Raw genomic sequence first — 57244 nt, forward strand, 5'->3', positions numbered from 1 at the left:
CCCGGTCGGGACCGCCATTTATGTTGGCTCGGTAGCTCAGTCGGTAGAGCAGAGGACTGAAAATCCTCGTGTCGGCGGTTCGATTCCGTCCCGAGCCACCATTTTTTTATGCCGACTTAGCTCAATTGGTAGAGCAACTGACTTGTAATCAGTAGGTTGGGGGTTCAAGTCCTCTAGTCGGCATCATTTAGGGGCATAGTTTAAAGGTAGAACTGAGGTCTCCAAAACCTCCAGTGTGGGTTCGATTCCTACTGCCCCTGTAAGTATATGGGCCTATAGCTCAGCTGGTTAGAGCGCACGCCTGATAAGCGTGAGGTCGATGGTTCGAGTCCATTTAGGCCCACCATATATATTCCGCAGTAGCTCAGTGGTAGAGCTATCGGCTGTTAACCGATCGGTCGTAGGTTCGAGTCCTACCTGCGGAGCCATGGCCCGTTGGTCAAGTGGTTAAGACACCGCCCTTTCACGGCGGTAACACGGGTTCGAATCCCGTACGGGTCATAAAAAAAGAGTCAGCAATGTGCTGACTCTTTTTTATTATGTGTAATCCTCTTTTTTCACCTTATTTTCCTGAAATAAATAGAGGGATTTAGGAAAAGCTATGGTATGTATTAAAAGGAGGAGATAAAAAATGACGCGAGTTAGGGATTTAATGAGTACTCATCTTATACATTGTACACCATTAGATAATGTATATGAGGCAGCTGTAAAAATGAAAGAAGAATCAGTTGGATTGATTCCTGTTGTTGAAAATGAACAGGTTGTTGGGCTTGTTACTGATCGAGATTTAGTTGTTCGAGGGATTGCTGAAAAACATCCTGGATCTAATAAAATTACAAATGTAATGACAACAAAGATTGTTTCAGTTTCTCCAGATGATTCTATTGAAAAAGCTACAGAATTAATGGCACAGCATCAAATTAGACGATTGCCAGTAGTTGAGGACGGTCAGCTTGTTGGAATGCTAGCACTAGGTGATTTAGCTATAAGAGAATCGGCAGATGATCAAGCTGGATTCGCTTTAAGTGAAATCTCGGAGCATACGGAATAAAGCGAAACTTTAATTAGCGAGAGTTTTCCTGCCCGCAAATAATGGGATGAATTATGTATACAAATCAGATACATTATTCTAGTATATGTGGATTAAACTAATATATTAGCTTGATGTATCTGAGACTTTATATAATAAGTACATAGTTAATATTTCCGACAGTTTTTTAAAATTTGTCATTCCTAATTTTTAATAAGAGAAAAAATGATATACTGATAGATATAAGTATTATGAGAGATTTTGAATATAGCAATATTTATTGTTGGTGTTGTAATAATGAATTAATATTTCCTATGTAGATAAAGTGAAACTTTAATTATTGAGGGTTTTGTCCATTCCCTAGTGATTATTAGTTGAACCAATCGGGCTTTTACGGGCAGTTATCTCCCACCTAATTTCCTCGCATTCGCTGAATTTTGAGGTGGGAGTCTTGCTGTCTGCAAATAGCGGGATAAAAAGGGAAGGGGAATTATATGAGGGCTGTACAGGGCGATCCAAATTGGAATTTGGTTACAGATACATATATAGAACCAAATAATTTCGCTGAATTATTATCTTTACTTGTACCTTGTCACCCAAAAGGTGAAGGGAAAGAGCGTACTATATTAGTGTGGAAAGAAAAAGAATTTTACAAAGAAGAAAATTTAGCAGCATTTATCGTTTATGGAATGAATAGAGTAAAGAATTTACCGCAGTTTCATAAAGATGAAATTCCAACCTTAGTACGTATTCTTCGTTTATGTCAAGAAATCGGTTGGTATGAAGAGGCAAATACTTTTATGGCAACCCAAGGGCTAGATGAATTTGTCCAAACTTCATTGGAATATGAAACATGGGATCTTTTGACGCAAGCGGTTGCTTTAAACTACTTAGTTATTAAATATCGTGTCGGTGAATTAACAGATAGGGATGTAGAAATTTGGGATAGAGTTAAATTTAATGAGAAGTGTATAACAAATTGTAAACAGCTATTATCTCAAAAAGAAGTATTAGAATTTACATTTTTCTATATCTGTAAGAGAGCTAAAGCACTATCAAAAGAGCAATTGAATAGTGATATGATGAGTCTAGCGATATATTGTAATACTTTTGTGTATGATTTATATACACATGACTTACTGCGAAAATATCGTAAGTGTACAGATTTCCTATCATATTATGGACCTAGTCAAGTAGTTTTGGCTTGTCAAAGAGCTGTACTTTCTCAAATTTCAGATCGATTAGATCCATTAAAGACAACCCATGTAGATGATTATTTATATGTGATGAAAGAAATGATGGAACATATGACAATAGGAGTAATGGATCGATATGATTATTTTATCGGAAAGTTATTATCATACATACCATTTTTTGAAATGATTCAAGTTCCACAGCATGCTTATTATTGTGAAGAATTACTGTATATTTGTAAGGGTATTGAATACAAAGAAGAAATACTACGCAATTATATATTTATACAATTACATGATTGTTTACCATCATTCTTTAAATTATTTCTTAAAAATAAGCGTTATGCAACGATTCATGATATTCTTTTCTATTGGTGCGATGATGAACAAAGAATGAGCTTAGAGAAAAAATATAATCTTAGTTTTATTTATGAAAAATATGCTTGTGGATAAACAGTATTTTCTATATAAAAAATTAATATAAATGAAAAAGGATCTCACATAAACTTGAGATCCTTTTTTGCTAGTAAAACAAGGAGAAAGTAATTAAAATCAGAAATAACATTCCATAAAGGAGAAATTGTGCAGCATAACTTCCTTGTATACCAAAAAAAGTATTTAGTTTTTCATATAAATCCAATATATATTTCATCGGGTCATCTTTGAAAGATTGGTACACAGTGTCTCCTCTTTCTAGGCTTCTTGTTCATGTTTTTTATTATTAGGGACATTAATGTATCTAGCTATGAATAATAAAACAGCCATAAAGAATACAGGAACTACGGTAGATAAATAAAAGCCATTACTAATAACATTTGTTATAAGGGCACTTAATAGAAAAATAGCATTATAAATATGAGCAACTTTTTGTTTTAGTTGCACTTGGAATGATTCCATCATAATTTCTAAAGCAACAAAGGCAATGATAATAGATAAAAATACAGTGTTTGTATTGTAAATTATTAAACAACAGATTAAACCTAAAAAGGCAAAGTATTCAATTAAGAGAGGTATATTGCGTGGCATACAATTTACCTAACTAAATACGGCAGTGGATTTACTGCGTTTGTTTTTTCAAAGTTCCATTCTCCATTATGTAATTCAAAATGAAGATGTTGCCCGTATGAATGCCCTGTATTTCCCATATGACCTAGTAATTGTCCAGTTTGTACTTGATCACCAGCTTGTACAGTGCGATCTTTCATATGAGCATAAACTGTTGTATATAATTTCCCATTTATTTGATGGGCGATGAACACTACATTGCCATAACTAGCTGAATAATAGGATTTCAAAACTTTACCTGCAGCGGCAGCCTGAATGGAGACGTTACCTTGTGCCGCGATATCTATACCATAATGCATTTGTTCCCAGCGCATATCAAAGGTTGAACTGATTTGTCCTTGAGCAGGGAATTTGAAAACTGCTGGAATCGCTGAAGATTGAGCTGTTTGAGCTTGTGTTTGCTGTTGATGTTGTACGACATAGTGTTTTGCCACATATCCGTACCCTGTGCCAAAACGAATTTTATACCAAGTTCCTACTGTTTCTACTACTTGTACTTGTGTACCGTTTTGTAAGGAACCAAGTAGAGCGCTATTTGTGCTAGCGTTGCTACGTACGTTCAATTTTGGCGTTGCAACTGTATATTTCGTATTATTTTGAACTGTGGTTCCTTTTACTAAGGGCTGAGAGCCATTAGATACGAACGCTTTTTGTACATAACCTGTTTGGCCGTTATGTAAAATTTTATACCAGTCGCCTTGCTCTCCTTGAACGGTAACGAACTTACCATTTGGTAGTATATCTAAAACGGAAGATTCTAAATTAGGTCCAGAGCGAACGTTTAATGCATTAGCATTGACGATGTATTGATTATTAGATTGAAGTTTGTTTTTTAGTAGAATAGCATCTTTTTGTACATAACCTTCTTTATTATTAACAGATACTTTATACCAATCATTAGTTGCTTCAAGTATGTCCACTTTCGTATTAAAGCGGAGTGTATCAAGTGATGTACTATTTGTGTTATCTTCTTTATGTAAGGTTACTTGATCGACTTTGACATATCCAGTTTTAATATTAGATAATTGTTCAGCATTTGCTTTTTGTACATTTGTTTCTCCCATAGAAGGAAGTAACGAGGCAATTGCGACAGTAGTTGCTGCTAAAGCAGTAGCTTTCATATTCATATAATAGAGACCTCCTCTAGTTGTATAGTTAGTTGTAATTTTATTATAGTATAAAGATATAATATAGTGGGTGTATTCACATAAATGTAATATGAAATCAATATAAAAATAAATTTTTCGAGGATAATGATTCCTATTTATACAATTAGTTAGAATTTTATTTTCTGAAGTAGAATATAAGTATGGTATAACTTTGTTGATAATTAAGAAAATTAAAATAGTTGATGATGTCTTATTAGGGTGTTATACTGACAGTGATAATTTTATAGTTTGCTAGGAGAGCTGGTGTTGCCAGCTGAGAGTGGGCCGTAAGCCTTTGATCCTTTTTATTACCTGATCTAGATTATGCTAGCGTAGGGAAGCACTTCGGACACTAATAATGAGTCCCCGTTTCTTTGCGTATAGAAACGGGGCTTTTTTATTTGAAAATTTCATATTGAAACCACTAGGGGTGCTTGATGTGCTGAGAGAGGAATAATCCTTAACCCTTACAGACCTGATCTAGGTAATACTAGCGAAGGGAAGTGGAACAACGAATAAATTATCCTTTTATTTGCTGTAGCCACTTCTTATATAGAGAAGTGGCTTTTTATTTAGATACATATATTGAAGGGGGAAATAGAAATGAAATTTTGCGATAGATTATTAGAAACTGTGCAACCAGTTTGGGAGATGAGTCATAATCATCCGTTTGTAGTAGGTATGGGGGATGGTACGTTAGAAAAAGATAAATTTCAGTATTATATTATTCAAGATTATTTATATTTGTTAGATTATGCAAAGCTATATGCGATTGGTGTTGTAAAAGCAACGAATCCACAAATAATGGGAAAGTTTGCTGAACAAATTGATGGAATATTAAATGGAGAAATGACGATTCATAAACAATATGCAAAAAGACTTGGCATTTCTGCACAAGAGATGGAATCAGCGAAACCATCTGCTAAAAATTTAGCCTATACAAATTACATGATGTCTGTATCTCAAAATGGCACACTTGCAGAATTAGTAGCGGCACTTCTTCCATGTATGTGGAGTTATTGGGAGATTGGAAAGCGTTTAAATGACATTCCTGGAGCGAGAGATCATGAGTTCTTTGGAGAGTGGATTCAAGGATATAGTTCTGAAGAATACGGTAACCTCTGTATTTGGTTAATAGATTTATTAAATGAGATGGCAGTTGGAAAGTCAGAGAAAGAGCTAGACCGATTAGAGGAGATTTTCTTATATTCCAGTCGATTTGAATATTTATTCTGGGATATGTCCTATCGTAAGGAGATGTGGGGATTTGAGGAGCAAGAACATACTACAATTTCATAATGTTTCTTTTCATTATGACGAGAAGCCAATCATCAAAGAATTAAATGCTTCTATACAAGATAAAGAGTTTGTAAGTATTATCGGACCGAGTGGATGTGGGAAAAGTACTTTATTTCGCCTTATTACAGGCTTAGAAGAGGCAAGTACTGGGCAGATAGAGCTGACAGAAACAAAGAGTCATCCTGTAGGGTATATGCCCCAAAAAGATATGCTTTTGCCGTGGAGGACGATTATTGAGAATGCGGCCCTGCCACTAGAATGCCAAGGTGTGCAGAAGAAAGAAGCGCAAATGAAGGCGAAGGAACTGTTACATAAATTTGGTTTACAAGGATACGAGGGAAAATACCCGAAAGATTTATCTGGTGGTATGAGACAACGCGTATCTTTTATCCGAACTTTATTAACAGGTGGGGAGATATTATTGCTAGATGAACCGTTTAGCGCATTGGACGCTTTAACGAAGGCATCTTTGCAAGAATGGTTGTTTGAACAATGGAAAGAGTGGGAAAAAACAATTTTATTTATCACTCATGATGTTGAAGAAGCATTGTTCCTTTCGAATCGAATTTTAGTAGTGGAGAAGCAGCCGATAACGACATTGACTGAGCGGATTGTGCCGCTTGATCATAATCGAACACGAAAAGATTTATATAAACCGGATGTGTTAGCGCTGAAAGATGAGATTCTTAGTATGTTACAAAGGCAGGTACTTGTATGATGAACCGATTGAAAGAATTAGTTCCTGCCATTACCCTTTCTAGTATTTTACTCGTTATGTGGGAAATCGGAGCAAGAATTGTAGATGAGATGTACATTTTACCGTCACCGTCTGCAATTGTAATGAAGATATGGAAACTAAAAGACATATTATTTACGGTTCATTTACCGGCAACGTTATCCGTCGTTTTAATAGGTGTTGTTATTTCTATCGTATTAGGTGTGGGGCTAGCAATGTTAATGAATGCGAGTACATGGATGGAAAGAGCATTTTATCCATTATTAGTTGCCTCACAAACGATTCCAATTACCGCGCTTGCTCCACTCTTTGTTTTATGGTTTGGATACACAATCTGGAGTAAGGTTGTTGTTACAGTTTTAATTACGTTTTTCCCGATTGCAGTTAATACGTATGATGGGCTGCGCAGTACAAAAAAAGAATGGGAGGAGCTCCTAGTTACATATGGGGCAACGAAAAAAGATGTTTTTCTTAAGCTAAAGTTGCCCTCTGCTCTTCCATACTTTTTCTCAGCATTAAAAATTGCAGTTCCGCTTAGTGTGATTGGGGCAGCGATTGGAGAATGGCTTGGTGCACAAGCTGGGCTTGGATATTTCAGTAAAAGGATGATGACCCAATTAGATGGTGCGGGTGTATTTGCACCAATTGTATTGCTATCATTATTAGCTATTTTTTTCGTCATACTTATTTCTATGTTAGAGAAGAAATTCATTAGTTGGAGGAAGCATTCATGAAATTTTTAAAACGCATCTTTGTGTTTACATTATTAGTTGCAATGATTGCAGGGTGCTCGAGTAATTCAGCATCAGATAAGAGTAAGAAAGAGAAAGAAATAACGGTCATGCTTGATTGGTATCCGAATGCGGTGCATAGCTTTATTTATGCCGCAATTGAAAAAGGCTACTTTAAAGAAGAAGGAGTAAAGGTAAATATTAAATTCCCTTCTAATCCGACTGATCCATTAACGTTAGCTGCAGCAGGGAAAGTGACAGTTGGTCTATATTATCAGCCAGATGTTGTTATGGCCAGAGCAAATGAACAAATTCCAGTAAAATCAATTGGGGCTGTCGTACGTTCACCATTAAATCATGTCGTATCGCTGAAATCAGCAGGCATTCAATCACCGAAAGATTTAGAAGGAAAAACAGTAGGATATTCTGGAACCCCTTTAAGTGAAGCGTATTTAAAAACGATGATAAAAGAAGATGGTGGTAATCCTGATACGGTGAAAGTAGTTGATGTTGGGTTCGATTTGGTACCAGCATTAATTACGAAAAAAGTGGATGCTGTAACAGGGGCATACATTAACCATGAAGTACCTGTTATGCGCCATGAAGGCCATGAACCAGCGTACTTTAATCCAGCTGATTATGGAGTACCGAACTATCATGAACTTGTGTTTGTAACAGGTGATAAAACGTTGGAAAAAGATAAAGAAGCGCTGCAAGCCTTTTTACGTGGGGCGAAAAAAGGGTATGACTTTATGAAGAAAAACCCTGATGAAGCATTAAATATTTTATTAGATCATCAAGAAAAAGAAAACTTCCCACTTGTACCAGAAGTTGAGAAGGAAAGTATGAAAATTTTATTAGAGAAGATGGAAACGAAAGATGAGCCATTCTTGTCGGATTCAAAAGAGTCTTGGGAGAAACAAAATAAATGGTTGAAAGACAAAGGAATGACGAAAGAAATCGTTCCAGCTGATGAATTATTCGAAAACATTTTAAAGTAGGCGAATGAATATGAAAAATGAGCTCCATGTAATCTCAAATGGCCATATGCCATTCGAAGAATTAGTGAATGTAGCGATGCAAATTGAGAGTGAGATTGATTATTTGCATATTCGTGAGCGTGAGAAAAGTACGAAGGAATTATATGAAGGTGTGGAAAGCCTTTTAAAAAAAGGCTTTCCAGCATCTAAGCTCGTTATAAACGACCGAATTGATATTGCTGTTTTATTAAATATCCCGCGTGTTCAGCTAGGGTATCGAAGTACAGATGTAAGATCAGTGAAAGAAAAGTTTTCGTATTTGCATGTTGGTTATTCCGTCCATTCTTTAGAAGAAGCGATAGAGGCTTTTAAGAATGGGGCTGATTCGCTCGTTTATGGTCACGTATTCCCAACAGAGTGCAAAAAAGGTGTGCCAGCGAGAGGGTTAGAGGAAATTTCGGACATTGCAAAGAGCTTATCGATACCGATTATAGCTATTGGAGGAATTACTCCTGAAAATACAAGGGATGTTCTTGCAAGTGAAGTAAGTGGAATTGCTGTTATGTCTGGAATTGTAAGTAGTAGTAACCCGTATAGCAGAGCGAAATCTTATAAGGAATCAATAAGAAAGTGGGCGGGAAAACATGTGTGAGAAGTATGATGTAGCGATTATTGGCGGTGGTGTAATTGGTAGTTCAGTTGCACATTTTCTAGCAGAAAGAGGACATAAAGTAGCAATTATAGAGAAGCAACAGATTGCATCCGAAGCTTCGAAAGCTGCCGCTGGTTTACTCGGTGTCCAGGCAGAATGGGATGCGTATGATCCGCTATTTGAACTTGCTAGAGAAAGCCGTGCTATATTTCCACAACTTGCAACAGTTTTACGTGAAAAGACGGGTATTGATATTGGCTATGAGGAAAAAGGGATATATCGCATCGCTCAAAATGAGGATGAGAAAGAGAGAATTCTTCACATTATGGATTGGCAGCAAAAAACAGGTGAAGATTCCTATTTTCTAACGGGAGACCATTTGCGAGAAAAAGAGCCGTTTCTATCTGAGTCAATTATCGGAGCGGTATATTATCCGAAAGATGGTCACGTTATTGCACCAGAGCTTACGAAAGCATTCGCACATTCTGCAGCAATTTCTGGAGCGGACATATATGAGCAGACAGAAGTGTTTGATATTCGTATTGAAAATAATAAAGTGACTGGAATTGTGACAAGCGAAGGTGTAATCACATGCGAAAAAGTCGTTATCGCTGGAGGATCATGGAGTACGAAATTGTTACATTATTTTCAGAGTGATTGGGGTACATATCCTGTTAAGGGGGAGGTTGTTGCAGTAAGAAGCAGGAAACCACTTTTGAAAGCTCCTATTTTCCAAGAACGGTTTTATATTACCCCAAAACGTGGTGGCCGTTACGTAATTGGGGCAACGATGAAGCCTCATACGTTCAATAAAACTGTACAGCCAGAAAGTATTACTTCTATATTAGAGCGTGCTTATACAATATTGCCAGCTTTAAAAGAAGCAGAGTGGGAAAGCACATGGGCAGGATTAAGACCACAATCCAATCATGAAGCTCCTTATATGGGAGAGCATGAAGGAATAAAAGGTTTATATGCTTGCACGGGCCATTATCGAAACGGTATTTTATTAAGTCCTGTTTCTGGCCAGTATATGGCTGATTTAATAGAAGGAAAGCAGGGAAATCACTTGCTAGATTCATTGCTTTCTAAAACGGTTTAGAAAGGGGATGGAAGTTTGAACTTAAAAATTAATGGTAACCAAGTTGAAGTGCCAGCGAGTGTGAAAACAGTAGCTGAGCTACTTACACATTTAGAGTTAGATAACAGAATTGTTGTAGTAGAGCGAAATAAAGATATTTTACAAAAAGATGATCATAGAGATACATCTGTTTTTGATGGAGACCAAATTGAGATTGTAACTTTCGTAGGAGGCGGTTGATTATGTTAAACATTGGACCATTTTCATTTCATTCTAGACTTTTATTAGGAACAGGAAAGTTCTCTGATTTTGATGTACAGCAAAAGGCAATTGACGGTTCTGAAGCTGAAATTTTAACATTCGCAGTACGTCGTATGGATATATTTGATGCGAAACAGCCTAACTTATTAGAAAAACTTGATGTGAAAAAATATACGTTATTACCGAATACAGCAGGGGCAAAAAACGCTGAAGAAGCTGTTCGTATTGCAAAATTAGCAAAAGCTTCGGGGCTTTGTGACATGATAAAAGTAGAAGTAATTGGCGATGATAGAACGTTATTACCGGATCCAGTGGAAACTTTAAAAGCATCTGAAATGTTACTGGAAGAAGGATTTATCGTTCTTCCGTATACATCTGATGATGTTGTATTAGCACGTAAACTACAAGAACTTGGCGTGCATGCGATTATGCCAGGAGCATCACCGATTGGTTCAGGACTTGGTATTGTGAATCCATTAAATTTAAGTTTTATTATTGAACAAGCGACAGTACCAGTTATCGTTGATGCCGGTATTGGTAGTCCAGCTGATGCAGCATTTGCAATGGAATTAGGAGCGGATGGCGTGTTGTTAAATACAGCAGTGTCTGGTGCGAAAGATCCTATTAAAATGGCACAGGCAATGAAATTAAGTATTGAGGCAGGACGTTTAGGCTTTGAAGCTGGTCGTATTGCACGTAAACGCTGCGCGACAGCAAGTAGTCCTTTAGAAGGAATGAGTGTAGTTGAATAATCGATATTCTCGCCAAGAATTATTTACTCCAATTGGGGAAGAAGGACAACGAAAGATACGAGAAAAGCATGTGCTTATTATCGGTGCGGGTGCACTAGGTAGCGCAAATGCAGAAATGTTTGTAAGAGCTGGTGTTGGCAAGGTAACAATTGTTGATCGTGATTATGTAGATTGGAGTAATTTACAAAGACAGCAATTGTATGCAGAGAGCGACGTGAAGAATAACCTTCCGAAGGCTATAGCAGCTAAAAAGCGTCTAGAAGAGATTAATAGTGATGTAACAATAGAAGCCCTCGTTCAAGATGTAACGGCTGAAGAGCTAGAGGAACTTGTTACAAATGCTGATGTAATGATTGATGCGACTGATAATTTCGAAACGCGTTTTATTGTAAATGATATAGCGCAAAAACATTCTATTCCATGGATTTACGGAGCATGTGTAGGAAGTTACGGTTTATCTTACACAATTCTTCCTAGTAAAACACCATGTTTATCTTGTTTATTACAATCGATTCCGCTTGGCGGGGCGACATGTGATACAGCGGGGATTATATCACCTGCTGTATCTCTTGTTGTTTCTCATCAAGTTACGGAAGCTCTGAAACTGTTAGTAGAAGAATATGAATCGCTGCGAGATGGACTTGTGTCATTTGATGTATGGAAAAATGAATATTCATGTATGAATGTACAAAAGCTTCGTAAACATAATTGTCCTTCGTGTGGTGAAAATGCGTTATATCCGTATTTAAATAAGGAAAACACTTCAAAGACCGCGGTGTTATGCGGGAGAAATACAGTTCAAATTAGACCACCTCATAAAGAGGAAATGAACTTTGAACAATATAAACAGCTGCTGGAAGGTCGCGTGACGGATTTAAATATAAATCCATATTTACTATCATTTTCTGTTGAAGAAAAGAGATTAGTTGCGTTCAAAGATGGTCGTGTACTTGTGCATGGAACGAAAGATATAAGTGAAGCGAAAACAATTTATCATCGCTATTTTGGATAGAAAAGGATGAGTGGGATGAAAGTGAATAAAGCTTTAACGATTGCAGGATCTGATAGCGGGGGCGGTGCTGGAATTCAAGCAGATTTAAAAACATTCCAAGAGCTTGGTGTATATGGAATGACGGCAATTACAGCAATTACAGCGCAAAATACGCTTGGCGTGCAAGGGGTATATCCTGTTTCGTTAGAAGGTATTACGGAACAGCTGAATTCAATTGGTACGGATTTAACACCGGATGCAGTGAAACTAGGAATGTTATTTAGCATTGAAATTATTCAAATTGTGGCAGAGCAGATTAAGAAATTTGGCTGGAATAATATTGTGCTAGACCCTGTTATGATTGCAAAGGGCGGGGCATCATTATTACAACAAGAAGCGGTAGAGGCATTAAAAGAATACTTATTACCAGTAGCAACGGTTGTAACACCGAATGTTCCAGAGGCAGAAGTGTTAACTGGGATGGAGATTCATAACGTTGAAGATAGTAAGAAGGCTGCGAAAGTATTGCATGAATTAGGTGCTAAATATGTGCTTATGAAGGGCGGACATGCAGAATATCAAGGTAATGAAGTAATTGATTTACTCTTTGATGGAGAAGAGTTTATTGAATTTAGAAGTGAACGAATTCCTTCGAAACAAACGCACGGAAGCGGGTGTACATTTGCTTCAGCAGTTACAGCTGGACTTGCGAAAGGGTATTCGATTGAAGAGGCGGTTCAAAAAGCAAAACGATTTATTAGTATAGCAATTGAAGAGCCGTTGAATATTGGCAGTGGTCATGGACCGACGAATCATTTTGCATACAAATTGAATAAAGCATAAGCATGAAGAATGAAAAAGCCAGTTTTACAACTGGCTTTTTTTGTTTACTTTTTCCAAATACAAGAGTAATATATCAGCCAGAATACATTTTTTGTCATACGCTGAGTCCAATTGTATGGAGCGGAGGAACCAATTTTGTGCATCATCACTTGGGGTGAATCTTTCAGTTTTGAAAGTAGGGCTACTCTCAAAGCCCGAATCCGACAGCTAACTTCGTAAGCGTCTTGAGAGAGGACGGTGCCATGATGGATACATCACTTCATCGGTCTGATTAGTATAGGGGAATATCAATCTACGTTTGAGTTCTTTTATGCTAAGGAGGATGAGGTATATGGAACTAACACTTATTTGTGTTGGAGAAGAGAACAAGATAAAGAGTTTAAGAGAGCTAGTAGCATTTCAGCATGAGGTAATTATTTTTACAGCAAATGAACAGATAGCAGCTGAGGTTAGGGATTATGGATTCGAATCAGCTTATAGCTGTAATAAGGAGCAGGACTTTACTAGTATTTGCGAGCGGATTAAGAAGGTGATTTTGTTAGGGGATGAGTTTCCAATAGTTAGCTTCTTCGCAGAACGTATTCGCTTTTCTTTCCAAGCACCTATTACTGTTGTTACAAGAAATAAACGATATCCAGCGAGGCTCTATGAAACGATTGGAGCTAAATTTGTCGTGTTTACGAATTGTGATAACATTTCTTTTTTATTTTTTGAATAGGGCGGAGGAGAGTGAATATGAAGGTGTTGTTACTAGGAGATATAGCGAATCGTTGGGCGATATCGATAGAGAGAGTAGAAAAATTGATCCAGATTGATCCTCTTTTTCCAGGGCCATATATTATATTACCATCAAAAGATGTTTTGTATTTAGAGGCGGATATTACCGAATATGAGCAGTTACATGCCGAATTGACACAAGTGTATATTCGAGGGAGAAATTTACGTGCTTTTTTACGAGGAGAATAAATCTTGAAAGAAAAAGAGAGCGAATGTTAAGCGCACCTAAGGTGGGCGCTTATATACATTCGCTCTTTTTTTTATATTTAAAACATCATTTCTATGAAAAAGAAAGAAAAGATGAGAAAACAGATGAAAGAGTATTAAAAACATGTTTTGTAAACGCTTAAACGATAGAATATTTTCTTTTTTTAGGTAATTTACCTCTTTACAAGTGAAATATAGAGGAGTATATTTACTCTCATAAATCATTCATGAAATTTCCAAAAAAAACCTAAAATCGCTGAGTTCCAGAAATGGAGCGGGGGAACCAATTTTGTGCATCGTCACTTGGGGTGAATCTTTCAATTTTGAAAGTAGGGCTACTCTTTAGGCCCGAATCCGACAGCTAACCTCGTAAGCGTTTAGAGAGGAGGTTTACTTTGTGTTGTTCGTTTCGAACACTAAGTAGAGCTTAGTGTTCTTTTTTTGATAACTATATGGTAAATTTTAACAAAAGGTGAGGGGTAGTTATGTTAGATGTTGTAATGATCGGGATTTTTGTTGGGTTAGTTGCATCGATGGCAAGTCTTGCAAGTTGGTCAGATAAAGTTGTGAAAGAAGGGAAGCAATCATGATGATTGCCTTATCGGTTATTGTTGCAGTGATTACGGTGTATTTAGTATATGCATTATTAAATCCAGAGAAGTTTTAATTAGGGGGAATCATTCATTATGATTTGGGTCGCAGTCGTTATTACAATGCTCTTGTTTATTCTAGTAGCAAAGCCGACGGGGATTTATTTAGAGAAAGCCTTTCAAGGTAGTAAAACGCTAGATAAAGTATTCGGGCCTTTTGAAAAGCTTATTTTTAAAATTACGGGTGTAAAAGCATACAATCAAACGTGGAAACAGTACGCATTATCATTAGTTTTATTAAATGGATTTATGATTGTTGTTGTATATTTCATTTTTAGATTACAAGGTGTATTGCCATTAAATCCAGCACACATTGAAGGAATGGAGCCTACGCTCGCTTTTAATACAGCAATTAGTTTTATGGCTGATACAAACTTACAGCATTATAGCGGTGAAAATGGTTTATCTTATTTATCACAATTAATCGGGATTACATTTTTAATGTTTGCAGCACCAGCAACGACGTTAGCTCTTGTGATGGCTTTTATAAGAGGACTTGCTGGAAAAGAACTTGGTAACTTTTTCGTTGATTTTACGAGAGCTTTAACGAGAGTATTTCTTCCTATTGCGTTTGTTGCAGCGCTAGTCTTTGTCGCACTTGGTGTACCACAAACGTTAGACGGGGCAGTTACAGCACAAACAATTGATGGGGCGAAGCAAAGTATTTTACGTGGTCCAGTTGCCTCATTCGTTTCCATTAAGGAACTTGGAAATAACGGCGGTGGATTTTTCGGGGCAAATTCTACACATCCTTTTGAAAATCCAGGACAAATGAGTAATATTTTGCAAATGATGCTTATGATGTTATTGCCAACAGCACTTCCATTTACGTACGGACGAATGGTAGGGAATAAAAAGCAAGGACGTATCCTTTTTGTTTCATTATTCATGGTGTTTTTATTAGGATTTATAACGATTACGACATCTGAATTAAACGGGAATCCAGCTTTAAATGGAATGGGTATCGAACATGTACAAGGAAGTACAGAAGGAAAAGAAGTAAGGTTTGGAACAGTATTTTCTTCTCTTTATGCGACAGTAACGACAGCTGCTGAAACAGGGGCCGTTAATACGATGCATGATACGTTAACACCGATTGGCGGTTTAGTTCCACTTGTAAATATGATGTTGAATACAGTATACGGCGGCGTGGGAGCTGGCTTTATTAACATTATTATGTATGCAATTATTGCAGTCTTTATATCTGGATTAATGGTTGGAAGGACACCAGAGTTTTTAGGTAAAAAGATTGAAGGTAAGGAAATGAAATTAATTGCGGTAACGATTCTATTTCATCCATTGCTTATTTTAGGATTTTCAGCATTAGCTCTTTCAACAAGTTTAGGAACGGATGCGATTTCTCATTCAGGTTTCCACGGTTTAACGCAAGTTGTATATGAATACACATCGTCAGCTGCGAATAACGGATCTGGATTTGAAGGTTTAGCAGATAATACACCATTTTGGAATATTACGACTGGTTTAGTTATGTTTTTAGGGCGCTATTTCAGTTTAATCACGATGTTAGCTGTGGCAGCTTCACTAAAAGAGAAGACGGTAGTACCAGAAACAGTCGGAACGTTCCGTACAGATAATGGTTTATTTGGTGGCATCTTCATCGGAACGATTGTAATTGTCGGTGCGTTAACATTCTTTCCGATGTTAGTACTCGGCCCAATTGCAGAATTTCTTACATTGAAGTAATGGAGGGTAAATGATGAGACCGGTAGTAGTAAAAGAAAAAAGTGTGAACGAACCACAAGTACATGTTGTAGAAGATGAGGTTAGACAAGCGAAAACGATGGATCGTGATATCGTGACGCATGCGATGAAACAATCTTTTGCGAAATTGAATCCGAAAGTCATGATAAAGAATCCGATTATGTTCGTTGTGGAAATTGGATTTATCATTACGTTAATTTTATCCTTTCTTCCAAGTAGTTCTAGTAGTGTACCAGGATGGTTTAATATAACAGTTTCTCTTATTCTATTATTTACAGTTTTATTTGCTAACTTTGCAGAAGCGTTAGCTGAAGGTCGTGGTAAAGCGCAAGCCGATTCTTTAAAACAATCAAAGAAAGATGTGTTTGCAAATGTTGTAAAAGAAAATGGAGACATTGTTCAAGTTTCAGCAACTGATCTAAGAAAAGGTGACGTTGTTATTGTAAAGCAAGGTGAAATGATTCCAAATGATGGGGAAGTTATGAAAGGATTAGCGTCTGTGGATGAATCTGCAATTACAGGGGAATCAGCTCCTGTTATAAAAGAAGCGGGCGGTGATTTTTGTTCCGTAACAGGCGGTACGATGGTCGTAAGTGATGAAATTACGATTGTCATTACAAGTAATCCTGGTGAATCATTTATTGATAAAATGATTTCGTTAGTAGAAGGAGCTGCTCGTCAAAAAACGCCGAATGAAATTGCTTTAAATACAGTATTAACGAGTTTAACGCTTATTTTCTTAATCGTTGTTGTAACGTTGCCGATTTTTACAAATTATTTAGGATTTCAAATTGATACAGCTGTACTTGTCGCATTGTTAGTTTGTTTAATTCCAACGACAATTGGTGGATTATTATCCGCAATTGGTATTGCCGGGATGGACCGGGTGACAAAGTTTAATGTGTTAGCAATGTCAGGGAAAGCAGTAGAAGCTGCGGGTGATATTAATACAATCATTTTAGATAAAACGGGTACGATTACTTTCGGGAACCGAATGGCTCATACGCTATTACCTGTAGGAAATGAAACGATTGAGCAAGTAGGAAAATGGGCTGCAATTAGTTCTGTTTTAGATGAAACACCAGAAGGCCGATCTGTTATAGAATATGTGCAAACGAAATCTATATTATATAATCGAGAACTTGCAGAACAAGGTGAGTTTGTTCCATTTAAAGCAGAAACGAGAATGAGTGGTGTCGATTTACAGGACGGAACGAAAGTGAGAAAAGGTGCTGTAGGTAGCGTGATTGAGTGGGTTCAAGCACAAGGCGGAACGATCCCGAAAGATGTGAATCAAAAAGCAGATTTAATCTCAAAAGAGGGCGGAACACCACTTGTAGTTGCAGTGAATGATCGTATTTACGGTTTAATTTATTTAAAGGATACAGTAAAACCTGGTATGCGTGAACGCTTTGAACAATTGCGCCAAATGGGGATTAAAACGGTTATGTGTACTGGTGATAATCCGTTAACAGCAGCAACAATTGCAAAAGAAGCAGGGGTAGATGAATTCGTTGCCGAGTGTAAACCAGAAGATAAAATTGCGGTTATTAAAGCAGAGCAAGATAAAGGGAAGCTTGTAGCGATGACAGGTGATGGTACAAATGATGCTCCGGCATTAGCGCAAGCTGACGTTGGATTAGCGATGAATAGCGGGACAACAGCTGCGAAAGAAGCAGCAAATATGATTGATTTAGACTCGAACCCAACAAAAATTATTGAAGTCGTAGGAATCGGTAAGCAATTGTTAATGACGCGCGGTGCGTTAACGACGTTTAGTATTGCGAATGATATTGCGAAATATTTTGCAATCATTCCAGCGATGTTTACACTTGCGATTCCGCAAATGGAAGCATTAAACATTATGAAATTAACATCGCCAATTTCAGCGATTTTATCAGCACTAATCTTTAATGCAGTTATTATTCCGTTACTCATTCCGTTAGCGATGAAAGGTATTGCATATAAACCGATGAGCTCTAATGCACTTCTTAGCAGAAACTTACTCATTTACGGACTTGGCGGAGTTATCGTTCCGTTCATTGGAATTAAAGTAATTGATATGATTGTCGGCTTGTTCATATAAGGAAGAGGGGAAAAAGATGACGAAGAAACAGAGTATACTATCACCAATCATTCGTATTACTTTTACATTTCTAGTCTTATGCGGACTTGTATACCCGCTTGTTGTTACCGGTATTGCACAAGCAGTAATGAAGGATAATGCGGATGGAAGTCTAATATATAATGATAAAAATGAAGTGATTGGTTCTAAATTAATCGGTCAAAATTTCACAGATCCACGTTATTTTCATGGACGTGTCTCTAGTATAGAATATAAAGCAGAAGCATCTGGTTCAAATAACTATGCACCGTCTAATCCAGATTTAGCAAAACGAGTTGAGAAAAGTATTGAAGACTGGAAGAAACAAAACCGGGCGGTTCCAGTTACAGAAGTACCGATAGATTTAGTGACGAATTCAGGTTCAGGGCTTGATCCTGATATTAGTCCGAAGGCGGCTTCTGTGCAGGTAGATCGCATCTCGAAATTAACGAATATTCCGAAAGAAACACTGGATCAGTTGATTAAGGAGCAAACAGAAGGCGCTGCACTCGGTTTATTTGGAGAAGATCGCGTAAACGTCTTAAAGTTAAATTTAGAATTACAGAAATTAATGAAATAGTAACAGTACTACCTCAATCTAACGGATTGAGGTAGCGTTGTTTTGAAAGAAAGGTTGTGAGTTTTTTGTATGCGGATGACTATAAACCAACGTTTCAAAGGCGAACACCAGAGGAATATTTAGAATATATTCGTCAGCAAAATCGTGGAAAGTTAAAGCTATATGTAGGGGCTGCACCAGGCGTTGGAAAAAGTTATAAAATGCTCTTTGATGCAAGAGAGATGAAAAAAGATGGTATGGATATTGTGATTGGTTTAATTGAAACACATGGGAGAATCGAGACAGAAGAAGCAATTGCTGATTTAGAGAAGATTCCTTTAAAAGAAATAGATTATAAAGGGAAGGTATTTTATGAGCTTGATGTGGAAGGAATTATAAAGCGTGCGCCGCAAGTAGTTGTGGTGGATGAACTTGCGCATAGTAATATTCCTGGGTCTAAAAATAAGAAACGTTATATGGATGTACAGGAATTGTTAGAGGCGGGCATATCAGTATTATCAGCGTTTAATATTCAACATTTAGAAAGCGTTCATGACATTGTAGCTCAAATTACAAATGTAAAAGTACGGGAACGTATTCCAGATTTTATTTTGCAAAAAGCAAATGAAATTCAGCTTGTTGATGCAACGCCCGAGGTATTAAGGAAGAGATTAATAGATGGAAAGATATATAAGGAAGAAAAAATTCAGCAAAGCTTACAAAATTTCTTTACGCTTAATAATTTAGGAGCACTTAGGGAATTATCGCTTCGCGAGGTTGCTGATGATATGGATGAGAAAATTAGTCAAACAGTGATAGAACCAATCGGTGTGAAAGAAAAAATTCTCGTTTGTGTACAATACAGTTCAACAGCAGAAAAATTAATAAGACGAGGATGGCGCATGGCTGATCGGTTAAATGCTGAATTATATGTCTTAAACGTTGAAAGAGAAAATATAGATTCTCTTTCAGCAGGAAAAAAGCAAACAATTGAAGAGTGGAAATCGCTGACGAATCAATTTGATGCGAGCTTTGTATTAGAAGAAGCGAAGGGAAGAAAGCCAGCGGATGTTATTATTGAAGTCGCGAAAAGACTACAAGTAACGCAAATTTTACTTGGGCAATCGGCGAGAACTCGGTGGGAAGAAATTCGAAAAGGTTCTATTGTAAATGAAATTATGAGAGAAACGAAGTATATCGATATTCATATCGTGGCGGATCAAAGAGCTTAAACTAGAGACCTCCTTTCGGGAAGTCTCTAGTTTGCTTTTTACATATTTTCTTTTTTGTAGAGTATGGGAATTTTATTCCTGTGAGAGAAAGACATTCACTTAGAAGTAGACCTAGGTTAAGAGAATGAAAATAGTCTAACTTTTTATTGACAATGATAATTATTATCTTTAATATTAATTTGATTTTTCATTAAATTGAGGGGGATATGTATGAAAGTTCGTAAGGTTATTGGAAAGATTCATTTATACCTGAGCATGATAGCGGGGATGTTTATTGTGCTGATTGGATTGACAGGGAGCTTGCTTGTTTTTCAACACGAATTAAATCGTGTGTTACATCCTGATTTATACAAAGTAACAGAAGGCGAAAAGGTTACTTATCAGAAAGCACTTCAAGCTGTATTGGCAGTACATCCAAAGGGTGAGATTCAGCGGGTATATACCCCGGATGAACCAAGTGCTCAAGGTGTTTATTTATTTAATTTGAAAGAAGGAAAGGCGAAACAAGAAGTTTACATCGATCCAGGAAATGGTAGGATCAATGGAGAGTTAGGTGAAAAATCATTTTTTAATCAGGTTGGGGAACTTCATTATCATTTACTTCTTAATGATTTTAAGGGGAAAGAGATTGTTGGTATCATTGGATTTATTTTCTTTTTCATTATTTTATCAGGTTTATATTTATGGTGGCCGGGGATTAAAAAATGGATACGCGGATTTGTTATACGCCGGGGCAAGAATTCGTATGTAAAACAATATGATCTTCATAGAGTCATTGGAGGTGTTTCAGTTCCGTTTTTATTAATCGTTTCGTTAACGGGTGGTCTGTTGGTGTATGATAAAACAATTTTTGGTTGGTTTGGAGCGAAATCTAGTGTGGCACCATCAAAAGAGACACTTGTTTCGAAAGCGCTTTCGGGAGAGAAGCTTCCTTTTGATTACTTGTTGAGTGAAGCGGAAAAAGCAGTACCACAAGGAAAAATTATGCAAGTAAGACTGCCGGAGAAAGCGAAAAAGGGCAAGGCAGAAGGTGCTGTGGAAATCCGGATGAGCCGTTCATATGATCCGGGGAATTGGAATATAAAGGTATGGATGGACCAGTATAGTGGAAAAGTATTAGCAAAGCTGGACCCAAAAGTAGATAGCGGACTTACATATCAAATATGGCGTCTTCCTTTACATACAGGAACATTTGGAGGAGTATTTACAAAGATCTTGTATGTGATTGGTGGGCTTACCCCATCTATTTTAATGTTTACTGGTGTGTATATGTGGTGGTATAAGAAAAAGAATAAGAGGAAGGGAAAAAAGACCGCGGTATCTGCAGCGTAATTATATAATTCATATACGAGTAAAAACATGATTTGATGAAGAGAGAAAGAGAATCATTAAAATGGTCAGTGCATACTGATAAGTGTAAGTGTCATATAGGGCATGAAAGGTCTTAAAAATGAAAAAATATATAATGTAGAACTGTGTGGTGGTATCTCACATCCACCAATTTAAGGATTAAGACTATTCTTGAAGTTAAAAGCACGTTACTATTCTCTTATGTTAATGAGAATAGTAACGTGCTTTCTATGAATATGCATCAAAAACAAGAGTTGTCTTTATTTGCCGAAGAGTTATATCGATATATGTCCCTCGCTATACTTAATCAATTAGTTATAGAAGTAGGTGGAATGAAACGAAAACGTAAGTGCCATGGGCACCATTTTTTATCTTTATGTGTATGATTAAATCAACAAATCGCTACTACCTCTTACTCAACTCTGTAGTCAATTAGAAACTCGTCAAGGTTTATTTGATGTGATGCTACCCTTAGGAAGAAAAAAAAACCTTCTTTTCAAGCCTTTTGAATATAATTTCTGAAAGAACTCATATATAATAGAAAAAGATACTTAACATAGTGAATAATTAAAGAGTCAATATATATAAAGAGGAGAGAGTAACATGCTTGAAAATACGGGGTTAGTATTAGAAGGCGGCGGTATGCGTGGTGTATATACTGGTGGGATACTAGAATACTTTATGGAACAAGATTTATATTTTCCATATGTAATCGGTGTATCAGCTGGTGCTTGTCATGCAGCGTCGTATCTTTCCAGGCAAAGAAATAGAAATAAGACAGTAAATATTGATTATGCATCACATCCGAAGTATTTATCATATAAAAACTTATGGAGAAAACGTCAGCTATTTGATATGGATTTCATTTTTCATGAAATTCCAGAAAAACATGTCCCATTTGATTTTGAAACATACTTTAATAGCCCAGAGCGTTTTCTTGTAGGAACAACGGATTGTGAAACAGGACGGTCTGTTTATTTTGAAAAAGAGGGAACGAATGCTGATACGCTAAATTTATTGCGAGCATCTAGTTCATTACCCTTCATTGCACCAGTAGTAGATTACCGTGGTAAGCAGTTGTTAGATGGCGGGATTTCAGATCCAATTCCAGTTCGTAAAGCACAGGAAGATGGATTTGAAAAATCAGTCGTTATTTTAACGAGAAACCATGGTTACGCGAAGAAAAAATCAAAGTTTGGCTGGGTTGCTGCGAAAGCTTATAAAAAGTATCCGAACCTTGTAAATACGATGCTAACTCGTTATGAAGTGTATAATGAAACACTTCACTACATTGAAAAAGAAGAGCAAGCTGGTAATTTATTTGTTATTAGACCAGAAGTGCCGCTTCAAGTAGATCGTATGGAAAAAGATACGGCAAAACTACAAAATTTATATGAACAAGGCTATGAAGATGCAAAGAGACAGTTTGCAGATTTACAAGCGTTTTTGCAAAAATAAGTATTAGACTGTGGAGAAAGAGTTCTCCGCAGTCTTTTTTATTATTGCTACTTATACGTTACTTTTTAAAAATGTATTAATGTTCAAGTGTTTAAAGAGTTTGTAAAACATAGGGGTATCTTATTGAGGAGAATTTATTTGAAGGATATTATGATGATGTAGCGCTACTAAACTATTTAATTTATGAGGTGATTGTTAATGAAAGGAAAAGTTTTTTCAATTACGACTTTAGTATTATTAGCAACATCAATCTCAACAAGTGCATTCTACCCAACTTTAAGTGGCCACAAAAGTGGTAACCTACTATCTTACAGAGCTCAAACGACTACGAATCAAAATGCATCTCGCTGTTCAGTAGCGATTTCTTTTATTAATTCAAATGGAAGTAATTCATACATTGAAAGCGCTTCGGATAAATTAGGATCCCATGAATCTGGAAGAGCATTAAGTGCTACTGTGAGTAATGGTGCATATAACGCCTTTGGTGCAAAAGGACTATACTCTGAGCATTATGCTAATGAGGATAATGACTATCAAGAAGAGACACGCAAAGGTAATTTTGATAGTAATGGAAACTTACGATTGCAAAGGTACCTTTGATAGTAATAGGAACTTACGATTACAGTGATAAAAAATATTAAATAGTTGTCTTTATAAATATTTGGATAAGGAGAAGGGGATGTTCATCATCTCCTTCTTATCTAAAAGGAGCCGAGTCATGTATTTAGCTTTTAAAAATATAAAAAGCAACAAACTGTTTTCAGTAATTCTTCTTATGTCATTTTTTATTTCTTTTCTTTCTATATCAGTAGCCGCGCTTTTAACAGAGTCTAAACGGAATTTTATATCAGCTTTTCAAATCGGTTTTCCAGAAAAGAATCAAATGTTAACTGTCCCTATAGATAATGAAAAAGAGCTTGAATCAATCATTCCTTTCATTCAAAGTACTTTTGTGAAAAGTGATATTTACGTAGAAAATTTAAAAGCATTGAATAGTTCAGGTGCAATAAAAATTATAGCTGTGAACTTAAAAGATGATTATTATTGGACGCCATATATTTCTGAAGGGCGATATTTTCAACGTAAAAATGTAAATGATATGGTTGTTGGTGATCAAACGAATGTAAAAGAATTATATGAATTTGATGATACATATAAAAAAATAGGAACTATATCGAGAAAAGACAGTGATGTCGGTGTAGCGGGCATATACATTCCGCTTCAAAACTTACCCACTATATCTAAAAAAGGTATTATCGCTAGTAAACAATTACAGTTAACAGTTGTTAATCCTACATCAACCATCCATAACGAAATAAAGACATTTATTAATAGGAGCAAAGAGGTGCTTTCGGGAGAGGTTCAAATACTGAATGAACGCAATCTTCAGGAACTAAATGTAACACATATAGATCCAGCGAATAAGTATTATTATAAATTCATTCTCGTTGCAATCGTTTCTGGCATTTCGGCAGTTTTATTTTGGATTTATAAAAAAGAAAGAGAGATTTCATTAAAAAAAGCAGTAGGTGCTTCCAATCTATCTATTTACTGCGAACTATATATTCAAATTTTGTTTATTTCTCTAGTAGCGATGTTGTTGGTTTTTCTTACGCTAGCAATATTTTCTGGAATAATTCATACGTATTTTCAGACATACTTATTAAAACCGTTAACACTATATGTATTGATATATAATGTTGTTTTTATAATTTCTCTTACAATATTTGTTACTTTAATTCCGATCAAGCACATTATAAATATATATCCCGGAAAACATTTAAGAACATAGGGGGCGTCATGTTTTTTATATTTGATTCTATACGGTCTGTGAAAAAACGGTTGTTACCAAGTTTGATTATAGTAATTTCTTTAATTATTGCATTTTCTTCAGCTATAGAATTTATTAGTAATCTTTCGGGATATCGAAAAATGATGACAGTAGCAAACAATTTATCAACTAATAAAAATTTCTATGAACTTTATGCGACGCAAGATATAACGTTGTTTAGCGAAGAAAAAGCGAAAAATGATTATCAATATTTCATTCAAGAGTTATCTAATACGATATCAATAACAAATACAACAAATTATTTGTTCCGTAACTATTCACTTAGCTTAAAAAAAGAAAATGGAACGATAAAGACTCTTATTGTTGATAAAGATATTAATAAATACTTTCATATGCGACTGTCACAAGGAAGATATTTTGAGGAATCGGAATTTCATAAATCAGTATTTGATATTAGACCTGTTATATTAGGTGCTAATTACAAAGAAAAGGTATCTATTGGTGATGTCATACCATCGGGGAAAATGAAGCTAAAAGTAATTGGTTTTTTAGAAAAAAATTCACCATTTACATATCCTCGGAGCGGTGAAATATCGGATAATCGTATTACATTATTAGATGACATGGCTATTTTACCAATTGGAGCAGAAGAAATAGAATTCTATAGTGTAGAACTTTTATACAATGGGTTAATTATAGAAACAAATGAGAAAATGGATATAAATGAATTTCAAAAGAAAATATTAAAGGTAACAGAAGGAAAGGGGTATTCGTACTATGTTACGAATCCGAATAAGTTGTTAGATAACGAAAAGCAAGGCATTGATAATATGTCATATCCCTTATTATTAAGCGGTACAGTCTTATCTTTTTCATTTATATCGATTTTATTAACATCAATGGCAGCGCTTTATATGGAGCGTAAAAATATTTCTATTAAATCAGCGTTAGGAGCAAGTACTTTTCAAATATGTCTTCCATTTATTATTGAGTATATGTTGCTATTCATCTTATCGATATGTATAGGAGTTACGTATTTTCAATGGGAGAATAGCGGAGCAATTGAAATTCAGAAAGGGCTAGAAAATAGTACCGTATCTTTCTTTGGAACGTTACAAGTCTCTAAAGAATCATTAATCGTTATAAGTACGTTATCAATTGTAATGATTCTCATTATATATGCAATCATTTATTTCAATGTATTAAAAATAAAAAATACATATATGAAAGAGGTGTTATAGATGATTCAGCTCGCAAATGTGGCTAAGGGCTTCGGAAAGAGTAATTTTAGTGCTTTAAAAGATATTAATCTTACAATAGAAAAAGGCGAAATGATAGCTATTATGGGACCATCTGGTTCCGGGAAATCTACCTTACTTAACATCATTGGCTTAATTGATAGTCCCTCTGCTGGAAAGTATTTTTTAGATGGAATGGATACGAGCACATTAAAGTCAAACTACCATAAGTATAGAAATAAGGAAGTTGGATTTGTATTTCAGAATTTTTCGCTACTAGATGATTATACAGCCATTGAAAATGTAATGCTTCCACTTGTATATAGAAGAATTTCTCATAAGAAACGTATGCAAATATCAAAAAGAATGCTTGAGATGGTAGGGTTGGAGAAGCATATAAATAAATATCCTAACGAGTTATCAGGAGGAGAACAACAAAGGACAGCAATAGCAAGGGCTTTAGCACAAGATACAAAAATTATACTTGCTGATGAACCGACTGGTGCTCTTGATCAAGAAAACGGGCAAAAAATTATGAACATTTTAAAAGAAATTAACAAACAAGGAAAAACGGTACTCGTTGTTACACATGATCAAAAGGTAGCTACACATTGTCAGAGGACGATACATTTACTGGATGGTAATGTTCAATGAAGATTATGGTATAATATGGATAAAATTATGCAGAAAGGTGATACATATGGAAAATGTATATAAAGGGCTTAGACATACTGGATTTACCATGATGCTTATTTTTGGTGGTGTATTTTTACTTCGTTGGCTCATTCATGATGAAATATTACTGGATCAGCTTATTGGTTTTAGTGTAGGGATGGTAATGGTTATTTCATCAGTTTTCATTCAAATGTATAGTAAAGAATTGCAGGTAAATGAGAAATATTAAAGGTTTCTAATCTATTTTTAAGTAGTTTGGTTGTAGAGGAGGCTTTCGTATGATTTTCTTATTTGCTGTATATTTTGTTTTTATTATGACATTGTTAATTACATTTCTTCTTTCTAAAAAATCATATAAGAAGTCGTTTATTAAATATATACCAACGATCATATTGTTCATTTTAGCTTTCATTTCTTCTGTTATATTTGTATTTAATAATGGAATGGGAGAGCTGATGATAGCAGTCTTCTTAGGACTTGTAGCAGTAGCGAACTTTCTCTTACTGCTTGCGTTAAAAGTAGTTCGTATGATTGTTGCAAAAGGGAAGTAGAGCATCGGAATTTGATGCTCTACTTTTTTATTTATAAAAAAAATCCCTCATAAAGAGGGATTTTAATGTGGTAAGAACACCAATTGATAAGCAAACAAAATTCCAAATAAATATATAAGTGGGTGAACAGCACGGAATTGTCCTTTTGCCACTTTCATAAGTGGGTATGAAATAAATCCAAGTGCAATCCCTGTTGAAATACTTGATGTAAGTGGCATGCTTAAGATTACTAAGAATGCTGGGAATGCTTCATCGAATGTGTCCCAATCAATATATCGAACTGAACCCATCATAAGACTACCAACGATAATTAGTGATGGTGCTGTAATAGCTGATACGCCAGAAACAGCGCTCACTAAAGGTCCGAAGAATGCTGCTACTGCAAATAGTACAGCTACTGTAACGGTTGTTAAACCAGTACGTCCACCAGCTGCAACACCAGCAGATGATTCAATGTAAGCTGTTGATGGTGTTGTTCCGAACATAGCTCCAATTGTTGCTGAGAATGAGTCAGATAGAAGAGCTCGTCCTGCTTTTGGAAGCTTTCCGTCTTTCATAAATCCGCCTTGTTGTGCAACGCCAAGCAATGTACCTGTTGTATCAAATAGTGTAACAAGGAAGAATGAGAACACAACGCCGTATAATCCGTAGTTAATTACATCAGATACAGCAGTAATTGGATTTGCAACGATAATTCCTTCTGGTAATCCAGGCATTGACGTAACGCCATTTGAAAATGTTAATTGACCTGTGAAGTAAGCGATAATCCCAGTTAATAACATTCCGATAAATAGTGCCCCGTTTATATTTAAAGACATAAGGATAATTGTAATTCCAAGACCAGCTAATGCTAGTAAAACAGGAGGGGAATGAAGATCACCAAGTCCAACTAAGTTAGAGTCATGTTTTGTTACAATTCCTGTTAAGCGTAAACCGATAAAAGCGATAAAAAGACCGATACCAGCAGTAAGTGCATGTTTTAAGTTTTCAGGAATTACTTCCATTAATTTTGTACGGAATGATGTAAATGATAACAAAATTAAAATCATACCTGCTACGAATACAGCAGAGAATGCAATTGCGAAAGTCATGCCTTCATGAGCTTTTACAACAGAGTAAGAGAAGTAAGCATTTAATCCCATACCTGGTGCAATTGCGATTGGTAAGTTTGTAAAGAGCGCCATAAATAATGTTCCGACAACAGCAGCGATAATTGTTGCTGTAAATGCTTGTTCGAATGGAACACCTGCATCACCAAGGATGACAGGGTTTACGACAATAATATATGCCATTGTTAAGAAGGTAATAATACCCGCCGTAATTTCAGTTTTAATAGAAGTTTTATGTTTTGAAAGGTTAAACATATAAACATCCTTTCTTTTTACGAATAATTTCCACAACAGTTATATATAATATTCGTTTTTTATGTATTTTGCAATAGTTTTGCATAAAAACTTTAGAACAATTCATATTTTATGTCTTAAATTCGAATATTAACCGTATGGTTGCTTGTGAATTGCGGTTTTTTAATGTGTAAGTAGTTTTTATAATTGTGCACATTATAAGAGAAAAGGAGTTGAAGGAAGTTATGCCGCAGCAAAAAAACTTTTTAACAATGCCAGCGCAGCATCAAAATAAACAGCCTGGTATTGAATCGTTAATGAATCCTCTTCCAAAGTTTGAAGATCCAAATTATAAAGGAAGCGAAAAGTTAAAAGGAAAGAATATATTAATTACAGGGGGAGATAGCGGAATTGGACGAGCTGTTTCCATCGCTTTTGCAAAAGAGGGAGCAAATATAGCAATTGCTTATTTAGATGAGGAAGAAGATGCAAATGAGACGAAACAACGAGTTGAAAAAGAAGGCGTGAAGTGTGTGTTGTTGCCGGGGGATTTAAGTAATGAACAACATTGTAAAGATATTGTGGAAGAGACTGTTTCAAAGCTAGGCAGTTTAAATATTCTTGTGAATAACGTCGCACAGCAATATCCGCAGCAAGGATTAGAGTACATTACAGCGGAACAGCTAGAAAAAACATTCCGTATTAATATTTTTTCTTATTTTCATGTTACAAAAGCAGCACTTCCTCATTTAAAGCAAGGTGATGTCATTATAAATACGGCATCTATCGTTGCGTATGAAGGAAATGAAACGTTGATCGATTATTCTGCAACGAAAGGAGCGATTGTAGCTTTTACAAGATCGCTTTCTCAGTCGTTAGTGCAAAAAGGTATTCGTGTAAATGGTGTGGCGCCGGGACCGATTTGGACTCCGCTTATTCCATCGAGTTTTGATGAGAAAAAAGTGTCGCAGTTCGGTAGTAATGTCCCGATGCAAAGGCCAGGTCAACCATATGAATTAGCACCAGCATATGTATATTTAGCATCTAGTGATTCTTCTTATGTTACAGGGCAGATGATACATGTAAATGGGGGCGTTATTGTAAATGGATAGTTTTCATTTATAAGAGAAAAGTAAGGCTAATTGCATTTATCCCGCTATTTGTGGGCAGTAAGACTCCTACCTTAAAATTCGGCGCATGCAAGGAAGTTAGGTAGGAGATAACTGTCCGTAAATGCCCGATTGGTGAGGGCTAATACTCAGTGGGGGATGGACAAAACCCCCACTGAGTATTAGTTTCACTTTATTATGATATTAGTGCTAGGGAGGATTTAGATGAAGAAAGCATTGTTTATCGTAATCCTATTTTTCTGCCCACCAGCTAGTGCTTTTGCTAATACAGATCATTTAATCCTAGTGAATCTTACGACGAATCAGCTGTCTTTTTTTGAAGATGGCAACTATATGAGGACATTTCCGATAACGACTGGAAGAGACAGTACCCCAACGCCTGAAGGGAATTTTTGTATTATAACTAAATATAAAAATAAAGAATATCATCGCAAAAAAATAGCTGGGGGTGCACCGAATAATCCGCTCGGTACGAGGTGGCTCGGTCTAGATAAAAAGGAATACGCGATTCACGGGACAAATAGAGAATGGACAATTGGAAGTAGGGAATCAAATGGTTGTATTCGCATGCATGACCGAGATATACAGTGGCTATATGAGCGAGTGGAATTGCAGACGAAAGTAATTATTTCTCGTTTTCATACGAGCCCCGAATATGAAGCGAATAAGCTTGGCTATCGTGTTGTGAGCTGGAATGGTCGTAAAGTAGAAGAAGAGCAAATTGGAATACTTACGTTAGTAGACCGTGTCAATATATATTGGCAAGAACCAAATGGGCAGTTAACAAAAGTAAAAACGGTATTACCGAATGAAAGGTATACCGTGTATTCCAAACGAAAAGATGGAATATATTATATAGGAAACAATTTGTATATTGTAGATGAAACAGGAGAAAAAATTCGTTATGAGCAAATTCCTTCTTCGACTTTAAGTAATATATATAAACGGAAATACAATGTTCCGTAATGGCTACCGTATTATAGACGGTAGCTTATTTCTACTTGGAGTTTAACTGCAACTATTGTATTTTGCTGAATATAATACAATACAGATTGGGGGCAGTTATACTATGAAAAGTGAATTTGCATTTAAAGTTTTCTTAGTAACGACCTGTTTATTTATCGTGTATTTGTATGCGTTTCTCGTTTTTTCTTTTTATGTTCCATATGCTGATGTAATATTGTTTTTCGGATTTATTTGGGCGTTCGTTAAAGCAAGGGAAGGAGAGAAGAGTATATATCGGCGCATTACCCTATGCGGGACGGTCGTTCTTGTTATTTTGTACTTTTTTATGATGCATGATTTTTGGAGAGGAATGTAAAAAAGCATACGACTAATCGTATGCTTTTATGTTTAATATTTTGGCTTAAACGTATGACAACAAGTCTCTACACTCGTTGTTACAGAACTTTCAAGCGTTTCGTTTGTTAAAGTAGCACCTGTATACGAACTGTTTTCAATTTGATCTGCTTCTTGTGCATCCGGTTGAACAACGATTGCACTTGCTTGGCAAAAGTTACCTTGTCCCCAAAATGAGCAATTGGAAACAGAGCATTTCACTTCTGGCATAAAACCCCCTCCTTATACATTAGTGTGGGATTTTACGGCCATTTCATGTGTAGAAGGAGTTTCCTTTTCTCGTTATTTCTTCGTCTGCTCAAGCCATGTTTTTAATTTGTCTTTCGGTTGTTCGCCGCTAATACGGCTCACTTCTTTGCCATCTTTAAAATGAATGATTGTTGGAGTTCCTGTAATTTTATATTCATCCCAAGGAGCATCTAATTTTTCGATATCCATAACTTTCATATCAACATTCAAGTCTTTAGCCATTGGTACTACAATAGGAGATAATTTTTGGCAATGAACGCAAGATGTTTGATAAAAGTATACAGTTTGTTCTTTTTTCTCTTCTAAATTCTTTTGGAGATCTGAAAGAGAGATTTTATTTGTGTAGTAGTCAGGACCGTCTGTTTGACTACCGGTAGCATTATCAATTTTTTGGCTAGTTGAAGCATTTTTTTCTTCCATTTGTGTTACAGCAAAGATTGCCGCAAACAGGGCGATAATAATACCACCAAATATAAGCATTTTTTTCATTCTTTCATCTCCTTATTTGTTTTTGATGACAATAAAGCTACAAACAGCGATTGTGATAAAGCCGATAAGTGCTAAAAACGGGATTGTCACAAAGCCGAACCAGTTTATGTATTCTCCCGTACAAGGTACGCGTCCGCAAGCTGCCCCGGCAGCTGAAAATGCTGCGATTTTTTGAATTGCATAGTGATATAAAGAAATACAAGCACCAATACTTGCGATTGGTAAAGAATAACTTGCGATGCGATAGTCTTTCTTTGCTACAGCGATACCAAGCCATAAAACGAATGGATACATGAAAATACGTTGATACCAACAAAGGACACAAGGCTCAAATTTCATGATTTCGGAAAAGTATAGACTTCCTAGTGTAGCGATAAAAGAAGCTCCCCATGCGGTAAATAAAGCATATTCTTGCTTTTTTTCTCGTCCCATATTTTATACCTCTCTTATAATAGTTACATACTAAATTATAGTATGAAGTGGCACAGAAAAGAAAGAAAAAATATGTTTATCAATAAAAGTTTTATAAGGAGAAACTTTTATTGATATCAAGATTTTAAAAAGCGCCATTCTCATAAAGAGAATAGCGCTATATTTTACATTTGTATTTGCTCTACTTCTTCTATATGTGACTTTTGAGATGCGTGGTCAATATATTGAAATAGGAGCTGTAACTGTTTATCAACTTCTGGCAGTTCTTTACTGTATTGATAAGCGTGTAAAAAGTGCTCGATACGCTTAGAAAATAATTGATCGTTCGTTTGAACCATTAGAACGAGTAATTTATCCCAATTACAACAATACGTGTAATAGAGCGCTTTATCATAGTCGTTATATGTTTGCACTGTGTACCCTCCTTACCGAGAGTTATATATAGTGTGTGAAAAGTAAGGGGAAATACACTTGAAAGAATTTGTTAAGAAAAAAAGCGAATGAAAAGAAAAAACGAGGAAGTTCCTCGTTTTTTAAGCTTTTGGCATTGGCGTAGGTGTTGGTTTGCCGTAGCCTTCTTTGTATTTATTGTCGATATAGTTACGAATTTCAAGCGTTGATTTTCCTTTTTGTTTCATCGAAGCAGATTCAACTGCGATTTCTAGGCAATTGACGCAAGTTGTCGCGTGGGAATCCCAAACGACTTCACCGTTCTTTTTAATTTCACGAATAAAGCAGTTTTTATTATTTTTATGTCCTACACTTTCACCACATCCGCAATAACATGGGATCCAGTCTAATAGTTCTGCATTTTGTCCAGCGACAGTGTAGATTTCTTTCATTTGTGGATCAAGCTTGTCTAGGAAGGTTGGAAGCGTGTCGATTCCTTTTGTGTTTTCTTGAATGTCAGCTTGCTGCGTGTGCGTGGCATGATCATGTTCTTCCTTTGACTCAGAAGATTTTTTTTCATTTGTACCAGTACTCCCGCATCCAGCAAGAATTAAGCTCAGTACTGCAAGTAAAGAAAATACATACTTTTTCATTCGCTTGTCCCCTTTACAAATGTATTAACCAAATTGTATCAAATATCATGGTGCGTTGGGTGAAGATTTTTTCGACTGATTTTTGAAGCGCCACCGCAGTGAATGGAATAGAAATAAAATTGGGATATAAGCGTATACAATATATAAGCCAATCTGAGATAGTACCGTATTTAATGTATTGATACTTTCCCGGTTTGTGAAAAACAGAGATGAAACAAATATAGTCGCAATAAAAAATGGCAATGTAATCTTAAATGGTATGTGAAAGGAAGCTTTACTAATGCGACAAGAAGACCAAATGGTTAAACAAAGATTAGGTAAAATAATAAGAAACCAGAGAAAAATAATAATGTACTCAAATCTTTGGATAAAAGGAATTTTAATAATTTTTAGCATCGTTAATGTTGGCCAAATTGTATGATGTAGTTGTCCTTGGCTATAGTACATAAGGGACACGATTGCTAGTACTACGTATAAAATAGTTGTAAAGGCAATACCACCGTGTGCCCATTTATGTAGTGACTTTCCTTTTTTAATAAGTGGATAAAAGATAAGAATCGCTTCAAATCCAAGAAATTCTAATGCAGATGATTTTGCTGAATATAGAATATCTACAGGTGAATGGGTAAGAATCGGTAAAATGTTACGGACATGTGCATATTTCATAGGGAACACTAAGAAAAGTAGTACGAAAATCGGTATTACGACGCCCCAAAAACACATTCCTGTTACAGAGCGAAATCCACCTTTTATTACGTAATACGTCACGAGTAAAAATAAGAACGTTAATTTCCATGGCTTAATTGTAGGAAAAACCCATACTTGAATGACTTCAATATATGTACGAAGCACAGTTAGGCAAAATAAGAGAAGATATGCAGCAAAGCACATAGACAAAAAAGTTCCAAGCCATTTTCCGAAACATGTCGTATGAATGGTCATTAAATCATTATCTTTATCTAACATTTTTAACATACAAAACAGTACGATATGAGTTATAATACCCGCAACAATAAGAGAAATCCAAGAATCATAACCAGCATATTGTGCAATAATTCGTTGGTATCCTAATACGCCTACTCCAATTTGAAGAGAGTGTAATAAAAGAAATGTGAAATAAGGGGAAACAGTCATTGTTTTATTTTGTTCAGCCATTGTAACACCTCACTATTCTCCGATACCAGATTGCACGACATTGATTTGCACATGAACAGCAACGTCTACATTAGGGTACATGTCTTGAATTTGTTTTATCGTCCATTTTCTTGAATGACTACGAATTTCTTCTCGTATACCTATTGGATCCACTTCTTTTTCTTGGAATTGTTTTATTAATTCGTTTAAATCTTTTTCAATTGTTTTTTCTACATGTTTTTTTACGTATTTTATATTCTCTGCCTTCGTTAAATCGAGCCAATCTGGAGCGTTTTTTATGAGTCCATTTAATTTGAGTTGAATATGGATTTTCGGGATGTCACCTGTATCGGTCAGGTAACAAACGCTTTTTCCAGATAAATTTTGAGTGGCAATTGACCCTTTATGGTTACCTCGACGTATCGGAACTTCGTAACGTCCATTTTTAGTTCGATTAATGAGTAATTTGAATAAAAAAGATCCTTTTTTATCTGTATACATAACCACTTTATCTTTTTTTAAAAAAGCAAGTCCCTTAATGGAAGCAGATTTGTCTTCATCCACTTTAATGTAAGGAAGAAATGGATCGCATCCCGATGAAAAATAGTTATATAAAAAAATATTTAAAGCGGTCCGTGGAATCGTTTCAGTTACTATATTTTGCTCCAGTAAATCAGATAAATATAGTGATCCATTTGATTTTATATGTTTGAGCAGATGTTCGGTTGAACCATCTACAAGTGCTAGTTGTACGTCCCGACCAACATTGGGATCACGTTGCAGGTTGTTAATAATGTCACCAATACCTTGTTCACCAAATGATTTTCCGAATAGGGCAACACGCATTTGTCCTACGGCGATAGTGTGTGGTGATTTGGCATTTAGAAGTGAAGAAATTGTTTCAATAGTGCCGGCAGTAGTTGACTGAGTTTCTGGTTTTGATTGAACACCTTTTGTGTAATCGGGATATAAAATCGTCCCGCGAAATTTTTTATCTTTCGTTATATCGAATCCACCTATATGAATAATTCGCTGTGTGTCTACTATATTCGGTTGTGTACATCCGGATTGGAAAATTAAAACGATAATAGCAAAGCATAATAAAATATTTTTCATTTTTCCTCACCATCACGTTTTTCTTTCGCTTTGTTTGGATCATAGCGCCATTTCTTTTTTGGCCTTAGAAAAGAGGCCCGCCCAGCAGTTTGACTAAATGGTAAGCGAAGGAGTCCTTCTGCTGTTCCTAACCCGCGGAATGGGTATAGAGGTAATAAATAAGGTGATCCAAGTGATTTTAAGCGAATTAAATGAGCTAGTATGAATACGAATCCGACGATAAGACCTACGCCGCCAAATGCTCCAGCTAAAATGATGAGTGGAAATCGTAATATCCGGATAGTGGAAGACATTTTTACTGTTGGTGTTGTAAATGAAGCGAGTGCAGATAACGCAACTGCAATTAATAAAATAGTACTCGTTAAAGCAGCCTCAACAGATGCTTGCCCAATTACAATCCCGCCAACAATACCAATCGTTTGGCCGACTTTAGTCGGTAAGCGTGCTCCAGCCTCGCGCAGTAATTCAATTGTAATTTCTAAAAAAAGTGCTTCTAACATAGGTGGAAATGGTACGTTAGCTCTAGAATAAATAATTGGCCCAAGTAAATCAGCTGGAATCATTTGATAGTGATACGTTAATACAGCTGTGTAAATAGCTGAAGAGAATAAAGAGAATGCTGCTCCGAAAAAACGAACCATTCTAAGAAATGAGCCTGCTATCCATGGCAAATAATAATCTTCTGGAGAGACGAAGAAATCGAGCAACGTCGCCGGTCCGGCTAATGCATATGGTGAACCGTCTGTTAAAATGACAACCCCTCCATTAAGTAACGCATAAACGGAGCGATCTAAACGCTCTGTGGGTAGTAAAACAGGGAAGGTGGAGTTGCTATTATCACTAATAAACTGTTCGATCATAGTTGCATCGAAAGGAACATCAAAGTCAATGTCTTGTAGGCGCTGCATGGCAGTATTGACGTGCTGTTCATTTGTAATGCCTTCGATGTAGGCAACTACGACCTTTGTTTTTGATATAGAGCCAACTGCAATTTCTTTGAAAACTAATTGCTCCGTTACAATATTTCGGCGAAGTAAGTGTGTATTTGTATCAAGATTTTCAACAAATCCGACTTTTGGCCCGATTACACTATATTCATTTTCGGTATCGTTATATAATCGTGTACCTACAACTGAACTTTCAGCACGAATAAGTGCATATTCCGCTGAGTGAGAATCTTTTTTTAGCTGTATGAGTACATACCCACCTAATAATTTTTCACGAATATCATCAATAGAAGGGTTGGTGATAATCTCTTCGAGTGTGACGATATTTGCTAAGTCACTTATATTTTCAATGTGATCTAATTCTCTTTTGATAGGTGTCAAAATGAATCGAGTAATGAGGAGTGATTCAGCTGTAGATTTATAATAAAATAAACATAACGTTCCATCTTCTACGATGTTATAAGAAACGAAATCACTAGATTCTTTCATAGTATGGATAAACTCTGGAATAGAACAGACTGTTTTTTTCTTCTTTTTAGATGATAAACGAAACATTTCCTCACCCCTGACATACATCATTTACTTGTGTTAGTTTTTGGGAAAGACGGGAATTTATACTTCAAAGTTGAAAGTTCATAAAGAAAAGGAAGAGTAGTGAATACCTCTTCCTTTTTTGCATGTTAATTTGTTTTCTTTTCTTTAATAGACTTCACTAATTTAATCATTTCCGCTCTTATATCTTCTTTTTTTACATTTAATTTTTCTGCAATTTGTTTAATGTCCATTCCATCTTTTTTCATTTTTAGTACATCATCAAGAGGTGTATTACTTTTTTGAGAAATGATTGTTAATACCGTGAGCTGACGCAAGCTGATGTTATATTCTTTCATTTTTTGTTTTAGTCCGTCTGGTGTAGATTTTTGCATAGTTGCTAACTGTTGCAGCAGTGCTTTTTTCGTTTCTTTATTCATATGATGCTTTTTCAATTTACTTGGATCCACACCAAAATGTTGTGCCGTTTTCTCCCAAGATTTATTTTGTTTATAGTAAGCTAAAACGTCTTTAATTTCTTTTTTACTGATTCTCGCAATGTGGGCAGCTTTCCAAATTTCATGTTTGTTATAGCCGAGTTTTTCGAGCGACTGCATTTCTTCGTCTGGAATAGGCTTATGATGGTGCATTGTTACTTCTTTTGGTGTGGCAGCGGAAGCAGGAAAGACAGTTGCCCCGCATAATAATGCTGCCATCGTCATACTTACTGCGATTTTTTTGTACATATAAACTCCTCCTAGATGGATAATGTGGAAAACTTTACACATATCATTTCCATAAACTGTGAAATACTTGTGAACAAGTTAAGTTTTTTTATTCACAGTATGAAATAACGTTTTTAGAAGTTTTCCAACATAAAACATTGATTAATAGTAAAAAACTAGGGTATAATCGAAATTGAAAATCAATATCAATAAAAAAGGTATACATATAGATAAAAATAAGGGAGAGAAAAATATGACTACATATACTTCCATCGCAAATGTGATTAAAGAAAGACGCTCTGTTCGTACATTTACAGATAAAGCAGTAGAAAAAGAGTTATTAATTGAACTATTAAACGACGCAACGTGGGCACCAAATCATAAGAACCGTGAACCATGGAATTGTAAACTATACATTGGAGACGGTCGTCAGAAATTAGTAGACGCAGTATTAAACTCTTTCACAGAAGAAGAAAGAGCGAAACGCGGTAAAATTTTATCGGATCGTTTCTTAAGCACACCTGCACAAATCGTTGTATATATGAATGAGGATCTGCGTCAAATTCAACGTGATGAAGATTACGCTGCAACATGTGCATTTATGCAAAACTTCCAACTGCTTGCTTGGGAACGCGGCTTAGGCTGTGTTTGGAAATCAGGCGGATTAAACTACAATCCATTATTTATAGAAGGAATCGGTTTAACAAGAGGCCAACGCATCGTTGGAATTCTTCATATTGGTTATTTCGATAAAGCACCAGAAGGAAAAGCGCGAGCGCCGATTACGGAGAAGATGGAGATTATTGAGGGGTAATTAGAAAGGCATTCTTGTTTTGAACAAGGGTGCCTTTTTTATTTAAATAATATTTGGCAGGTTTGTTATGAGAAACGTCAAATACATATGTTTATGTGGATTTTAAATAGTCTTGTAGATAGTGGGTGTGTGCAGTTATTTGCGTTAAAATAAATTCACTACGTATTTTGAAAGGACTGTCTTTATGTTACAAGCCGAAATTAAAGGGAAGTTTTATAGCAGTAGTGAAGATGTATTGACGTCATCTGTTATTGGAAGCATGCGTTATTTATCTTCACCATCTTTTTTTGTAGATTTATTAAACAGCAGCTTTAATTGGCACGGAGAAGCTTTACATATAGAGGGTAAAATTAAGAAAATAACCTTTTTATTTTGGGAAAGGTTAGAAAACAGTGAACCAGATGTTTTAGCGCTCTTAGAAAATGAAGATTCTACTTATCATATTGTGTGTATAGAAGCGAAGTTTTTATCAGGTAAGTCTAGTAAAGAAGATGAAACAGTTGATTTGATGGAGAGGAAGAATTTTCAACGTGATCAACTAGCAAGAGAATTGGAGGATTTACATAGCGATACTTTTTATAAATATGTTGCTATTCCTCCGTCAAAAGTAAAAGATATATCACTTATTTATCTGACAAACGATACAAGTATGCCCTGCGGAGAGTTATCGGACAGTGCCAATCATGCACGTTTATTGGAAGCGGAAAAAAAGATTTTTTGGCTCTCGTGGTCTATGATTTATAGTACGGTTTGCGAGTGGATTCCATATGGGACTGTGCAAGATCAATGCATTTTATATGACTTAAAGCTTTTACTAGAGAAAAAGGGATTAAATAGTTTTAGCGGATTATCAAGAGTAGAAGAAGTCCAAAAAAATTGTTGGGTATATTCAAAGGCAAGCTCACAATACAGGTGGGATGGTTTATCTGAAGTGGTATGTGACGTTTGGAAATATATGCGGAGAGGAAAATGATGCATGAGTACAAAGGATATTATGAAATTATCTATTCAAAATGTAAGGGAAGTTATTAATAATAGTATTTTGTTACTGCGAGATGTCGATAATATGCTGTCTAGGGAAGGATTAATACCGCTGTTTGGAAGTACATTAGGGACGGAAACGAGTAAGAACATAGGGCAGTCAATGGATCAAAATAGCTATAATACATTTTTTCCACAATTTATGTGTAGGGTGTATGTAGATAATAATGAATTACAACAAAATAGAATTGAAAAAGTGACTATTGTGAATGTGCAATTGTATCATGCGAATTGTCCATTATTATATCCTACCGTTATAGCTGGGATTTTTAAATTGCCCCGTACATTTACTGCACAAGAAATTAAACAAAAGGTAAACTACTGGTGGTTAAAACATGTTGCATTTGAATATTGTTCTTATGAGAAATTAAAATTTGATGGAACATCGATTACTGTAAGGCCTTGGGTAGAAGAAAAGAATGAAACTGAGGTTGTATTTTGGTGTCATGAATTGCATACTTTTGAGAACCAAGGTGATATAGAGAGGAAAATAGTTGAGCAGATAAGAGAGTATAAGAATTTCCCCACGTACACTAATGAGGGATGTTAATCCAGTAAGCTCAAGTATTGTTGAAATAAAAAAGGTGAATAAGTCGAGTAAGTTTGTTTAGTTCTCATGAAAGCTTGTTCCTCATCATACACTTTCTTAAGGGAAAGTGTAAGGAGGGAAAATAATGAGAGCAAGTGACGATAAAGCACTGCAATATGCGATTGCGGAAATTACGGAAATTGCGACTGGATTTGGGCTTGATTTTTATCCGATGCGTTATGAAATATGTCCAGCGGAAATTATTTATACATTTGGTGCATATGGGATGCCGACGAGGTTTTCACATTGGAGTTTTGGAAAGCAATTTTTTAGAATGAAATTACAATACGATTTAGGTCTTAGTAAAATATACGAACTCGTTATTAACTCTGATCCATGTTACGCCTTTTTATTAGATACGAACTCTTTAATTCAAAATAAACTCATCGTAGCGCACGTTTTAGCACACTGTGACTTCTTCAAAAATAATGTTCGTTTTTCAAATACGAAGCGAGATATGGTAGAGAGTATGGCGGCAACAGCTGATCGTGTGAAAGCATATGAGCATAAGTACGGAAAAGAAGAGGTAGAAACATTTTTAGATGCCGTACTTGCCATTCAAGAGCATATTGACCCATCACTTATGCGACCGAAACTCGCGTGGAGTATTGATGATTTAGAAGAGGAAGAAGTAGACAAGAAAAAGGCGTCGCAATACGATGATTTATGGAATTTAGATGACCGAAATAAAAAGAGGGAACGATCTAATATACGAAAAAAGAAGAAGATCCCACCACAGCCAGAGAAAGATTTACTCCTCTTTATTGAAGAATATAGCCGTGAGCTAGAAGATTGGCAGCGCGATATATTAACGATGATGCGCGAGGAAATGTTATATTTCTGGCCACAGCTGGAAACGAAGATCATGAACGAAGGCTGGGCGTCCTACTGGCATCAACGCATACTTCGTGAAATGGATTTAACATCTTCTGAAGCAATTGAATTCGCAAAGCTTAATGCGGGTGTCGTACAGCCATCCAAAACAAGTATTAACCCATACTACCTCGGTATTAAAATGTTTGAAGATATTGAAGAACGCTACAACAACCCGACAGAAGAAATGAAGCGACGCGGTGTAAAACCAGGATCTGGTCGTGACAAAATCTTTGAAGTACGCGAAATTGAATGGGACGTATCGTTCCTTAGAAACTACTTAAATAAAGAACTCGTCATGAGAGAAGATATGTACTTATTCCAGCGCCAAGGGAAAGAATATAAAGTAATAGATAAAGAGTGGGAACACGTACGTGATCAACTCGTAAATATGCGGACAAATGGAGGTTTTCCGTACTTAGTAGTAGAAGATGGAGACTACTTGAAGAACGGAGAATTGTACATTAAACATAGTTACGAAGGAATCGAGCTCGATTTAAAATACTTAGAAAAAGTATTGCCATACATCCATCAGTTATGGGGAAGGACGGTGCATATGGAGTCGATTGTGGAGAGTAAGGGTGTTGTGTTTTCTTATGATGGGAAGATGGTGCATCGGAAGTATGTGTGAAGGAAAGAACGGACATAGAATGCTATGTCCGTTCTTTTTTATTTGGAATAAAGTTAAATATGCTATTCTTAAAGAAAGGGAATTACATAGAGAAATGGAGCCATTCAAATGAGCAAAATAGGGGTATGGAAGGTAGATATTACGCCGCCTGTAGGTATTGATTTTGTCGGATATTATAGAGATACAGGAATTAATAATATTGAAGAACGTATTTATGGGACGGTCTTTGTTTTTGAAAAAGATGAGATGAAGACTGTGTTTATAAGTATTGATAATATTGGGATGTTAGTAGAAGATACGACGGTGATTCGTGAACGAGTAGCGAGTGAGCTTCATGTGCCATTTGAGCGAATAACGGTTGTTTATACACATACACACTCTGGTCCAGAAACGGTCGGTGATGATCCGCTAGTAAAGTCGTATAAAACAATTTTAGTAAATAATGTAGTGCAGGGTGCTGTTACTGCGAATAACAACTTGAGGTTATGTGAAGTTGGCTGGGGTGTTACGACAGGTGATATTGGAGTAAATCGAAGAGAGAGAACATCTGATGGAAAAGCAAGGATGGGAACAAATATAGAGGGTGTTGTAGATAAACGAATTGGTATGCTAGCAATAAGAGATGCTGAAACGAAAGAACTATGTGGGATTGTAGTGTTTTGTACTGCTCATCCGAATGTTTTAAAAGGTGATAGTGATGTATTATCCGCGGATTATCCTGGAATGACGAGAGAGATTCTTGAGAAAATAGTAAACTGTCCTGTTATTATTGTGCAAGGTGCTGCTGGTAATGTAAATGCGAAGTATCGTGGTTCAAGGGAAGCGTTAAAACAAATGGCTTACATGCTTAGTGGACATGTATTAACGCTGTTGCCAATAGTTACATATAGCCCAATTGTAAATTTAAGAACAATTTCGAGTACGATGCAAATGAAGTTGAAGGATATTCCTGAAATTGATGAGATACGAAAAATGGCCCAATTTGCTGAGCAACATTGGGGTGTGAATACTGATGAATGGCTTACTATCGTTTTAGAGAAACATCAGCAAAATATTCGGCAGTTAAGTATCGATTTAGAAGTTCAACTGTTTCAAATTAATGATGGTATGTGCTCTGGCATACCGATGGAACCTTTTTCGGAAACTGCGTTAGAAATAAAAGAGAGTCTTCAAAATGAATTAGCTTTCTTTGGTGGATATATGAACGGATATATTGGGTATTTACCAAGCAAAGAGGAGTATGCATATGGTGGATATGAAGTGGAGTTAAACCCTGTTGTGTATGGACCGGTTACGGGTTTATTGATGCCACCAGAAGAGGATACAGCGGATTTAATTGTACAGAAAGTTATAGAACTATACAAAAAAAGAACTTGGACATATCTAGGTTCTTTTTTGTTTCGAATTTGTGAACGAAAGAGATATGTATTGAAAATAATTTTTATATACTTTATTATATACCCATACGGGTATAAGTTATTTGTATGGATATACGATAATAATAAATAACATGGAGGTTTGAAATATGTCTAGAAAAATAGTTGTAGTAGGCGGAGTTGCTGGTGGAGCATCGGTAGCTGCAAGGCTTCGTCGCTTAAGTGAAGAAGATGAAATTATTATGGTTGAGCGTGGTGAATATATTTCATTTGCAAATTGTGGATTACCATACTATATTGGCGGTGTCATTACAGAAAGACAAAAATTATTAGTACAAACTGTTGAAAGGATGTCAAAGCGTTTTAATTTAGATATTCGTGTATTGAGTGAAGTAGTAAAGATTAATAAAGAAGAGAAAACAATTACTATAAAGAATGTAACTACAAATGAAACATATAACGAGGAATATGATGTTTTAATTCTTTCACCAGGGTCAAAACCAATTGTTCCACCTATTCCGGGTATTGAAGAAGCGAAGGCGTTGTTTACGTTACGAAATGTACCTGATACAGATCGTATAAAAGCGTATATTGATGAGAAGAAACCACGTCATGCGACGGTTATTGGTGGTGGATTTATTGGAGTTGAAATGGTTGAAAACTTAAGAGAGCGTGGAATTGATGTAACTCTTGTAGAGATGGCAAATCAAGTAATGCCACCAATCGATTATGAAATGGCAGCATATGTGCATGAGCATATGAAAAATCACAATGTTGATCTTATTTTTGAAGATGGTGTAGGTGCATTAGAAGAGGACGGAACTGTTGTACGTTTAAAAAGTGGTTCAATCATAGAAACAGATATGATTATTTTAGCAATTGGTGTACAACCAGAGAGTAGTTTAGCGAAGGATGCAGGATTAGCACTAGGAGTTAGAGGAACGATAAAAGTAAATGAGAAATTTCAAACATCGGATCCACATATATATGCAATTGGTGATGCGATTGAAGTGAAAGATTTTGTTACAGAAACAGAAACAATGATTCCTTTAGCGTGGCCGGCTAATCGTCAAGGTCGCATGTTAGCAGATATTATTCATGGTCATACGGATTCTTTATATAAAGGTACGATGGGAACTTCTGTAGCTAAAGTTTTTGATTTAACAGTTGCTTCGACGGGAGTAAATGAGAAAATATTAAACCGATTAAATATACCCTATGAGGTAGTACATGTGCAGGCAAGTTCTCATGCTGGGTACTATCCAAATGCTACGCCAGTGCTAATAAAATTAATTTTTAATAAAGATAGTGGGAAAATTTACGGAGCACAGGCTTTAGGACGTGATGGGGTAGATAAGCGTATCGATGTTATCGCAACGGCAATGAAGGCAAATTTAACTGTAATTGATTTACCGGATTTAGAATTATCATATGCCCCACCATATTCTTCTGCAAAAGACCCAGTAAACATGGTGGGGTATGCAGCAAGTAATATAGTAGATGGTTTTGTAGACACGGTACAATGGCATGAAATAGATCGTATTGTTGAAAATGGTGGATATCTTATTGATGTTCGAGAGCCTAATGAACTAAAGCAGGGAATGATTAAAGGTTCTATTAATATTCCGTTAGATGAATTACGTGATCGTTTGGATGAAGTGCCGGTGGATAAAGAAATCTATATTACTTGTCAACTTGGTATGAGAGGGTATGTTGCAGCGCGCATGTTAATGGAAAAAGGATATAAGGTAAAGAATGTAGATGGTGGTTTTAAATTATACGGGACAGTATTACCAGACCGTATTGTGTATTGATGTTTACCCTAATATTTACGGGCAGTGAATCTTCTACTTTAAAAATTGGTGGGAGATTGCTGTTCGTAAAATTAAGCTTTGTATAGGCTACAAAAAATAAGGATAGAAGTCTCACTTTATGCCTTTTTCACATGTAGGTTAAAAAATTAAAATTAAGGGGTTTACAAAATACCCTACAGGGTATAATATATTGTCATAAGTTATAAATAGTGACATAATGGTAATGAGGTGATTATAGAATGGAATACAATCAAGATATGAAAAATAGATTAAAACGTATTGAAGGTCAAGTTCGTGGTGTGCTTCGTATGATGGAAGAAGGAAAGGATTGCCGAGAGGTTATTACACAGTTAACGGCGTCTCGTTCTGCGCTTGATCGTACGATTGGACTTGTTGTTGGAACAAATTTAGAGCAATGTTTACGTGAGCAGTTTGAAAAAGGTAATGGTTCAAATGAAGATTTAATTAAAGAAGCTGTTCAATTACTTGTAAAAAGCCGATAATCTGTCAAACATAAGTGTTGACAGATTTTTAAAAACATTTCAATATACCCATACAGGTATATGTATATAAATTGTGGAGGAATCGATTATGAGTATAAAAGTGGATATGAGTTTAGATTGTAAAGGTTTGGCTTGTCCGATGCCGATTGTGAAGACGAAGAAGGCGATGGAGAGTTTGACGTCAGGTCAAGTGATTGAAGTTGAGGCAACAGATAAAGGATCTACGCTAGATATTCAAAGTTGGGCAAGTAAAGTAGGGCATCAATATATCGGGACGAAAGATGAGGGGGATAGGTTGAAGCATTATGTGAGGAAAGCACACGAGTATGAAGTGAATGAAGTTGTGAAATATCCTTATACAATTACGAATGCAGAATTACAGCCTATATTGTCTCGCGAGGAAGAATGCATTGTATTAGATGTTCGCGAAGCAGCGGAATTTGCTTTTGGTCATATTCCATCCGCTATTTCGGTGCCGTTAGGTGAGTTAGACATTGCTGTTTTAGATAGGGAGAAGCAAATTTATGTTGTTTGCAGAACAGGTAACCGTAGTGATGTAGCTTGCCAAATGTTGAAAGAGAAAGGGTATTCAAATGTGAAAAATGTCATTCCAGGTATGGTAGAGTGGCAAGGGAATATAGAGAAGTAGATTTTTTTGAATGAAAATATACCTATGGGGGTAATCGAGTGGACGTTAAACCGTTACAAGCAAAAGATGTTGCAGAGAAAGTTTTATTCGGAGAGTTGTTTATTTTAGATGTTCGTAATGAGACGGATTATGAAGAGTGGAAAATTGAAGGGAAACATATTTCTTCTATTAATAAACCATATTTTGATTTGTTAGATGGTGTGGATCATATTGTAGATGAATTGCCAAGAGAGAAAGAGATTTTAGTCGTATGTGCGAAAGAAGGTTCTTCGCAGTTTGTTGCAGAGCAATTGTTGGATGCTAGTTTCAATCATGTTTCCTATTTAGTTGGTGGTATGAAGGCTTGGAGTGAATATGTAAAGCCGTTAAAAGTAGGAGATGTACAGGGCGGAGGAAGTATATATCAATTTAACCGTCTTGGAAAAGGGTGTTTATCGTATATGGTCGTTTCAAATGGTGAAGCAGCGGTTATTGATGCGATCAGAACGGTTGAAGCATATGAAGATTTTGCGAAAGAGCATGGCGCTATTATTACGAATGTCATGGATACACATTTACATGCAGACCATATTTCTGGTGGTCGTAAGTTAGCTGAAAAAGTAGGTGGTACGTATTGGTTACCTCCAAAAGATGCGGAGGAAGTCGTTTTCTCATATGAACCGCTTGTAGAAGGTTCAGTTATTACGGTGGGGGGTACTAAAATTAAAATTGATGCACTATACTCACCAGGGCATACGATTGGAAGTACATCATTTATTGTAGAGGATTCTTATTTACTATCAGGTGATATTTTATTTGTAGATTCAATCGGGCGTCCAGATCTTGCTGGTAAGGCTGAAGATTGGGTGAGTGATTTACGAAATACGTTATATAAGCGATATAAGGAATTATCTCAAGAGTTAATTGTTTTACCAGCTCATTATTCAAAAATAAGTGAAATTGATGAGAATGGAATTGTAAGTGCTAATTTAAAACAATTGTTTGAAGTGAATGCAGGATTAAATATTAAAGATGAGGATGAATTCCGTAAAATTGTAACGGAAAATTTACCACCTCAGCCGAATGCTTATCAAGAAATTCGTCAAACGAATATGGGAAAAATTCATCCGAGTGTGGAAGAAGAGCGTGAAATGGAGATTGGTCCAAATCGCTGTGCAGTTCATGATTAATAATAAACTGGAGGAATAAATGATGAATATAAAACAAGTATTAGATGCAAAAGGTTTAGCATGTCCAATGCCGATTGTAAGAACGAAGAAAGCGATGGATGCTTTACAAACTGGAGAAGTGTTAGAAGTACATGTGACGGATAAAGGTTCAGTTAAGGATATTCCAGCGTGGGCAAATAAAGGTGGCCATGACATCGTAAAGCGTGCAGAGGAAGGCGATGTGTTGAAGTTTTGGATTAAGAAGGCGTAGTGAAGAAATCAATTTGTAAAGTGAAACTTTAATCAGTGGGGGTTTTGTCCATTCACCAAATTTTGAGGTGGGAGTCTTACTGTCCACAAATAGCGGGATAAATGCAGAGGGGGGTGGTTATATGAACACAATATTAAGTACGCTTTTCATTGTACTTGCTGCATGGTTTGTTATTTCACGCTTTTTATCGGTGAAAGGTGTTCAAAATATAAATGGAAAAGAATTGAAAAGTATAGTGGGGAAACAGGGAAAGTACTTTATCGATGTTCGTACAGTAGGTGAATATAGAGGGAATCATATGAAAGGCTTTCGGAATATCCCACTAAATGAGTTAGTTAGTAAGGCAAATCAATTAGATAAGAATAAGGAAGTAATCGTTATTTGCCAAAGTGGAATGAGAAGTAAACAAGCAGCGAAAATGTTAAAAAAACTAGGCTTTCAACATATTACAAATGTTTCAGGCGGTATGAATGCTTGTAATTAAGAAGGAGATGGGAAAAATGAAAGAAATGACTGCAAAAGAATTAGAAGAAAAATTGTTACGTAAAGAAGCAGTAAATATCGTAGATGTACGTGAAGTAGAAGAAGTAGCTGAAGGGAAAATTCCAGAAGCATGTAATATTCCACTAGGACTATTAGAATTTCGTATGCATGAGTTAAATAAAAATCAGGAATATATTATCGTGTGCCGTTCTGGCGGAAGAAGTGCAAGAGCAGTTCAATTTTTAGACAGTTACGGTTTTCAAGTGATAAATATGGTAGGTGGTATGTTAGCTTGGGAAGGTAAAGAGGAATAGGAAAATAAACGATTTTTTATAAATCTTTAAATACCCATATAGGTAATTTGAAGGAGGGACAGCATGGAACAACAGAAGAAAACAACAATCGTTTTATTTAGCGGAGATTATGATAAAGCGATGGCTGCTTATATTATTGCAAATGGCGCAGCGGCGTATGATCAAGAGGTGACTATTTTTCATACTTTCTGGGGATTAAATGCCTTAAGGAAAGATGAATATGTGAAAGTGAAGAAAACTTTTATAGAGAAAGTCTTTGGAAAGCTGATGCCGCGTGGTGCTGATAAAATGGGATTATCTAAAATGAATTTTGCTGGTATGGGACCAAAGATGATTAAAGGTATAATGAAAAAACATAACGCCATGCCTTTGCCAGATTTAATTGATTTGGCGAAAGAACAAGGTATTAAACTTGTAGCTTGTCAAATGACAGTAGATTTATTAGGGTTAAAAGAGGAAGAGATTATGGAAGGGGTAGAGTTTGCTGGAGTAGGAGCATATTTAGCCGATGCTTCGGATGGGAATGTAAACTTATTCATTTAGATTACCTTCTATTTAGAAGGCGGGGGACATAAGGTGAGTTTAGTTGTATTACTTTTTATAATTGGGTTTGTAGGATCGTTTATATCAGGAATGGTTGGGATTGGCGGCGCGATTATTAATTATCCGATGATCTTATATATTCCAGTACTGCTAGGATTTACTGGCTATACGTCACATGAGGTGAGCGGTATTACAGCGGTACAAGTATTCTTTGCAACTTTTGCAGGCGCATGGGCCTATCGGAAAAGCAATGATATGGATAAAACGCTAGTTGTGTATATGGGCGCTAGTATATTAATAGGAAGTTTCATAGGGAGTTTTGGCGCAAATCTATTAAATGAACATGCTGTAAATGTTGTTTATACAGTATTAGCAACTATTGCGGCTATAATGATGTTTGTGCCGAAGCAAAATAATAGTGGCGACGTGAAATATAATAAATGGTTAGCAAGCTTGTTAGCGTTCGTTGTAGGGGGAGCTTCAGGCATTATAGGAGCTGGAGGTTCTTTCCTATTAGTGCCGATTATGCTAGTTATTTTAAAGTTACCGATACGGGCGACGATTGCAACATCAATTGCAGTCACGTTTATTTCGTCCATAGGAATTACTACAGGAAAAGTGATTACTGGGCAAGTAGTTATGATTCCAGCTCTTATTATTGCGGTTGCCAGCATCTTTGCTGCGCCGCTTGGGGCACGAGTCGGTAAAAGGATGAATCAAAAAGTACTGCAATATATGTTATCGATTTTAATTGTAGGTACTGCTGTTAAGATGTGGATTGATATGATATTGAAGTAAAAAGGATGGCGCTGCTTGCAGCCCATCCTTTTATTTATGCCCAAATAACTTTCATTAAGTTTTTATATTCGTCATGTGCTAACTTATACAGCATTCTCGTATGTTCAAAGACAAGTGCTGGATTAAAGTTTGGTTCTGAGAATGCAAGAGATGTTGAAATATCAATTGCATTTTGCTTGTTTAGTGTGAATTTTGCAAATCGATAAGATGTGTTTAATTCATTGATGACATGTAAAATGTCATTTGTTGATGTTTCATCAGGTACATGAGCAACATTGAAGCAGTATATATCCACAGTAGGATTTTCGTTTTCGAAAGCAGCGATAAGTTGAATTTTTGCGCCAGCTTCTGTTTCTAATCCTACTGAAAAATGTACAGAACCATCATTTTCATCTATATTTTCTTCCATGTATATATCGTTTGATTTTAAGTAGTCTTTAAAATCTGAAATGTTATGTTTTACTGCAGCTTTCATATGTATGAGCCCCCTGGTAATTGGAATAGATTACTATCATTTATTATAATTTAAAAATATTAAAAAAGATAGTTAGAAAGTTCTGATTTTTAATTTTGAAGGAATAAAAAGAAGCAGTGCTCTACCTCCATAGAGCACTGCTTCTATATTATTCATTTTCATTAGATGATGTTTCTGTATCTTCATTACTATTTTTATTTTTTACTTCATTGTTGCTTGATTCGTGTTCGCTCGTATTTTCAGAATCAGATTCTTTCGTTTTCTCTGAGCTTGTGTTTTCAGAATTAGATTCTTTTGTTTTCTCTGAACTTGTATTTTTTGAATCAGAGTCATTTTTTGTATATGCAGGTAGTCCAAGGTGAGTACGAAGTTCGTTCGTAACCTTTGCTAATTCTTTTTGATCCGGATTGTAGTAATATGTTCGGCCGCCGCCAGCAGATTTGCTACATGTATCATCACCTTTTGCCATATAGCAGTCTTCACCTTGAAGTTGTAATTTCTCAATTTCTGAATCCGATCCATATTTATAGAATGAAAGCATATCATCGAATGTTAAGTTTGTAACGAATTGTCCGTTAATATCATCAATGATGTTTCCAACTTTTGTTACAGACCCAACGCTTGTTAGTTTCTTTAAAATTGCTTCAATGACAAGTTGCTGACGTTGACCACGCATCGCATCACTATCGATGTGCCTTGTTCTAGCAAGAGCAAGAGCCTCTTCGCCATTTAACTTTTGAACACCTTTTTTCAGGTGAATTGCCTCAGCAGTATCATTGCTATCTTGCTCAGTAAATTCAACTGGTACATCAACTTCAATACCACCTAAGTCATCGACAATTTTTATAAATGATTTAAAGTTAAATTTTACAAAGTAATCGACAGGAACATTCATTAATTTTTCAACTGCATCAATGCTTGCTTGTGGTCCACCGTTTTTGCCGTTCTTAGCAGAACCGTATGCATGAGCGTGTGTTATTTTATCTTTTTTCTTTTCAACTGGAATATAAGTATATGTGTCTCGTGGAATACTTAATAGTTTCACAGTTTTGCTATCTTTATTAAACGTTGCAAGTAATAGCGCATCTGTTCTTATAGCTTCACCATACTCTTTTCCTCGGACATCGCTTTCATCAACACCCATTATTAAGACAGAGACATTATTCGTAATAGGTTTTACAGCTTTATCACGTAAATCAGATTTATCACCGCGCGCTAAATCGTGTGCGGCATTTCGCATAGCAGAATCTGCTTTATTTACTAAAAACCAAGTATAACCGCCACCTACTATTAAAAAGAATAGAATAACGCTTATAATAATTTTTGTTTTTTTCTTACTTTTTTTCGGTTTATTGCGTGTATTTTCTTGCAAAGATGGGTTTTGCTCCATTTCTTGTACTCCTTCATTTGGATTGAAATACGACACTCACATCCACTTATTATAATGAAATTTAGCGAAAAAAAACATTACAAATCATTTACATTTCGTAAAAATTCAATTTATTTATAAAAAGTCAGATTTTCTATATGTTATTTTTCAGATGTAGAATAAGTATATGTTTTTTTAGTAGAAATGAAAATATGTATTGTGAGAAAGTGATAGAGAAGTAAGATTTGTTGGAATATAGCCAAGAAGAAATGGGTATTCTTCTTTATTTTTTCTATATAATAAAGAAGAATTTTACGGATAAAGGAGAAAGAGCATAATGAATCATACATCATTCCGAGCAATTGTTGTGAACGAAACAAAAAATCATCAGTTTGAAAGAAAAGTTGTTGAGAGAGAAGTAAGTAGTTTACCTGAGGGAGATGTACTAATACGGGTTCATTATTCTTCATTAAATTATAAAGACGCCCTTTCAGCTACTGGGAATAGAGGTGTTACGAGAACATATCCTCATACGCCAGGAATTGATGCGGTGGGAGAAGTTGTGAGTAGTGAAGATGACTCCTTTAAGATAGGAGATCAAGTCATTGTAACGGGATATGATTTAGGTATGAATACTTCTGGTGGTTTCGGTGAATATATTCGTGTACCATCGTCGTGGATCATTCCTTTGCCAGAAGGAATGTCTTTAAAGGAAAGTATGATGTATGGGACGGCAGGTTTTACAGCGGCGTTATCGGCATATAAGCTTATTGGAGCAGGAATTACGCCTAGTATGGGAGATGTTTTAGTAACGGGTGCTACAGGCGGCGTAGGTAGTGTAGCTGTTAGTATTTTAAGTAAGTTAGGATTTAACGTAGTAGGAGCAACTGGGAAAATGGAAGAAGAAGAGATGTTACTACGTTTAGGAGCAAAAAAGGTGATTCGCCGCGCGGAATTGAATGATGAATCAGGAAGACCGATGCTTAAAGGGATATACGCTGGGGTTATTGATACTGTAGGCGGAAAGATGCTCGAAACAGCTTTGAAATTGGTGCGATATGACGGTTGTGTAACGACATGTGGAAATGTGGCAGGGCATGAATTACACACAACAGTATATCCGTTTATTTTACGAGGCATTAGCCTTATAGGGATAGATTCCGTACAATGTCCGGTAGATGTGAGAAGAGAAGTGTGGACATTATTAGCGAATGAGTGGAAAAACAAAGAGTTACTATCTTATATAGAAGAATGTACATTAGAAGAATTAGATGAGAAGTTTACACTTATATTGCACGGAAAGCTAAAAGGAAGAACAATTGTAAAAATGAAATAAGAAAAGAGACGCGATTTTTAGCGTCTCTTTTCTTATTTATAATGATTGTTTTAAATTGATTTTTCCTTGTTCGCCTAAAACACCGTCAGCGATATTTACAGCGTGATCACCAATACGCTCTAAGTTACTTACCATATCAACGAAGATGATACTTGCATCGCCTGAACAGCTGCGTTCGTTTAGACGTAATACGTGACGTTTACGAAGGACACGTTCCATTTGGTCAATTTTGCGTTCTTTTGCAATAACTGTTTGTGCTAGTTCAGTGTCAAAGTTTGTTAAAGCATCGATTGCATCTTGTAATGTTGAAATTGTTAATTCAAGCATTTCATTTAATTCAGCTAGTGCTTCATCTGATAGTGAAACACGGTTTGAAATTTGGAAATCTACAAGTTCTACAAGGTTTTCTACATGATCACCAACACGTTCAATATCTCCGACAACACCTGCTAGAACAGAATGTTTTTCAGAATCTGTAGATGAAAGTGGTTTTTCTGATAGTAAAACTAAATACTCGGTAATTTTTTTATCTAAATTGTTAATAGCTCCTTCTAATTGAGTAGCCATGTTAGCGTGTTTTTTGTCTTGTGTATTTAAAAATTGGTTTGCTTCTTTTAATCCATATAATGAAAACTCAGCCATACGAACAATTTCTTTTTGCGCTTCTGTTAGTGCGATAGCAGGAGATTGTTCAATAAAGATTGGATTTAAATGTTGCGGTTTGAAATCAATAGCAGAATCTTCGCCGCGAATAAGTTTTGTTACAATCCATGCTAATACAGCGATGAATGGGAATTGAATAATTGCATTTGTTACGTTAAATGTTCCGTGGGCAAATGCGATTGTCATTTCTGGATTTAAGTTTAATGACGTTTGGAAATATTGAATTAAATTTGTAAATGGTACTAATAAAATCGTAAAGATAACCGTGCCGACGATATTAAAGATAACGTGAACTAATGCTGCACGTCTTGCTGCAATAGAAGTACCGATTGCTGCTAATACAGCTGTAATTGTTGTACCGATATTATCACCGAATAATACAGGAAGGGCAGCTTGTAAATCGATTGCACCTTGACCGAATAGTTCTTGCAAAATACCGATTGTCGCACTTGAACTTTGTACAACTAAAGTGAAGACTGTACCGACAACAATACCTAAAAATGGGTTATCACTCATGCTAACCGTTAGTTCTTGGAATGATTCTAAAGAGCGAAGAGGTTTCATTCCTGAGCTCATTAATTCTAAACCGAAGAATAACATACCAAAACCGAATATAACTTGACCTAAAGAATGTACTTTTTTATTTTTAAAGAAGAATAGTAAGATAGCTCCAACTGCCATAATTGGAAGAGCGTATTCTCCGATTTTAATTCCGATAATAAATGCAGTAACTGTTGTTCCGATGTTCGCGCCCATAATAACACCAATTGCTTGTCTTAATGTCATAAATCCGGCACTTACAAGTCCGACTGTTAAAGCGGTTGTTCCTGAACTTGATTGGATTAATACAGTAACTAACATACCTGCTAGTACACCCATAAGTGGGTTTGTTGTAAAGCGATCTAGAATATCGCGAAGACGATCTCCAGCTGCTTGTTGCAGTCCATCGCCCATGTATTTAATCCCGAATAAGAAAATACCTAATCCACCAATGAACTGGAAGATCATATCTTGAATATTATATTCCACGCATTCCACTCCTTAAATTTCATGTACGATGTAATTATTAACTAAACCTTGAGACACTGTAAACGGTTTGCTAGTAAAATTTACACTAAATTTACAAAGAGGTGAAAAGTTTACAATTCTTTAAAGAAACAGCTGTATTTAATTGGTTTTTTTGATGATATATCTAATCAGTTTGTAAAGAAGTCGCATTTGTAACACTATTTGTGGATAGTAAAAATAGGAGAGGTAAACTATCAAAATTGGATGGGCTAAGTAAAATTTCACCTTATTTATAATGATGGTTCTTTGCATATTTTTTGATTAAAGTTAGAAAAATATGTAGGGGAGGTGTGAAATGAATGTATTAAATGAAAGTGAAAAAAGATTGAATTACTTACAACAATAAAAAAGAGCAATTCGCATATGAATTTGCCCTGGTTTTTTATGTTGAAAAAGTCTGAGTACGTCGTATTGTAAAAAACTAGGTGAGGCGTTTTTCTTTTAGCATTAATGTCCGTTATCTTGCACATTAATGACGACATTTCCCTTCTTGTGTCCTTCTTCAACATATATGTGAGCTTCAATAATTTCCTCAAAAGTATATTGTCTATCGATGACCACTTTTATCTTATTGTTCTCTACAAGTTCTTTAAGAAAATCTAATGCTTCGGAAGTTTCAGGTACATTTTGACTTAATATAAGTCTTTTTTGACTTGTTAATTTAGTCCATAGCATTTGGGCGCTTGGTAACGGTTCAACGATATTTATATAGGTACCATCCTTTTTTAACATGTTAATACAATCTGAAAAGGAGCTCTTATTTACTGCTTCAAAGATAACATCATAAGTTTCGTCTGTAGTAGAAAAATTTTTTGTGGTGTAATCAATTACTTCGTCAGCTCCTAGAGATTTTACTAATTCTAAATTTGAGTTACTGCACACCCCTGTAACTTTTGCGCCGAAATACTTGGAAATTTGTACTGCATAACTTCCGACACTTCCAGAAGCTCCGTAAATAAGAACGTTTTGGCCGCTTCGAACATTAGCTTTCCTTAGGAAAAATAAGGCTGTACGTGCTCCAATTGGAATGGCTGCAGCTTCTTCATAGGTTATATTGGAGGGCTTCGTGCATACTGGTCCATCTTCAGATATACAAATATACTCAGCATAAGAACCGAAATTTGCTTGGGTAGCAGCAAAAACTTGGTCTCCTGCTTTAAAACGCGTAACGTTTTTTCCCACTGATTCAACTTCACCAGCTAATTCCATTCCTAGTATTTGTTTTTTCGGTTGTTTGAAACCAAGTGCGATTCGAGCAGGTAGCCAAACAGAAGAGGGAACCGTAAAACTTCTTGAACGAATATCTCCTGTTGTTACGGTTGTCGCTTTTATTTTTACTAGTATTTCGTTTTCTTTAGGAGTAGGTTTCTCTACCTCTTTCAGTTGGAGAACGTCAGGGGGACCGTATTTTGTGTACATTATTGCTTTCATTAAGTTTCCTCCAATTCGTTCTATATATTAATATCATACGAAAAACATGAATAAATAGAACAGCGGTTCACCTTTCAATATAATGAAAAAAGCAGTGTGATTTTTTTAGAATCCACTGCTTTTTTGTTTGTGTATATATGATTTTTTTAGTTTAAGTAATTTGAAAAAGAACGAATTAACATTACCCAACGGCTTTTTCGTTTGTTTTATCCCCCTGTTTTTGCTTCCGTAAGCTTGTGATGTAAATGAAAAGAAAAGCGATAAGTAATAGCGAGGAATAACGATATACTGTTGCATAGTTTGTAAAGTGTGCAATGAATCCAAACATAATCGCTCCAGCGCCAATTCCAAGGTCAAATGCGGAGAAGAATGTAGCTGTTGCAACTCCTCGTCGGTGCGGTGCTACTCGGTCAATCATCCATGCTTGTAGTGCAGGTTGAATTGCTCCAAAACCACTTCCGTAACACGCTGCCGCAATAATTAAGCTTGGAATTGTAGTCGTATATGACAATAAAATAATGCCTATAAACGTTATAATAACCCCTGGAATGATAACGAATGTATGGCCTTTTGCATCATATAGTTTTCCGGAAAATGGACGTGTCACAGCAATCGCAAGTGCGTTACACAAAAAGAAGAGACTAATATCAGCAATACCGACTTCTGTAGCGAATAGTGTGATAAAGCTTCCGATTCCTCCGTACATTAATGTAATACATAATATTAATAATGAAGGAAGTAAAGCTTTACGTTCAATAAATCCATCGAGAAATGTACCAGATGATTGCTTTGGTGGTTGTTTCGTTTTTTTGATTTGAAGTAGTTTTGTTAGTATTAATGAAATGATTGTGCATGAGAGCGCACATAAAAATAGAACGTTGAAATTATATGTTTGCATAAGCCATAGTCCGATTAATGGACCGAGAGCCATTGCAATTGTTCCAGAAAGGCCAAAATATCCCATGCCTTCTCCGCGACGAGCTGCTGGAATTAAATCAGAAACGACAGTTCCATATGTAGTCGTTGTGATGCCGAAACCAGCTCCGTGTAAAATACGAACGGCAAGCAAGAGAAAGATGGTGGAGGCGAAAAGGTAACTGCCCATAGCAAGTAAACAAATAGCAGTACCGATCATTAAAATAATTTTTTTATTGAATTTCTGCAAGGCATTTCCAGTTAACGGTCTAACAAAAAGTGCCGCAACGGTAAACATGCCGACAACAAATCCGATATTGGAACTTGTGCCACCAATTTCTTTCACATAAACAGGCAAGGTTGGAATTAACATTTGAAACCCTAAAAACATACATAAGTTTGCTAGAATTAGCGCAACAAACTCCTTTGTCCATAACGGTTCTCGCTTTACGAGTATTGCTTCTCCCATATATTCATCCCCTATATAAAAGTTTTCTCTTTTCTTTTGAGTATATGTATTGGTCAACGTAGCAGTCAAGGAAGGTGTCTTGAAAACGGATAACAA

The 57244-nt window shown here is 36.0% G+C and carries 62 protein-coding genes, 6 tRNA genes, 2 pseudogenes and 4 riboswitches; of the genes and pseudogenes, 53 read left to right on the forward strand and 17 right to left on the reverse strand.

The features are described from left to right. The first annotated feature begins 25 nt into the window (after positions 1 to 25). From COI75_RS18115 to COI75_RS18150, 8 genes are all read left to right on the forward strand, one after another. Positions 26 to 101, forward strand: a tRNA-Phe gene (locus COI75_RS18115). Between the two features lie 9 nt (positions 102 to 110). Beyond that, positions 111 to 183, forward strand: a tRNA-Thr gene (locus COI75_RS18120). Positions 184 to 189: 6 nt separating this feature from the next. Then, positions 190 to 260: transfer RNA gene (locus COI75_RS18125), tRNA-Trp, on the forward strand. A gap of 9 nt (positions 261 to 269) precedes the next feature. Next, positions 270 to 346 (forward strand) — tRNA-Ile (locus tag COI75_RS18130). Positions 347 to 353: 7 nt separating this feature from the next. After that, positions 354 to 428: transfer RNA gene (locus COI75_RS18135), tRNA-Asn, on the forward strand. Position 429: 1 nt separating this feature from the next. After that, positions 430 to 501, forward strand: a tRNA-Glu gene (locus COI75_RS18140). A 130-nt stretch (positions 502 to 631) separates the two neighbouring features. Continuing rightward, positions 632 to 1051 carry a CBS domain-containing protein gene (locus tag COI75_RS18145; protein ID WP_000199018.1) on the forward strand — a complete coding sequence of 140 codons (420 nt, stop codon included), beginning with the start codon at positions 632 to 634 and terminating at the stop codon, positions 1049 to 1051. A gap of 473 nt (positions 1052 to 1524) precedes the next feature. Continuing rightward, positions 1525 to 2676, forward strand: coding sequence for a DUF3965 domain-containing protein (locus COI75_RS18150; RefSeq protein WP_001203046.1), 1152 nt, complete (start codon positions 1525 to 1527; stop codon positions 2674 to 2676). A gap of 240 nt (positions 2677 to 2916) precedes the next feature. Here the strand turns inward: COI75_RS18150 and COI75_RS18160 are convergent, their stop codons facing one another. Together COI75_RS18160 and COI75_RS18165 are read right to left on the reverse strand one after the other, a co-directional pair. Beyond that, on the reverse strand, positions 2917 to 3249 hold the full coding sequence (locus COI75_RS18160) for a hypothetical protein (RefSeq protein ID WP_001137825.1): 333 nt from the start codon (positions 3247 to 3249) through the stop codon (positions 2917 to 2919). Between the two features lie 5 nt (positions 3250 to 3254). Continuing rightward, on the reverse strand, positions 3255 to 4415 hold the full coding sequence (locus COI75_RS18165; protein WP_001056021.1) for an SH3 domain-containing protein: 1161 nt from the start codon (positions 4413 to 4415) through the stop codon (positions 3255 to 3257). A 265-nt stretch (positions 4416 to 4680) separates the two neighbouring features. Then, a riboswitch (TPP riboswitch) is annotated at positions 4681 to 4792 on the forward strand. A gap of 60 nt (positions 4793 to 4852) precedes the next feature. After that, positions 4853 to 4955: riboswitch (TPP riboswitch) on the forward strand. Between the two features lie 84 nt (positions 4956 to 5039). Here COI75_RS18165 and tenA point away from each other — a divergent pair. The 27 genes and pseudogenes from tenA to COI75_RS18305 all read left to right on the forward strand — a co-directional run bounded on the left by tenA (position 5040) and on the right by COI75_RS18305 (position 27077). Continuing rightward, positions 5040 to 5735: a thiaminase II gene (gene tenA, locus COI75_RS18170; RefSeq protein WP_000666819.1), complete on the forward strand. Its 696-nt coding sequence runs from the start codon at positions 5040 to 5042 to the stop codon at positions 5733 to 5735. Next, on the forward strand, positions 5704 to 6453 hold the full coding sequence (locus COI75_RS18175) for an ABC transporter ATP-binding protein (RefSeq protein ID WP_001256800.1): 750 nt from the start codon (positions 5704 to 5706) through the stop codon (positions 6451 to 6453). The genes tenA and COI75_RS18175 overlap by 32 nt, the downstream gene beginning before the upstream one ends. After that, positions 6453 to 7205, forward strand: coding sequence for an ABC transporter permease (locus COI75_RS18180; RefSeq protein ID WP_033657199.1), 753 nt, complete (start codon positions 6453 to 6455; stop codon positions 7203 to 7205). Before COI75_RS18175 ends, COI75_RS18180 begins: the two co-directional genes overlap by 1 nt. Next, the gene (locus COI75_RS18185; protein ID WP_000670434.1) at positions 7202 to 8203 is read left to right on the forward strand and encodes an ABC transporter substrate-binding protein; all 1002 of its coding nucleotides are present in this window, start codon (positions 7202 to 7204) and stop codon (positions 8201 to 8203) included. The genes COI75_RS18180 and COI75_RS18185 overlap by 4 nt, the downstream gene beginning before the upstream one ends. A 10-nt stretch (positions 8204 to 8213) precedes the next feature. Continuing rightward, positions 8214 to 8834 (forward strand): thiazole tautomerase TenI, encoded by a 621-nt coding sequence (gene tenI / locus COI75_RS18190; protein WP_000787165.1) that lies wholly within the window; start codon positions 8214 to 8216, stop codon positions 8832 to 8834. Beyond that, on the forward strand, positions 8827 to 9936 hold the full coding sequence (gene thiO, locus COI75_RS18195; RefSeq protein WP_000333293.1) for a glycine oxidase ThiO: 1110 nt from the start codon (positions 8827 to 8829) through the stop codon (positions 9934 to 9936). Before tenI ends, thiO begins: the two co-directional genes overlap by 8 nt. 15 nt (positions 9937 to 9951) lie before the next feature. Further along, positions 9952 to 10155, forward strand: a complete 204-nt coding sequence (gene thiS / locus COI75_RS18200) for a sulfur carrier protein ThiS (RefSeq protein WP_001049514.1) — start codon at positions 9952 to 9954, stop codon at positions 10153 to 10155. 2 nt (positions 10156 to 10157) lie between these two features. Further along, positions 10158 to 10928 (forward strand): thiazole synthase, encoded by a 771-nt coding sequence (thiG, locus tag COI75_RS18205; RefSeq protein ID WP_000932001.1) that lies wholly within the window; start codon positions 10158 to 10160, stop codon positions 10926 to 10928. Then, positions 10921 to 11940, forward strand: coding sequence for a thiazole biosynthesis adenylyltransferase ThiF (thiF, locus tag COI75_RS18210; protein WP_001065464.1), 1020 nt, complete (start codon positions 10921 to 10923; stop codon positions 11938 to 11940). The genes thiG and thiF overlap by 8 nt, the downstream gene beginning before the upstream one ends. A 6-nt stretch (positions 11941 to 11946) precedes the next feature. Further along, positions 11947 to 12762, forward strand: coding sequence for a bifunctional hydroxymethylpyrimidine kinase/phosphomethylpyrimidine kinase (gene thiD, locus COI75_RS18215; protein WP_141535137.1), 816 nt, complete (start codon positions 11947 to 11949; stop codon positions 12760 to 12762). Positions 12763 to 12851: 89 nt separating this feature from the next. After that, positions 12852 to 13000: riboswitch (cyclic di-AMP (ydaO/yuaA leader) on the forward strand. 93 nt (positions 13001 to 13093) lie between these two features. After that, on the forward strand, positions 13094 to 13480 hold the full coding sequence (locus tag COI75_RS18220; protein ID WP_000424063.1) for a hypothetical protein: 387 nt from the start codon (positions 13094 to 13096) through the stop codon (positions 13478 to 13480). Between the two features lie 17 nt (positions 13481 to 13497). Further along, positions 13498 to 13728, forward strand: a complete 231-nt coding sequence (locus COI75_RS18230; protein WP_002095898.1) for a hypothetical protein — start codon at positions 13498 to 13500, stop codon at positions 13726 to 13728. A gap of 262 nt (positions 13729 to 13990) precedes the next feature. After that, positions 13991 to 14136, forward strand: a riboswitch (cyclic di-AMP (ydaO/yuaA leader). 95 nt (positions 14137 to 14231) lie between these two features. Further along, positions 14232 to 14336 (forward strand): SipW-dependent-type signal peptide-containing protein, encoded by a 105-nt coding sequence (locus COI75_RS18235; protein WP_000887888.1) that lies wholly within the window; start codon positions 14232 to 14234, stop codon positions 14334 to 14336. Further along, complete coding sequence (kdpF, locus tag COI75_RS18240) at positions 14336 to 14413, forward strand: K(+)-transporting ATPase subunit F (RefSeq protein ID WP_232288640.1); 78 nt, start codon at positions 14336 to 14338, stop codon at positions 14411 to 14413. The genes COI75_RS18235 and kdpF overlap by 1 nt, the downstream gene beginning before the upstream one ends. Positions 14414 to 14432: 19 nt before the next feature. After that, positions 14433 to 16100, forward strand: a complete 1668-nt coding sequence (kdpA, locus tag COI75_RS18245) for a potassium-transporting ATPase subunit KdpA (protein ID WP_000638363.1) — start codon at positions 14433 to 14435, stop codon at positions 16098 to 16100. A 13-nt stretch (positions 16101 to 16113) separates the two neighbouring features. Further along, positions 16114 to 18204, forward strand: coding sequence for a potassium-transporting ATPase subunit KdpB (gene kdpB, locus COI75_RS18250; RefSeq protein ID WP_001248037.1), 2091 nt, complete (start codon positions 16114 to 16116; stop codon positions 18202 to 18204). 16 nt (positions 18205 to 18220) lie between these two features. After that, on the forward strand, positions 18221 to 18802 hold the full coding sequence (kdpC, locus tag COI75_RS18255) for a K(+)-transporting ATPase subunit C (RefSeq protein WP_000163096.1): 582 nt from the start codon (positions 18221 to 18223) through the stop codon (positions 18800 to 18802). Positions 18803 to 18858: 56 nt separating this feature from the next. Continuing rightward, positions 18859 to 20013, forward strand: coding sequence for a KdpD-like non-kinase potassium sensor (gene kdpDN / locus COI75_RS18260; RefSeq protein ID WP_087947446.1), 1155 nt, complete (start codon positions 18859 to 18861; stop codon positions 20011 to 20013). A gap of 210 nt (positions 20014 to 20223) precedes the next feature. Further along, positions 20224 to 21345: a PepSY-associated TM helix domain-containing protein gene (locus COI75_RS18265; protein ID WP_098448520.1), complete on the forward strand. Its 1122-nt coding sequence runs from the start codon at positions 20224 to 20226 to the stop codon at positions 21343 to 21345. Positions 21346 to 21593: 248 nt separating this feature from the next. Next, positions 21594 to 21852: pseudogene (locus COI75_RS18270) on the forward strand (IS4 family transposase); the annotation flags it as partial. A 114-nt stretch (positions 21853 to 21966) separates the two neighbouring features. Further along, a complete protein-coding gene (locus COI75_RS18275; protein ID WP_000892689.1) occupies positions 21967 to 22821 on the forward strand; it encodes a patatin-like phospholipase family protein in 855 nt (284 codons plus the stop codon). A gap of 198 nt (positions 22822 to 23019) precedes the next feature. Beyond that, a complete protein-coding gene (locus COI75_RS18280) occupies positions 23020 to 23421 on the forward strand; it encodes a hypothetical protein (RefSeq protein WP_000676989.1) in 402 nt (133 codons plus the stop codon). 118 nt (positions 23422 to 23539) lie between these two features. Further along, positions 23540 to 24613, forward strand: coding sequence for an ABC transporter permease (locus tag COI75_RS18285; RefSeq protein ID WP_000280234.1), 1074 nt, complete (start codon positions 23540 to 23542; stop codon positions 24611 to 24613). A gap of 8 nt (positions 24614 to 24621) precedes the next feature. Then, positions 24622 to 25854, forward strand: a complete 1233-nt coding sequence (locus tag COI75_RS18290) for an ABC transporter permease (protein WP_000465067.1) — start codon at positions 24622 to 24624, stop codon at positions 25852 to 25854. Then, complete coding sequence (locus COI75_RS18295; protein ID WP_000615289.1) at positions 25855 to 26505, forward strand: ABC transporter ATP-binding protein; 651 nt, start codon at positions 25855 to 25857, stop codon at positions 26503 to 26505. Positions 26506 to 26551: 46 nt separating this feature from the next. After that, a complete protein-coding gene (locus tag COI75_RS18300) occupies positions 26552 to 26755 on the forward strand; it encodes a hypothetical protein (protein ID WP_000432829.1) in 204 nt (67 codons plus the stop codon). Between the two features lie 49 nt (positions 26756 to 26804). Continuing rightward, on the forward strand, positions 26805 to 27077 hold the full coding sequence (locus tag COI75_RS18305) for a hypothetical protein (RefSeq protein WP_000576469.1): 273 nt from the start codon (positions 26805 to 26807) through the stop codon (positions 27075 to 27077). A gap of 62 nt (positions 27078 to 27139) precedes the next feature. On the opposite strand, the gene COI75_RS18310 is transcribed toward COI75_RS18305, so the two are convergent. Then, positions 27140 to 28441, reverse strand: coding sequence for an NCS2 family permease (locus COI75_RS18310; RefSeq protein ID WP_000482736.1), 1302 nt, complete (start codon positions 28439 to 28441; stop codon positions 27140 to 27142). Positions 28442 to 28665: 224 nt separating this feature from the next. Here COI75_RS18310 and COI75_RS18315 point away from each other — a divergent pair, with 224 nt between their 5' ends. The 3 genes from COI75_RS18315 to COI75_RS18325 all read left to right on the forward strand — a co-directional run bounded on the left by COI75_RS18315 (position 28666) and on the right by COI75_RS18325 (position 30871). After that, positions 28666 to 29532 (forward strand): SDR family oxidoreductase, encoded by an 867-nt coding sequence (locus COI75_RS18315; RefSeq protein WP_001136269.1) that lies wholly within the window; start codon positions 28666 to 28668, stop codon positions 29530 to 29532. Between the two features lie 222 nt (positions 29533 to 29754). After that, on the forward strand, positions 29755 to 30516 hold the full coding sequence (locus tag COI75_RS18320) for a L,D-transpeptidase (RefSeq protein WP_000709410.1): 762 nt from the start codon (positions 29755 to 29757) through the stop codon (positions 30514 to 30516). A 103-nt stretch (positions 30517 to 30619) separates the two neighbouring features. Further along, positions 30620 to 30871: a hypothetical protein gene (locus tag COI75_RS18325; RefSeq protein WP_000834194.1), complete on the forward strand. Its 252-nt coding sequence runs from the start codon at positions 30620 to 30622 to the stop codon at positions 30869 to 30871. 32 nt (positions 30872 to 30903) lie between these two features. On the opposite strand, the gene COI75_RS18330 is transcribed toward COI75_RS18325, so the two are convergent. From COI75_RS18330 to COI75_RS18370, 9 genes are all read right to left on the reverse strand, one after another. Next, positions 30904 to 31119: a DUF1540 domain-containing protein gene (locus tag COI75_RS18330; RefSeq protein WP_001115399.1), complete on the reverse strand. Its 216-nt coding sequence runs from the start codon at positions 31117 to 31119 to the stop codon at positions 30904 to 30906. Positions 31120 to 31191: 72 nt separating this feature from the next. Continuing rightward, on the reverse strand, positions 31192 to 31647 hold the full coding sequence (locus tag COI75_RS18335) for a thioredoxin family protein (RefSeq protein WP_000738434.1): 456 nt from the start codon (positions 31645 to 31647) through the stop codon (positions 31192 to 31194). 12 nt (positions 31648 to 31659) lie between these two features. Further along, a complete protein-coding gene (locus tag COI75_RS18340) occupies positions 31660 to 32079 on the reverse strand; it encodes a disulfide formation protein C (protein WP_000532253.1) in 420 nt (139 codons plus the stop codon). Positions 32080 to 32243: 164 nt separating this feature from the next. After that, positions 32244 to 32492 (reverse strand): YhdB family protein, encoded by a 249-nt coding sequence (locus tag COI75_RS18345; protein WP_001195458.1) that lies wholly within the window; start codon positions 32490 to 32492, stop codon positions 32244 to 32246. 120 nt (positions 32493 to 32612) lie between these two features. After that, the gene (locus COI75_RS18350) at positions 32613 to 33122 is read right to left on the reverse strand and encodes a PCYCGC domain-containing protein (RefSeq protein WP_000761033.1); all 510 of its coding nucleotides are present in this window, start codon (positions 33120 to 33122) and stop codon (positions 32613 to 32615) included. Between the two features lie 45 nt (positions 33123 to 33167). Beyond that, on the reverse strand, positions 33168 to 34277 hold the full coding sequence (locus COI75_RS18355) for a GerAB/ArcD/ProY family transporter (protein WP_000840529.1): 1110 nt from the start codon (positions 34275 to 34277) through the stop codon (positions 33168 to 33170). 12 nt (positions 34278 to 34289) lie between these two features. Then, positions 34290 to 35372, reverse strand: coding sequence for a spore germination protein GerYC (locus tag COI75_RS18360; protein WP_000789832.1), 1083 nt, complete (start codon positions 35370 to 35372; stop codon positions 34290 to 34292). Next, a complete protein-coding gene (locus COI75_RS18365) occupies positions 35369 to 36874 on the reverse strand; it encodes a spore germination protein (protein ID WP_000489318.1) in 1506 nt (501 codons plus the stop codon). The genes COI75_RS18360 and COI75_RS18365 overlap by 4 nt, the downstream gene beginning before the upstream one ends. A gap of 125 nt (positions 36875 to 36999) precedes the next feature. Next, on the reverse strand, positions 37000 to 37596 hold the full coding sequence (locus tag COI75_RS18370; protein WP_000276980.1) for a hypothetical protein: 597 nt from the start codon (positions 37594 to 37596) through the stop codon (positions 37000 to 37002). Positions 37597 to 37828: 232 nt separating this feature from the next. On the opposite strand from COI75_RS18370, the gene COI75_RS18375 reads away from it, so the two are divergent. The 14 genes and pseudogenes from COI75_RS18375 (at position 37829) to COI75_RS18440 (ending at position 49422) form a co-directional block, all read left to right on the forward strand. Then, on the forward strand, positions 37829 to 38389 hold the full coding sequence (locus tag COI75_RS18375) for a nitroreductase family protein (protein ID WP_098448521.1): 561 nt from the start codon (positions 37829 to 37831) through the stop codon (positions 38387 to 38389). A 184-nt stretch (positions 38390 to 38573) separates the two neighbouring features. Then, entirely contained in the window at positions 38574 to 39362 is a 789-nt protein-coding gene (locus COI75_RS18380) for a hypothetical protein (RefSeq protein ID WP_000938305.1), read from the forward strand. A gap of 3 nt (positions 39363 to 39365) precedes the next feature. Continuing rightward, positions 39366 to 39980 (forward strand): hypothetical protein, encoded by a 615-nt coding sequence (locus COI75_RS18385; RefSeq protein ID WP_000104659.1) that lies wholly within the window; start codon positions 39366 to 39368, stop codon positions 39978 to 39980. A 124-nt stretch (positions 39981 to 40104) separates the two neighbouring features. Then, the gene (spoVR, locus tag COI75_RS18390) at positions 40105 to 41523 is read left to right on the forward strand and encodes a stage V sporulation protein SpoVR (protein ID WP_001202723.1); all 1419 of its coding nucleotides are present in this window, start codon (positions 40105 to 40107) and stop codon (positions 41521 to 41523) included. A gap of 108 nt (positions 41524 to 41631) precedes the next feature. Then, positions 41632 to 43032: pseudogene (locus COI75_RS18395) on the forward strand (neutral/alkaline non-lysosomal ceramidase N-terminal domain-containing protein); the annotation flags it as partial. Positions 43033 to 43048: 16 nt separating this feature from the next. Next, entirely contained in the window at positions 43049 to 44713 is a 1665-nt protein-coding gene (cdr, locus tag COI75_RS18400) for a CoA-disulfide reductase (protein ID WP_000087594.1), read from the forward strand. Between the two features lie 239 nt (positions 44714 to 44952). Further along, positions 44953 to 45216, forward strand: coding sequence for a metal-sensitive transcriptional regulator (locus tag COI75_RS18405; RefSeq protein WP_000456203.1), 264 nt, complete (start codon positions 44953 to 44955; stop codon positions 45214 to 45216). An 88-nt stretch (positions 45217 to 45304) separates the two neighbouring features. Then, complete coding sequence (locus tag COI75_RS18410) at positions 45305 to 45865, forward strand: sulfurtransferase TusA family protein (protein ID WP_000023993.1); 561 nt, start codon at positions 45305 to 45307, stop codon at positions 45863 to 45865. Between the two features lie 38 nt (positions 45866 to 45903). After that, positions 45904 to 47034, forward strand: coding sequence for an MBL fold metallo-hydrolase (locus COI75_RS18415; RefSeq protein WP_098448522.1), 1131 nt, complete (start codon positions 45904 to 45906; stop codon positions 47032 to 47034). 19 nt (positions 47035 to 47053) lie between these two features. Beyond that, complete coding sequence (locus COI75_RS18420; protein WP_002095895.1) at positions 47054 to 47284, forward strand: sulfurtransferase TusA family protein; 231 nt, start codon at positions 47054 to 47056, stop codon at positions 47282 to 47284. Positions 47285 to 47405: 121 nt separating this feature from the next. After that, positions 47406 to 47768, forward strand: a complete 363-nt coding sequence (locus tag COI75_RS18425) for a rhodanese-like domain-containing protein (RefSeq protein WP_001092324.1) — start codon at positions 47406 to 47408, stop codon at positions 47766 to 47768. A 16-nt stretch (positions 47769 to 47784) separates the two neighbouring features. Next, positions 47785 to 48081 carry a rhodanese-like domain-containing protein gene (locus tag COI75_RS18430; RefSeq protein ID WP_033657198.1) on the forward strand — a complete coding sequence of 99 codons (297 nt, stop codon included), beginning with the start codon at positions 47785 to 47787 and terminating at the stop codon, positions 48079 to 48081. A 63-nt stretch (positions 48082 to 48144) separates the two neighbouring features. Next, positions 48145 to 48624 (forward strand): DsrE/DsrF/DrsH-like family protein, encoded by a 480-nt coding sequence (locus COI75_RS18435; protein ID WP_000437744.1) that lies wholly within the window; start codon positions 48145 to 48147, stop codon positions 48622 to 48624. 33 nt (positions 48625 to 48657) lie between these two features. After that, a complete protein-coding gene (locus COI75_RS18440) occupies positions 48658 to 49422 on the forward strand; it encodes a sulfite exporter TauE/SafE family protein (RefSeq protein WP_000060748.1) in 765 nt (254 codons plus the stop codon). 34 nt (positions 49423 to 49456) lie between these two features. Here COI75_RS18440 and COI75_RS18445 read toward each other — a convergent pair whose 3' ends face one another. Both COI75_RS18445 and COI75_RS18450 read right to left on the reverse strand, forming a co-directional pair. Continuing rightward, positions 49457 to 49897 carry a hypothetical protein gene (locus COI75_RS18445; protein ID WP_000642357.1) on the reverse strand — a complete coding sequence of 147 codons (441 nt, stop codon included), beginning with the start codon at positions 49895 to 49897 and terminating at the stop codon, positions 49457 to 49459. A 148-nt stretch (positions 49898 to 50045) separates the two neighbouring features. Then, complete coding sequence (locus COI75_RS18450; RefSeq protein WP_000120073.1) at positions 50046 to 51323, reverse strand: LCP family protein; 1278 nt, start codon at positions 51321 to 51323, stop codon at positions 50046 to 50048. A gap of 280 nt (positions 51324 to 51603) precedes the next feature. Here COI75_RS18450 and COI75_RS18455 point away from each other — a divergent pair, with 280 nt between their 5' ends. Beyond that, positions 51604 to 52602, forward strand: a complete 999-nt coding sequence (locus COI75_RS18455) for a YhdH/YhfP family quinone oxidoreductase (protein WP_001016999.1) — start codon at positions 51604 to 51606, stop codon at positions 52600 to 52602. A 36-nt stretch (positions 52603 to 52638) separates the two neighbouring features. Here the strand turns inward: COI75_RS18455 and COI75_RS18460 are convergent, their stop codons facing one another. The 3 genes from COI75_RS18460 to COI75_RS18470 form a co-directional block, all read right to left on the reverse strand. Then, on the reverse strand, positions 52639 to 54294 hold the full coding sequence (locus COI75_RS18460; RefSeq protein WP_000456189.1) for a Na/Pi cotransporter family protein: 1656 nt from the start codon (positions 54292 to 54294) through the stop codon (positions 52639 to 52641). A gap of 486 nt (positions 54295 to 54780) precedes the next feature. Further along, complete coding sequence (locus COI75_RS18465) at positions 54781 to 55764, reverse strand: NAD(P)-dependent alcohol dehydrogenase (protein ID WP_000644384.1); 984 nt, start codon at positions 55762 to 55764, stop codon at positions 54781 to 54783. A 181-nt stretch (positions 55765 to 55945) separates the two neighbouring features. Further along, positions 55946 to 57148, reverse strand: a complete 1203-nt coding sequence (locus COI75_RS18470; RefSeq protein ID WP_000503258.1) for an MFS transporter — start codon at positions 57146 to 57148, stop codon at positions 55946 to 55948. Positions 57149 to 57244: the final 96 nt, after the last annotated feature.

It is taken from the genome of Bacillus cereus (assembly GCF_002564555.1).
GTDB lineage: Bacteria > Bacillota > Bacilli > Bacillales > Bacillaceae_G > Bacillus_A > Bacillus_A cereus_K.

What these genes read in the sequence shown, in the direction of transcription:
- COI75_RS18145 (WP_000199018.1), top strand. Translation starts at nt 632, where the DNA reads ATGACGCGAGTTAGGGATTTAATGAGTACTCATCTTATACATTGTACA.
- COI75_RS18150 (WP_001203046.1), top strand. Translation starts at nt 1,525, where the DNA reads ATGAGGGCTGTACAGGGCGATCCAAATTGGAATTTGGTTACAGATACA.
- COI75_RS18160 (WP_001137825.1), bottom strand. Translation starts at nt 3,249, where the DNA reads ATGCCACGCAATATACCTCTCTTAATTGAATACTTTGCCTTTTTAGGT.
- COI75_RS18165 (WP_001056021.1), bottom strand. Translation starts at nt 4,415, where the DNA reads ATGAATATGAAAGCTACTGCTTTAGCAGCAACTACTGTCGCAATTGCC.
- tenA (WP_000666819.1), top strand. Translation starts at nt 5,040, where the DNA reads ATGAAATTTTGCGATAGATTATTAGAAACTGTGCAACCAGTTTGGGAG.
- COI75_RS18180 (WP_033657199.1), top strand. Translation starts at nt 6,453, where the DNA reads ATGAACCGATTGAAAGAATTAGTTCCTGCCATTACCCTTTCTAGTATT.
- COI75_RS18185 (WP_000670434.1), top strand. Translation starts at nt 7,202, where the DNA reads ATGAAATTTTTAAAACGCATCTTTGTGTTTACATTATTAGTTGCAATG.
- tenI (WP_000787165.1), top strand. Translation starts at nt 8,214, where the DNA reads ATGAAAAATGAGCTCCATGTAATCTCAAATGGCCATATGCCATTCGAA.
- thiO (WP_000333293.1), top strand. Translation starts at nt 8,827, where the DNA reads ATGTGTGAGAAGTATGATGTAGCGATTATTGGCGGTGGTGTAATTGGT.
- thiG (WP_000932001.1), top strand. Translation starts at nt 10,158, where the DNA reads ATGTTAAACATTGGACCATTTTCATTTCATTCTAGACTTTTATTAGGA.
- thiD (WP_141535137.1), top strand. Translation starts at nt 11,947, where the DNA reads ATGAGTGGGATGAAAGTGAATAAAGCTTTAACGATTGCAGGATCTGAT.
- COI75_RS18220 (WP_000424063.1), top strand. Translation starts at nt 13,094, where the DNA reads ATGGAACTAACACTTATTTGTGTTGGAGAAGAGAACAAGATAAAGAGT.
- COI75_RS18230 (WP_002095898.1), top strand. Translation starts at nt 13,498, where the DNA reads ATGAAGGTGTTGTTACTAGGAGATATAGCGAATCGTTGGGCGATATCG.
- COI75_RS18235 (WP_000887888.1), top strand. Translation starts at nt 14,232, where the DNA reads ATGTTAGATGTTGTAATGATCGGGATTTTTGTTGGGTTAGTTGCATCG.
- kdpF (WP_232288640.1), top strand. Translation starts at nt 14,336, where the DNA reads ATGATTGCCTTATCGGTTATTGTTGCAGTGATTACGGTGTATTTAGTA.
- kdpA (WP_000638363.1), top strand. Translation starts at nt 14,433, where the DNA reads ATGATTTGGGTCGCAGTCGTTATTACAATGCTCTTGTTTATTCTAGTA.
- kdpB (WP_001248037.1), top strand. Translation starts at nt 16,114, where the DNA reads ATGAGACCGGTAGTAGTAAAAGAAAAAAGTGTGAACGAACCACAAGTA.
- kdpC (WP_000163096.1), top strand. Translation starts at nt 18,221, where the DNA reads ATGACGAAGAAACAGAGTATACTATCACCAATCATTCGTATTACTTTT.
- COI75_RS18265 (WP_098448520.1), top strand. Translation starts at nt 20,224, where the DNA reads ATGAAAGTTCGTAAGGTTATTGGAAAGATTCATTTATACCTGAGCATG.
- COI75_RS18275 (WP_000892689.1), top strand. Translation starts at nt 21,967, where the DNA reads ATGCTTGAAAATACGGGGTTAGTATTAGAAGGCGGCGGTATGCGTGGT.
- COI75_RS18280 (WP_000676989.1), top strand. Translation starts at nt 23,020, where the DNA reads ATGAAAGGAAAAGTTTTTTCAATTACGACTTTAGTATTATTAGCAACA.
- COI75_RS18285 (WP_000280234.1), top strand. Translation starts at nt 23,540, where the DNA reads ATGTATTTAGCTTTTAAAAATATAAAAAGCAACAAACTGTTTTCAGTA.
- COI75_RS18290 (WP_000465067.1), top strand. Translation starts at nt 24,622, where the DNA reads ATGTTTTTTATATTTGATTCTATACGGTCTGTGAAAAAACGGTTGTTA.
- COI75_RS18295 (WP_000615289.1), top strand. Translation starts at nt 25,855, where the DNA reads ATGATTCAGCTCGCAAATGTGGCTAAGGGCTTCGGAAAGAGTAATTTT.
- COI75_RS18300 (WP_000432829.1), top strand. Translation starts at nt 26,552, where the DNA reads ATGGAAAATGTATATAAAGGGCTTAGACATACTGGATTTACCATGATG.
- COI75_RS18305 (WP_000576469.1), top strand. Translation starts at nt 26,805, where the DNA reads ATGATTTTCTTATTTGCTGTATATTTTGTTTTTATTATGACATTGTTA.
- COI75_RS18310 (WP_000482736.1), bottom strand. Translation starts at nt 28,441, where the DNA reads ATGTTTAACCTTTCAAAACATAAAACTTCTATTAAAACTGAAATTACG.
- COI75_RS18315 (WP_001136269.1), top strand. Translation starts at nt 28,666, where the DNA reads ATGCCGCAGCAAAAAAACTTTTTAACAATGCCAGCGCAGCATCAAAAT.
- COI75_RS18320 (WP_000709410.1), top strand. Translation starts at nt 29,755, where the DNA reads ATGAAGAAAGCATTGTTTATCGTAATCCTATTTTTCTGCCCACCAGCT.
- COI75_RS18325 (WP_000834194.1), top strand. Translation starts at nt 30,620, where the DNA reads ATGAAAAGTGAATTTGCATTTAAAGTTTTCTTAGTAACGACCTGTTTA.
- COI75_RS18330 (WP_001115399.1), bottom strand. Translation starts at nt 31,119, where the DNA reads ATGCCAGAAGTGAAATGCTCTGTTTCCAATTGCTCATTTTGGGGACAA.
- COI75_RS18335 (WP_000738434.1), bottom strand. Translation starts at nt 31,647, where the DNA reads ATGAAAAAAATGCTTATATTTGGTGGTATTATTATCGCCCTGTTTGCG.
- COI75_RS18340 (WP_000532253.1), bottom strand. Translation starts at nt 32,079, where the DNA reads ATGGGACGAGAAAAAAAGCAAGAATATGCTTTATTTACCGCATGGGGA.
- COI75_RS18350 (WP_000761033.1), bottom strand. Translation starts at nt 33,122, where the DNA reads ATGAAAAAGTATGTATTTTCTTTACTTGCAGTACTGAGCTTAATTCTT.
- COI75_RS18355 (WP_000840529.1), bottom strand. Translation starts at nt 34,277, where the DNA reads ATGGCTGAACAAAATAAAACAATGACTGTTTCCCCTTATTTCACATTT.
- COI75_RS18360 (WP_000789832.1), bottom strand. Translation starts at nt 35,372, where the DNA reads ATGAAAAATATTTTATTATGCTTTGCTATTATCGTTTTAATTTTCCAA.
- COI75_RS18365 (WP_000489318.1), bottom strand. Translation starts at nt 36,874, where the DNA reads ATGTTTCGTTTATCATCTAAAAAGAAGAAAAAAACAGTCTGTTCTATT.
- COI75_RS18370 (WP_000276980.1), bottom strand. Translation starts at nt 37,596, where the DNA reads ATGTACAAAAAAATCGCAGTAAGTATGACGATGGCAGCATTATTATGC.
- COI75_RS18375 (WP_098448521.1), top strand. Translation starts at nt 37,829, where the DNA reads ATGACTACATATACTTCCATCGCAAATGTGATTAAAGAAAGACGCTCT.
- COI75_RS18380 (WP_000938305.1), top strand. Translation starts at nt 38,574, where the DNA reads ATGTTACAAGCCGAAATTAAAGGGAAGTTTTATAGCAGTAGTGAAGAT.
- COI75_RS18385 (WP_000104659.1), top strand. Translation starts at nt 39,366, where the DNA reads ATGAGTACAAAGGATATTATGAAATTATCTATTCAAAATGTAAGGGAA.
- spoVR (WP_001202723.1), top strand. Translation starts at nt 40,105, where the DNA reads ATGAGAGCAAGTGACGATAAAGCACTGCAATATGCGATTGCGGAAATT.
- cdr (WP_000087594.1), top strand. Translation starts at nt 43,049, where the DNA reads ATGTCTAGAAAAATAGTTGTAGTAGGCGGAGTTGCTGGTGGAGCATCG.
- COI75_RS18405 (WP_000456203.1), top strand. Translation starts at nt 44,953, where the DNA reads ATGGAATACAATCAAGATATGAAAAATAGATTAAAACGTATTGAAGGT.
- COI75_RS18410 (WP_000023993.1), top strand. Translation starts at nt 45,305, where the DNA reads ATGAGTATAAAAGTGGATATGAGTTTAGATTGTAAAGGTTTGGCTTGT.
- COI75_RS18420 (WP_002095895.1), top strand. Translation starts at nt 47,054, where the DNA reads ATGATGAATATAAAACAAGTATTAGATGCAAAAGGTTTAGCATGTCCA.
- COI75_RS18425 (WP_001092324.1), top strand. Translation starts at nt 47,406, where the DNA reads ATGAACACAATATTAAGTACGCTTTTCATTGTACTTGCTGCATGGTTT.
- COI75_RS18430 (WP_033657198.1), top strand. Translation starts at nt 47,785, where the DNA reads ATGAAAGAAATGACTGCAAAAGAATTAGAAGAAAAATTGTTACGTAAA.
- COI75_RS18435 (WP_000437744.1), top strand. Translation starts at nt 48,145, where the DNA reads ATGGAACAACAGAAGAAAACAACAATCGTTTTATTTAGCGGAGATTAT.
- COI75_RS18445 (WP_000642357.1), bottom strand. Translation starts at nt 49,897, where the DNA reads ATGAAAGCTGCAGTAAAACATAACATTTCAGATTTTAAAGACTACTTA.
- COI75_RS18455 (WP_001016999.1), top strand. Translation starts at nt 51,604, where the DNA reads ATGAATCATACATCATTCCGAGCAATTGTTGTGAACGAAACAAAAAAT.
- COI75_RS18465 (WP_000644384.1), bottom strand. Translation starts at nt 55,764, where the DNA reads ATGAAAGCAATAATGTACACAAAATACGGTCCCCCTGACGTTCTCCAA.
- COI75_RS18470 (WP_000503258.1), bottom strand. Translation starts at nt 57,148, where the DNA reads ATGGGAGAAGCAATACTCGTAAAGCGAGAACCGTTATGGACAAAGGAG.